At 37.8% G+C, this 57,671-nt stretch carries 59 protein-coding genes and 2 pseudogenes (2 of these 61 cut by a window edge); 56 read left to right on the plus strand and 5 right to left on the minus strand.

Annotated elements, in window-relative coordinates; all coding sequences use genetic code 11:
• From PZE06_RS05875 to PZE06_RS06030, 32 genes and pseudogenes are all read left to right on the plus strand, one after another.
• Positions 1-501, plus strand: the 3' portion of a protein-coding gene (locus PZE06_RS05875) for a YphA family membrane protein (protein ID WP_150914772.1). The gene continues 105 nt to the left of window position 1, outside the view; the window shows 501 of its 606 coding nt (coding positions 106-606); its start codon lies off the left edge, out of view; its stop codon occupies positions 499-501.
• Positions 498-1,385, plus strand: a complete 888-nt coding sequence (locus PZE06_RS05880) for a YIEGIA family protein (RefSeq protein ID WP_150914771.1) — start codon at positions 498-500, stop codon at positions 1,383-1,385. Before PZE06_RS05875 ends, PZE06_RS05880 begins: the two co-directional genes overlap by 4 nt.
• A gap of 3 nt (positions 1,386-1,388) precedes the next feature.
• Positions 1,389-1,574, plus strand: coding sequence for a capping complex subunit for YIEGIA (locus PZE06_RS05885; protein ID WP_150914770.1), 186 nt, complete (start codon positions 1,389-1,391; stop codon positions 1,572-1,574).
• A 237-nt stretch (positions 1,575-1,811) separates the two neighbouring features.
• Positions 1,812-3,122, plus strand: a complete 1,311-nt coding sequence (der, locus tag PZE06_RS05890; protein ID WP_095306597.1) for a ribosome biogenesis GTPase Der — start codon at positions 1,812-1,814, stop codon at positions 3,120-3,122.
• A gap of 155 nt (positions 3,123-3,277) precedes the next feature.
• Positions 3,278-4,327 (plus strand): NAD(P)H-dependent glycerol-3-phosphate dehydrogenase, encoded by a 1,050-nt coding sequence (locus tag PZE06_RS05895; protein WP_150914769.1) that lies wholly within the window; start codon positions 3,278-3,280, stop codon positions 4,325-4,327.
• Positions 4,328-4,725: 398 nt separating this feature from the next.
• On the plus strand, positions 4,726-4,926 hold the full coding sequence (locus PZE06_RS05900) for a DUF2768 domain-containing protein (protein ID WP_150914768.1): 201 nt from the start codon (positions 4,726-4,728) through the stop codon (positions 4,924-4,926).
• 38 nt (positions 4,927-4,964) lie between these two features.
• Entirely contained in the window at positions 4,965-5,678 is a 714-nt protein-coding gene (locus PZE06_RS05905; RefSeq protein ID WP_150914767.1) for a hypothetical protein, read from the plus strand.
• A 322-nt stretch (positions 5,679-6,000) separates the two neighbouring features.
• Positions 6,001-7,479 carry a stage IV sporulation protein A gene (gene spoIVA / locus PZE06_RS05910; RefSeq protein WP_150914766.1) on the plus strand — a complete coding sequence of 493 codons (1,479 nt, stop codon included), beginning with the start codon at positions 6,001-6,003 and terminating at the stop codon, positions 7,477-7,479.
• Between the two features lie 811 nt (positions 7,480-8,290).
• A complete protein-coding gene (locus PZE06_RS05915; protein WP_126409103.1) occupies positions 8,291-8,563 on the plus strand; it encodes an HU family DNA-binding protein in 273 nt (90 codons plus the stop codon).
• Positions 8,564-8,924: 361 nt separating this feature from the next.
• A complete protein-coding gene (folE, locus tag PZE06_RS05920; RefSeq protein WP_095306549.1) occupies positions 8,925-9,491 on the plus strand; it encodes a GTP cyclohydrolase I FolE in 567 nt (188 codons plus the stop codon).
• A gap of 161 nt (positions 9,492-9,652) precedes the next feature.
• Positions 9,653-9,886, plus strand: a complete 234-nt coding sequence (gene mtrB, locus PZE06_RS05925; RefSeq protein ID WP_150914765.1) for a trp RNA-binding attenuation protein MtrB — start codon at positions 9,653-9,655, stop codon at positions 9,884-9,886.
• A gap of 176 nt (positions 9,887-10,062) precedes the next feature.
• A complete protein-coding gene (locus PZE06_RS05930) occupies positions 10,063-10,884 on the plus strand; it encodes a heptaprenyl diphosphate synthase component 1 (protein WP_150914764.1) in 822 nt (273 codons plus the stop codon).
• Between the two features lie 4 nt (positions 10,885-10,888).
• Entirely contained in the window at positions 10,889-11,593 is a 705-nt protein-coding gene (locus PZE06_RS05935; protein ID WP_150914763.1) for a demethylmenaquinone methyltransferase, read from the plus strand.
• Positions 11,594-11,646: 53 nt separating this feature from the next.
• Positions 11,647-12,609 (plus strand): heptaprenyl diphosphate synthase component II, encoded by a 963-nt coding sequence (gene hepT / locus PZE06_RS05940; RefSeq protein ID WP_150914762.1) that lies wholly within the window; start codon positions 11,647-11,649, stop codon positions 12,607-12,609.
• A 155-nt stretch (positions 12,610-12,764) separates the two neighbouring features.
• The gene (gene ndk / locus PZE06_RS05945) at positions 12,765-13,211 is read left to right on the plus strand and encodes a nucleoside-diphosphate kinase (RefSeq protein ID WP_150914761.1); all 447 of its coding nucleotides are present in this window, start codon (positions 12,765-12,767) and stop codon (positions 13,209-13,211) included.
• 154 nt (positions 13,212-13,365) lie between these two features.
• Positions 13,366-14,138 (plus strand): annotated as a pseudogene (locus tag PZE06_RS05950) (CheR family methyltransferase).
• 336 nt (positions 14,139-14,474) lie between these two features.
• Positions 14,475-15,647: a chorismate synthase gene (gene aroC / locus PZE06_RS05955; RefSeq protein ID WP_150914760.1), complete on the plus strand. Its 1,173-nt coding sequence runs from the start codon at positions 14,475-14,477 to the stop codon at positions 15,645-15,647.
• On the plus strand, positions 15,647-16,726 hold the full coding sequence (gene aroB, locus PZE06_RS05960) for a 3-dehydroquinate synthase (RefSeq protein ID WP_150914759.1): 1,080 nt from the start codon (positions 15,647-15,649) through the stop codon (positions 16,724-16,726). The genes aroC and aroB overlap by 1 nt, the downstream gene beginning before the upstream one ends.
• 20 nt (positions 16,727-16,746) lie before the next feature.
• Positions 16,747-17,112 (plus strand): chorismate mutase, encoded by a 366-nt coding sequence (gene aroH, locus PZE06_RS05965; RefSeq protein ID WP_150914758.1) that lies wholly within the window; start codon positions 16,747-16,749, stop codon positions 17,110-17,112.
• Positions 17,113-17,138: 26 nt separating this feature from the next.
• Complete coding sequence (gene hisC, locus PZE06_RS05970) at positions 17,139-18,245, plus strand: histidinol-phosphate transaminase (RefSeq protein WP_150914757.1); 1,107 nt, start codon at positions 17,139-17,141, stop codon at positions 18,243-18,245.
• Positions 18,246-18,351: 106 nt separating this feature from the next.
• A complete protein-coding gene (locus PZE06_RS05975; protein WP_150914756.1) occupies positions 18,352-19,458 on the plus strand; it encodes a prephenate dehydrogenase in 1,107 nt (368 codons plus the stop codon).
• Positions 19,459-19,471: 13 nt separating this feature from the next.
• The gene (aroA, locus tag PZE06_RS05980; RefSeq protein ID WP_150914755.1) at positions 19,472-20,758 is read left to right on the plus strand and encodes a 3-phosphoshikimate 1-carboxyvinyltransferase; all 1,287 of its coding nucleotides are present in this window, start codon (positions 19,472-19,474) and stop codon (positions 20,756-20,758) included.
• Positions 20,759-21,125: 367 nt separating this feature from the next.
• The gene (locus tag PZE06_RS05985) at positions 21,126-22,028 is read left to right on the plus strand and encodes a hypothetical protein (protein ID WP_150914754.1); all 903 of its coding nucleotides are present in this window, start codon (positions 21,126-21,128) and stop codon (positions 22,026-22,028) included.
• Between the two features lie 193 nt (positions 22,029-22,221).
• Complete coding sequence (locus PZE06_RS05990; protein ID WP_150914753.1) at positions 22,222-23,484, plus strand: tetratricopeptide repeat protein; 1,263 nt, start codon at positions 22,222-22,224, stop codon at positions 23,482-23,484.
• A gap of 91 nt (positions 23,485-23,575) precedes the next feature.
• Positions 23,576-24,115, plus strand: a complete 540-nt coding sequence (locus tag PZE06_RS05995; protein WP_150914835.1) for a ReoY family proteolytic degradation factor — start codon at positions 23,576-23,578, stop codon at positions 24,113-24,115.
• Positions 24,116-24,530: 415 nt separating this feature from the next.
• On the plus strand, positions 24,531-24,995 hold the full coding sequence (locus PZE06_RS06000; protein ID WP_150914752.1) for a YpiF family protein: 465 nt from the start codon (positions 24,531-24,533) through the stop codon (positions 24,993-24,995).
• Between the two features lie 150 nt (positions 24,996-25,145).
• The gene (locus tag PZE06_RS06005) at positions 25,146-25,652 is read left to right on the plus strand and encodes a Rieske (2Fe-2S) protein (protein ID WP_150914751.1); all 507 of its coding nucleotides are present in this window, start codon (positions 25,146-25,148) and stop codon (positions 25,650-25,652) included.
• Between the two features lie 3 nt (positions 25,653-25,655).
• On the plus strand, positions 25,656-26,330 hold the full coding sequence (qcrB, locus tag PZE06_RS06010) for a menaquinol-cytochrome c reductase cytochrome b subunit (RefSeq protein WP_019154288.1): 675 nt from the start codon (positions 25,656-25,658) through the stop codon (positions 26,328-26,330).
• A gap of 50 nt (positions 26,331-26,380) precedes the next feature.
• On the plus strand, positions 26,381-27,151 hold the full coding sequence (locus tag PZE06_RS06015) for a menaquinol-cytochrome c reductase cytochrome b/c subunit (protein WP_150914750.1): 771 nt from the start codon (positions 26,381-26,383) through the stop codon (positions 27,149-27,151).
• A 357-nt stretch (positions 27,152-27,508) separates the two neighbouring features.
• Positions 27,509-28,102 (plus strand): lipoprotein heptaprenylglyceryl N-acetyltransferase LhaT, encoded by a 594-nt coding sequence (gene lhaT / locus PZE06_RS06020; protein ID WP_150914749.1) that lies wholly within the window; start codon positions 27,509-27,511, stop codon positions 28,100-28,102.
• Positions 28,103-28,187: 85 nt separating this feature from the next.
• The gene (gene ypjB, locus PZE06_RS06025; RefSeq protein WP_150914748.1) at positions 28,188-28,976 is read left to right on the plus strand and encodes a sporulation protein YpjB; all 789 of its coding nucleotides are present in this window, start codon (positions 28,188-28,190) and stop codon (positions 28,974-28,976) included.
• A 197-nt stretch (positions 28,977-29,173) separates the two neighbouring features.
• On the plus strand, positions 29,174-29,857 hold the full coding sequence (locus tag PZE06_RS06030) for a zinc metallopeptidase (RefSeq protein ID WP_150914747.1): 684 nt from the start codon (positions 29,174-29,176) through the stop codon (positions 29,855-29,857).
• Between the two features lie 172 nt (positions 29,858-30,029).
• On the opposite strand, the gene PZE06_RS06035 is transcribed toward PZE06_RS06030, so the two are convergent.
• A complete protein-coding gene (locus PZE06_RS06035) occupies positions 30,030-30,905 on the minus strand; it encodes a YitT family protein (protein WP_150914746.1) in 876 nt (291 codons plus the stop codon).
• Between the two features lie 177 nt (positions 30,906-31,082).
• Here PZE06_RS06035 and PZE06_RS06040 point away from each other — a divergent pair, with 177 nt between their 5' ends.
• The 18 genes from PZE06_RS06040 (at position 31,083) to PZE06_RS06125 (ending at position 48,475) form a co-directional block, all read left to right on the plus strand.
• Positions 31,083-31,424 (plus strand): nucleotide pyrophosphohydrolase, encoded by a 342-nt coding sequence (locus tag PZE06_RS06040; protein ID WP_150914745.1) that lies wholly within the window; start codon positions 31,083-31,085, stop codon positions 31,422-31,424.
• 6 nt (positions 31,425-31,430) lie between these two features.
• Positions 31,431-32,231 carry a 4-hydroxy-tetrahydrodipicolinate reductase gene (gene dapB, locus PZE06_RS06045; protein WP_150914744.1) on the plus strand — a complete coding sequence of 267 codons (801 nt, stop codon included), beginning with the start codon at positions 31,431-31,433 and terminating at the stop codon, positions 32,229-32,231.
• 118 nt (positions 32,232-32,349) lie between these two features.
• A complete protein-coding gene (gene mgsA / locus PZE06_RS06050) occupies positions 32,350-32,769 on the plus strand; it encodes a methylglyoxal synthase (protein WP_150914743.1) in 420 nt (139 codons plus the stop codon).
• Positions 32,762-33,475, plus strand: a complete 714-nt coding sequence (gene bshB1 / locus PZE06_RS06055; RefSeq protein WP_150914742.1) for a bacillithiol biosynthesis deacetylase BshB1 — start codon at positions 32,762-32,764, stop codon at positions 33,473-33,475. Before mgsA ends, bshB1 begins: the two co-directional genes overlap by 8 nt.
• Positions 33,472-34,614: an N-acetyl-alpha-D-glucosaminyl L-malate synthase BshA gene (gene bshA, locus PZE06_RS06060; protein WP_150914741.1), complete on the plus strand. Its 1,143-nt coding sequence runs from the start codon at positions 33,472-33,474 to the stop codon at positions 34,612-34,614. The genes bshB1 and bshA overlap by 4 nt, the downstream gene beginning before the upstream one ends.
• A complete protein-coding gene (locus tag PZE06_RS06065) occupies positions 34,614-35,816 on the plus strand; it encodes a CCA tRNA nucleotidyltransferase (protein WP_150914740.1) in 1,203 nt (400 codons plus the stop codon). The genes bshA and PZE06_RS06065 overlap by 1 nt, the downstream gene beginning before the upstream one ends.
• Positions 35,801-36,781 carry a biotin--[acetyl-CoA-carboxylase] ligase gene (locus tag PZE06_RS06070; RefSeq protein ID WP_150914739.1) on the plus strand — a complete coding sequence of 327 codons (981 nt, stop codon included), beginning with the start codon at positions 35,801-35,803 and terminating at the stop codon, positions 36,779-36,781. Before PZE06_RS06065 ends, PZE06_RS06070 begins: the two co-directional genes overlap by 16 nt.
• A gap of 406 nt (positions 36,782-37,187) precedes the next feature.
• On the plus strand, positions 37,188-38,024 hold the full coding sequence (panB, locus tag PZE06_RS06075) for a 3-methyl-2-oxobutanoate hydroxymethyltransferase (protein ID WP_150914738.1): 837 nt from the start codon (positions 37,188-37,190) through the stop codon (positions 38,022-38,024).
• Positions 38,021-38,866: a pantoate--beta-alanine ligase gene (panC, locus tag PZE06_RS06080; protein ID WP_150914737.1), complete on the plus strand. Its 846-nt coding sequence runs from the start codon at positions 38,021-38,023 to the stop codon at positions 38,864-38,866. Before panB ends, panC begins: the two co-directional genes overlap by 4 nt.
• 39 nt (positions 38,867-38,905) lie before the next feature.
• On the plus strand, positions 38,906-39,289 hold the full coding sequence (panD, locus tag PZE06_RS06085) for an aspartate 1-decarboxylase (protein WP_095306520.1): 384 nt from the start codon (positions 38,906-38,908) through the stop codon (positions 39,287-39,289).
• Between the two features lie 540 nt (positions 39,290-39,829).
• Positions 39,830-42,634 (plus strand): ATP-dependent DNA helicase DinG, encoded by a 2,805-nt coding sequence (dinG, locus tag PZE06_RS06090; protein ID WP_150914736.1) that lies wholly within the window; start codon positions 39,830-39,832, stop codon positions 42,632-42,634.
• A 259-nt stretch (positions 42,635-42,893) separates the two neighbouring features.
• Positions 42,894-43,064 carry a YpmA family protein gene (locus tag PZE06_RS06095; protein WP_095306518.1) on the plus strand — a complete coding sequence of 57 codons (171 nt, stop codon included), beginning with the start codon at positions 42,894-42,896 and terminating at the stop codon, positions 43,062-43,064.
• 14 nt (positions 43,065-43,078) lie between these two features.
• Positions 43,079-43,558 (plus strand): cell wall elongation regulator TseB-like domain-containing protein, encoded by a 480-nt coding sequence (locus tag PZE06_RS06100; RefSeq protein WP_150914735.1) that lies wholly within the window; start codon positions 43,079-43,081, stop codon positions 43,556-43,558.
• Positions 43,559-43,581: 23 nt separating this feature from the next.
• Positions 43,582-44,769: a pyridoxal phosphate-dependent aminotransferase gene (locus tag PZE06_RS06105; RefSeq protein WP_150914734.1), complete on the plus strand. Its 1,188-nt coding sequence runs from the start codon at positions 43,582-43,584 to the stop codon at positions 44,767-44,769.
• A gap of 250 nt (positions 44,770-45,019) precedes the next feature.
• Positions 45,020-46,312 (plus strand): asparagine--tRNA ligase, encoded by a 1,293-nt coding sequence (gene asnS / locus PZE06_RS06110; protein WP_150914834.1) that lies wholly within the window; start codon positions 45,020-45,022, stop codon positions 46,310-46,312.
• Between the two features lie 265 nt (positions 46,313-46,577).
• Positions 46,578-47,285, plus strand: coding sequence for a DnaD domain-containing protein (locus PZE06_RS06115; RefSeq protein ID WP_150914733.1), 708 nt, complete (start codon positions 46,578-46,580; stop codon positions 47,283-47,285).
• Between the two features lie 30 nt (positions 47,286-47,315).
• Complete coding sequence (nth, locus tag PZE06_RS06120; RefSeq protein WP_150914732.1) at positions 47,316-47,963, plus strand: endonuclease III; 648 nt, start codon at positions 47,316-47,318, stop codon at positions 47,961-47,963.
• Positions 47,963-48,475, plus strand: a complete 513-nt coding sequence (locus tag PZE06_RS06125) for a YpoC family protein (protein ID WP_150914731.1) — start codon at positions 47,963-47,965, stop codon at positions 48,473-48,475. The genes nth and PZE06_RS06125 overlap by 1 nt, the downstream gene beginning before the upstream one ends.
• A 37-nt stretch (positions 48,476-48,512) precedes the next feature.
• Here PZE06_RS06125 and PZE06_RS06130 read toward each other — a convergent pair whose 3' ends face one another.
• Both PZE06_RS06130 and recU read right to left on the minus strand, forming a co-directional pair.
• Positions 48,513-51,101, minus strand: a complete 2,589-nt coding sequence (locus PZE06_RS06130) for a penicillin-binding protein 1A (protein WP_150914730.1) — start codon at positions 51,099-51,101, stop codon at positions 48,513-48,515.
• Positions 51,102-51,137: 36 nt separating this feature from the next.
• Entirely contained in the window at positions 51,138-51,752 is a 615-nt protein-coding gene (gene recU / locus PZE06_RS06135) for a Holliday junction resolvase RecU (protein WP_150914729.1), read from the minus strand.
• Between the two features lie 121 nt (positions 51,753-51,873).
• Here recU and PZE06_RS06140 point away from each other — a divergent pair, with 121 nt between their 5' ends.
• The 3 genes from PZE06_RS06140 to PZE06_RS06150 all read left to right on the plus strand — a co-directional run bounded on the left by PZE06_RS06140 (position 51,874) and on the right by PZE06_RS06150 (position 54,159).
• Positions 51,874-52,887: a DUF2515 family protein gene (locus PZE06_RS06140; RefSeq protein ID WP_150914833.1), complete on the plus strand. Its 1,014-nt coding sequence runs from the start codon at positions 51,874-51,876 to the stop codon at positions 52,885-52,887.
• A gap of 574 nt (positions 52,888-53,461) precedes the next feature.
• Positions 53,462-53,734: a hypothetical protein gene (locus tag PZE06_RS06145; protein WP_150914728.1), complete on the plus strand. Its 273-nt coding sequence runs from the start codon at positions 53,462-53,464 to the stop codon at positions 53,732-53,734.
• A 65-nt stretch (positions 53,735-53,799) separates the two neighbouring features.
• The gene (locus PZE06_RS06150; RefSeq protein WP_150914727.1) at positions 53,800-54,159 is read left to right on the plus strand and encodes a YppE family protein; all 360 of its coding nucleotides are present in this window, start codon (positions 53,800-53,802) and stop codon (positions 54,157-54,159) included.
• Between the two features lie 40 nt (positions 54,160-54,199).
• Here PZE06_RS06150 and yppF read toward each other — a convergent pair whose 3' ends face one another.
• On the minus strand, positions 54,200-54,403 hold the full coding sequence (gene yppF / locus PZE06_RS06155; RefSeq protein ID WP_150914726.1) for a YppF family protein: 204 nt from the start codon (positions 54,401-54,403) through the stop codon (positions 54,200-54,202).
• A gap of 432 nt (positions 54,404-54,835) precedes the next feature.
• Here yppF and PZE06_RS06160 point away from each other — a divergent pair, with 432 nt between their 5' ends.
• Both PZE06_RS06160 and PZE06_RS06165 read left to right on the plus strand, forming a co-directional pair.
• Entirely contained in the window at positions 54,836-55,378 is a 543-nt protein-coding gene (locus PZE06_RS06160; protein WP_150914725.1) for a YppG family protein, read from the plus strand.
• A gap of 90 nt (positions 55,379-55,468) precedes the next feature.
• Positions 55,469-55,734, plus strand: a pseudogene (locus PZE06_RS06165) (transposase); the annotation flags it as partial.
• A gap of 473 nt (positions 55,735-56,207) precedes the next feature.
• Here PZE06_RS06165 and PZE06_RS06170 read toward each other — a convergent pair.
• The gene (locus PZE06_RS06170; protein WP_150914724.1) at positions 56,208-56,678 is read right to left on the minus strand and encodes an Hsp20/alpha crystallin family protein; all 471 of its coding nucleotides are present in this window, start codon (positions 56,676-56,678) and stop codon (positions 56,208-56,210) included.
• A 207-nt stretch (positions 56,679-56,885) separates the two neighbouring features.
• Here PZE06_RS06170 and hcp point away from each other — a divergent pair, with 207 nt between their 5' ends.
• Positions 56,886-57,671 carry the 5' portion of a hydroxylamine reductase gene (hcp, locus tag PZE06_RS06175; protein WP_150914723.1) on the plus strand. Its footprint extends 504 nt past the window's final position, so 786 of the gene's 1,290 nt are visible here — the first part of the coding sequence; the start codon lies at positions 56,886-56,888; the stop codon falls past the right edge of the window.

A 57,671-nucleotide genomic window follows, 5' to 3' on the forward strand; every position in this document is an offset into this window, starting at 1 on the left:
AGTGTCATTATTTTGTCTACTTATACAATGAAATGGTTCACTCTTAATATTTCCGCTTCAAGCTTGTTTCTGCTTTTAGCTACGTATGTAATAATGGCCAAGCAAAAGGGAAGGAAAGGTTTATATCTCTTTATAACCTCCTTTATTATCATGCTGGCGTTTACAACCTTTCATCTATATGAACTATATGATCCAGTATGGCTTATCTTTGATCGAAATATGATGTTATCTTTTCTGTTAACTTACATTACCTTACTTTTGCACCATGATGTGAAGTTTCGCATCATCACCCTTATTTGTGGTTCCATACATGGAGAGATTCTTTACGCAGCGATCTTAAAACATATTACTCCCTCCTATTTAATTGGCTCATTCGCCTATTTAGATGTCATCTCAATCTCGCTCGGTCTTTTGCTCATTATAAATGGCTTTAAAAAGGTATCATCCTATTTTGAATATCAAATTAAACATCTTGAAAGGGGAAAGCAAAAACCATCATGAGTGAATATACATACCCCATACTACTTGGGATTATTATTGGAACTTTAACAAGAGTTTATATGCTGAGAACAGATTATCGCCAGTATCCAACGTATTTGCATGGGAAGATTATTCATATTGCTTTAGGTTTTATTGCTGCTGGTTTAGGGGCGCTTGCAGTCCCATCTATTTTGGAGGAAGATTTCACGGCAGTTACCTTTTTAACGATTGCCGCGTCTCAATTTAGAGAGGTGCGTAATATGGAACGGAATACATTAACGGAAATGGATAGCTATGAACTTGTTCCGAGGGGAAAAACATATATTGAAGGAATAGCTATCGCGTTTGAGAGCCGTAATTATTTAGTGATTTTTACTTCCCTTTTGACAACACTTGGGTATATTTTGACGAATTTATGGGGCGGTTTACTTGTAGGAGTAATTGCTTTTTTTCTTTCGAAGATTTTAATGGCTGGTGGAAAACTTGAAGATATTGTGGAAATTGAGTATGTGGAGCCGAGATTTGATAGCTCAGGATTATATGTTGAAAATATTTATATTATGAATATTGGATTGCCCGAAAGAAGAAAAGAGGTTTTGCGCTATGGAATGGGCTTTATATTGAAACCTAAAAATTTCGATTCGCGCTCAACAATAGCGAATTTGGGGCAACGACAAGCAATTTTACATGATGTTTCTACCGCGCTAGGTGTTTATCGAGACTCAGGAACCCCCGCGCTAGTTCCTTTGGCGAAAAGAGATTTAGATGATGGCAGAATTGGTATTTTTGTTTTGCCTCAAGAAAGGGATATTGAAAGGGCAATTGAAATCATCGGCAAAGTACCGACATTAGAAAATGCGATCCGGATGCCGACAGAAAGAAAGAAAAAGGAAGAGGGGATGTAGCAGATGGATTTTGAAAAATTTATTCTTGCAGTCATCACAACGAATCCAAAGAAGGCCCCGTCAGGAGTTGCTGTATTTCATTGTGACAATAAGGAAGAGATGGATGAAATTACTGCTAATCTTGAGGCGATCTTGGACGGAATTGCCCATTCGTTAACAGAGGATTTATATATTATTGTGAAGCATTAATATGTCAGAGCACTTTTTTCATGCTATTCTTTATGACTTTTATCCATACAAAGTTGTATTACTTCAATCTTTTCATTGCGAGGGTGTATTCACTTTGTTAATATAATTAGGTTAGACCCTTCTCATATGGAAGGGTTTCTTTACTAAGGAAATGCTGCTTTAAAAGAAAATTTATCAAGATGTAAACACTTTAGAAAAATTGCAAGTGTAGTCTATAAGAAGGAAAGGGTGATGTTCATGGTGAAACCAGTAGTAGCCATAGTTGGACGTCCAAATGTAGGTAAATCAACGATTTTTAACCGAATCGTAGGAGATCGGGTTTCGATTGTCGAAGATATTCCAGGGGTAACGAGGGATCGGATATATAGTGCTGCAGAGTGGTTAACTCATGATTTTAATATTATTGATACAGGTGGAATTGACATTGGGGATGAACCGTTTTTAGATCAGATTCGTCAACAAGCTGAAATTGCAATTGACGAAGCAGATGTGATTATTTTTCTCACCAATGGCCGAGAAGGAGTGACTGCTGCTGATGAAGAAGTCGCGAAAATTTTGTATAAGGCAAAAAAACCAGTTGTTTTAGCTGTTAACAAAATTGATAACCCAGAGATGAGGGAGCAAATTTATGATTTTTACTCCTTAGGATTTGGGGAACCATTCCCGATTTCGGGTGCTCATGGCTTAGGATTAGGGGATTTATTGGATGAGGCAGCGAAGCATTTTCCGAAGGACGAGGGAGATCATTATGATCCAGACACTATTAAATTCTCGTTAATAGGTCGCCCAAATGTAGGAAAATCTTCCCTTGTTAATGCCATTCTTGGAGAAGAACGAGTAATTGTTAGCAATATTGCTGGCACAACCCGTGATGCGATCGACTCAATGGTGACAGTGAATGGGCAAAAGTATGTCATTATTGATACAGCTGGTATGCGCAAAAAAGGTAAGGTCTATGAAAGTACAGAAAAATATAGTGTTTTGCGTGCTTTAAGGGCAATTGAAAGATCAGACGTTGTTCTAGTTGTTCTAGATGGAGAAGAAGGAATTATTGAACAGGATAAAAAAATAGCTGGTTATGCCCATGAGGCTGGAAGAGCAGTGGTCATCGTAGTTAACAAGTGGGATGCTGTTGAAAAAGATGAGAAAACAATGAAAGACTTTGAACAGAAAATTAGAGATCATTTTCTATTTTTGGATTACGCTCCGATCGTGTTTTTATCAGCTTTAACAAAAAAACGCATACATACTTTAGTTCCGATGATCGATATGGCAAGTGAAAACCATATGAGAAGAGTGGAAACAAGCGTTTTAAATGATGTTATAATGGATGCTGTAGCTATGAATCCAACACCAACAGATAAGGGGAAAAGGTTGAAGATTTACTATGCAACACAAGTTGCTGTCGGTCCTCCAACATTTGTTGTTTTTGTCAATGATCCAGAATTAATGCATTTTTCTTACCAACGCTTTTTAGAAAATCGCATCCGTGATGCGTTTGGATTTGAAGGTACCCCGATAAAAATCTTTGCTCGTGAACGTAAATAAAAAGTTTGCAAAAAAAGATAGGCCATTTTTTCTAATGCTTAAAGTAGCATTAAACTTTTTCAATATCGCTTTTTCCCATAATTTTAGGAGCCTTCACTTTGTCTAAAGTAATGTGTGAAAACAGCGTTCACTAATTAAGTTAAGGACGTGATAATGTGGAAAGGAAAAGAGAAAAAATCTCCGTCATCGGTGCTGGGAGCTGGGGAACGGCATTAGCAATGGTCCTTGCAGATAATGGGCATGAGGTTAGACTTTGGGGACATAATCCTCAGCAAATCGAGGAAATTAATAATAATCATAGCAATGAAAAATATTTACCAGGAGTTACGCTTCCGCAAGAAGTTGTGGGCTATTCGTCGCTGCAAACAGCATTAGAAAATATTGACCTCATTCTTTTAGCTGTTCCGACTAAAGCGATTCGAGAAGTGCTTAAGCAGATTCAAGAAGTTCAGGAACGTCCGTTAACAATCGTCCATGTAAGCAAAGGGATTGAGCCAGATACATTGATGACAATCTCTGAAATGATAGAGGATGAAATGAAGGCGGAGCTTCTGAAAGATGTTGTTGTACTTTCGGGACCGAGTCATGCTGAAGAGGTTAGTCGCAGGTTTATTACAACGGTAACGGTTTCCTCGAAAAATATGGGGGCAGCCGAAAGAATCCAAGACTTATTTATTAATTCTTATTTTCGAGTGTATACGAATCCGGATATTGTTGGTGTCGAAATCGGAGGCGCCTTAAAGAATATCATTGCTCTCGCTGCTGGGATTACTGATGGGCTTGGTTATGGTGATAATGCCAAAGCAGCATTGATCACAAGAGGGCTTGCTGAGATTGCCCGATTAGGTACGAAAATGGGCGCAAGTCCGTTAACCTTTTCAGGTTTAACGGGTATTGGTGATTTAATTGTTACATGTACAAGCGTGCATTCAAGAAACTGGAGAGCTGGAAATTTATTAGGGAAAGGTCAAAAATTACAAGAGGTTTTGGACAATATGGGAATGGTTGTTGAAGGGGTAAGAACAACAAAAGCTGCCTATCAATTGGCAGCAAAATTTGAAGTGAAAATGCCGATTACGACAGCACTTCATAATGTCCTATTTAAAGACGCTAGTCCGAAAGGTGAAGTGGATTCCTTAATGTCACGCGTTAAAACCCATGAAATGGAGGATTTGGCAAACGTTCTCTCGAGTGACCAGATCTAAGTCGTAACCAGTTAATGGAAACGTGGTGTATGTCTATAATATTTTCAAAATATAGGCTTTCGAGGATGCGATTTATCTTGGCGATGCATACAATGGGAGCGAAGCAAACTGGTGAAATGAACAGGGTGTATGGTGTATTTAGTCATTTTAGGCTAAAGTAAAGAGCAGCCCCCTACTTTACTTTAGTCTTTTTTTGTATTTTTTATTTGTAGGGAATCTTTGGTAAGTAAAGATATAATGCTATATCATTCATAGGACAAATGATTTACTTAACTGTTATGGCTTATGTTATAATAATTCGGAAAATGACAGTGGAATCCTTATCTTTGCTTCCTTCCATGTCCTTATTAGAACGATATTTTAGTTGAATCTCTAAGTCTCTCGAAGGAGTTGATGATATGTCACCAGCAATGTTAAAAATGTGGATCTCGATCTCTGCAATGGGATTCATGTTTATTTCGATCATTATGATTTATTTTAGCCGTTATAAATTAAAAAATAGTGTTATAAAGTTTATTACTGCTCTCATTGCGTACGTTTTAATGATCTTTAGCGGGATTATTATTTTTTTCGTAGTTTTAAGTGGCCCGACGACATAAACTATTTATCAATACATAGAATAGAAGGATTGATACTTATGAATAAAGGAATACTTTTTTTGTCCATTTGCCTGATCACATCCGCTATTTTAACGGGCTGTGCTTACCCACAGGACAAGTTAGCTCAAAATCAGACTCCATATCAAGATCAAGTTACAGCTGTTCAATCCGCAGTTGAAAAATTTCAAGAGGACAAGGGTGGAATTCTCCCAATCAAAACGAAAGAAAACGATACCCCAATTTATCAAAAATATTTGCTAGATTTTAAACAGCTTGTGCCTCAATATATGGCGGAGCCACCAGGAAATGCGTTTGAATCTGGCGGGGTTTTTCAATATGTTTTAATTGATGTGGAAACAAACCCAACTGTGAAAATATTCGATTTGCGGGTTGCAGAAACCATTAGAGATATAAATTTAAGAATTTCAATGCAAGATTATCCACCTTACAAAGAGAGGATCGCTGATGGCGTCTTCTCATTGGACTATGAACAACTTGGTTTCAAGGAAGAACCAGTCGTGATTAGCCCATATACTAGTCAAGAACTTCCATTAGTGATAAATGGAAATGCGGAAGTATTTGTAGATTATCGCAAAGATTTATATCAAATTTTGCAAGATGGTTCAAAACCTTTGCAACCAGGTGTGGATATTAGAACTGTACTCCATGAGGATTCATTATTTGTTCCTGCTTACTCATTGCCGTATACAATTGATGCAGAAACAAATGAAATCATTTTTATGCCTTCTTAATCATGTTTTCTATTCTAAATTTGCAGTCATAACCCTTTTCTTACGGAATATATTGTAGGAGAAGGGTTTTTATTATACTTAATTAATCCATTTTAAGTAAAAATGAGAAATTAAAAAAAGGATTTTCTCATAGCTCCTTTTAATTTGAAATGAAATTGATAAATAAGGAGGTATTTTTAAAGAAAATTGTCATAACTGAGTAGGACAACATCATACACATATATTGTCTAAGTATCGTAATGAACTCGATATGAAAGTTCTAAATGGCAATAAATTAGGATAACTATTATCCCACTAACTCACGATTTCAGGAGGGGATCACTTGGAAAAGGTAGATATTTTTAAGGATATCGCTGAAAGAACGGGCGGCGATATTTATTTAGGAGTTGTTGGAGCAGTACGAACAGGTAAGTCAACTTTTATCAAGAAATTCATGGAGCTCGTTGTTTTACCGAATATGGATAACGAGGCAGATCGTGCTCGTACCCAAGATGAATTGCCTCAAAGTGCAGCTGGTAGAACGATCATGACGACAGAACCAAAGTTTGTTCCTAATCAAGCGGCTACAGTTCATGTCAGCGAAGGATTAGATGTCAATATTCGTTTAGTAGATTGTGTTGGGTATACTGTACCAGGAGCGAAAGGATACGAAGATGAAAATGGCCCTCGAATGATCAATACTCCATGGTACGAAGAGCCGATACCTTTCCACGAAGCAGCTGAAATTGGCACAAGAAAAGTAATTCAAGAGCATTCAACCATCGGTGTTGTCGTGACAACTGATGGAACAATTGGAGAAATTCCAAGAGTGGACTACATTGAAGCTGAAGAAAGAGTTATTGAAGAGTTAAAGGAAGTTGGGAAACCATTTATTATGGTGATTAATAGTGTTCAGCCGCATCACCCGAATACAGAGGCTCTTCGTCATGAACTAGCTGAAAAATATGATATTCCAGTGCTTGCTATGAGTATAGAAGGAATGCGTGAGGCTGATGTTCTAAATGTTATGCGCGAAGCTCTTTATGAATTTCCTGTCCTGGAGGTCAATGTTAACCTTCCAAGCTGGGTGATGGTATTGAAAGAAGATCATTGGCTCAGAGAAAGCTATCAGGAAGCTGTAAAGGATACAGTTAAAGATATTAAAAGGCTGCGGGATGTCGACCGAGTTGTACATCTCTTTGGCGATTATGAATTTATTGATAGAGCAGGATTAGCTGGTATTGAAATGGGTCAAGGGGTTGCGGAAATTGACCTTTTTGCTCCAGATGAGCTGTATGATGATATTTTAAAAGAAATTGTCGGTGTGGAAATAAGGGGAAGAGATCATCTATTAGAATTGATGCAAGATTTTGCTCATGCAAAGCAAGAGTATGACCAGATTTCAGATGCGTTAAAAATGGTAAAACAAACTGGATATGGAATTGCTGCACCAACACTTGCTGACATGAGTTTAGACGAGCCGGAAATCATTCGCCAAGGTGCTCGTTTTGGTGTCAGATTAAAAGCTGTCGCACCGTCGATCCATATGATAAAAGTGGATGTGGAATCGGAATTCGCGCCGATTATCGGGACAGAGAAACAAAGTGAGGAACTGGTTCGATACTTAATGCAAGATTTTGAGGATGACCCATTATCAATTTGGAATTCTGATATTTTTGGCAGAAGCCTGAGCTCAATCGTAAGAGAAGGTATTCAAGCTAAGCTTTCATTAATGCCAGAAAATGCGAGATATAAATTAAAAGAAACACTTGAGAGAATTATTAATGAAGGCTCAGGTGGATTAATTGCGATTATTTTGTAACTGTTCAAGACTCCAGAATGGGGTCTTTTTTGTTGTTTTTTTCATAAATAGTCATTGACTCTTTGCGATCAATTATGAATAGATGTCGTTTGGCACGCTAACTTTTAGAGGTACGACAATGCCTCTCTTTTACCTACTCAAGTATGTTAGCTGTTAGTATACTTGTTAAAATAGAAGACGAGACGACTAGTTCAAAAAGAATTTCAAAGCAAGAATCCGTAGCTCCATCGGCATGTTCACAAATTTTAAATTTTTGTACCAGATAACGCTAATTTTACGCTTACTTACAAAATAGAGCATAGCAGTAAACAATAAGAATATTTACGACCCCATCTATTTAGTTGCAAACAATATATCGCCTTATATTTGAATATTGAAAAAGATTGTGCTGATCTCGACAAAATCCTGCAAAAACAGTTCAAAAAAGAAAAGATTACCATTAATTCGCTAAATTTTCTTGATAACCTTAAATGATTGTGATAATCTTTTAACAGAATTACTGTTGAAAGCGACATGAAGCCTTATAAATTAAGGTTTTTTAAGAGAAAAGCGTTGAAATCTTGATTTTTATCATTTAATATATGAAAAGAGGTTCATTCAATTGAAACGTTGATGTTATCACATTTATAAAGTGATAGACCTTTTTTTGTACGAAATTCTAATGTTTTAACCTATTAACCATGAAAAATGGCTAAAAATAGGGACAAATATGAGTCGCTACGTATAGAAATCAGTAATTTTGTTTAAAAATGATGATAAGAATGCAATTTTCAACTGAATGAGTCGAATTCTTTGGGAGGAGGTGAAAGGCATGAACAAGACAGAACTAGTTAATGCGGTTGCTGAAGCTAGCGAACTTTCTAAAAAGGACGCAACTAAAGCAGTAGACGCAGTATTTGATTCAATCTTAAATGCTTTAAAAGATGGTGATAAAGTACAATTAATCGGTTTCGGAAACTTTGAGGTACGTGAGCGCGCAGCTCGTAAAGGACGTAACCCTCAAACTGGTGAAGAAATTGAAATTTCTGCAAGCAAAGTACCTGCTTTCAAACCAGGTAAAGCGCTTAAAGATGCAGTAAAGTAATTACATAGTACTTTATACTTCTGATAATATATCTTGCTCGTTTACGAGTGGATATTCTTATCTTCTTGAAAAAGGCTCACGTTTATACGTGGGCTTTTTATTTTTTTGTTTCTTAAAGTAAATGGTTGACTACTCATTTCATGAGTAACCTTTTTCATGTCTTTGAGCTTCTGGCTGAAAGGTAGTCTTGAAATGATGAAAACAGGGAGAAAAGTTAAGTTTCTCCTGTTTTTAGTCAAAAGCGCCGTTATATTTCAAAGCTGAATTCCTTCTTTTTGCCTGTCTTTCGTAAGATGTGCTAAGATGTTAGTGTTATATTTAGGTTAGTTGATGAAGGATTAGGCTGAGGAGGATATGAATCATGTCAAAGGTCAATCGTGCCCAAATTGAAGAGGCGGTACGTTTAATATTAGAAGCGGTGGGGGATGACCCTAATCGAGAAGGGGTACTGGATACTCCGAAACGGGTAGCAAAAATGTATGAGGAAGTTTTCCAAGGAATTCATCAAGATCCACGTGAGTATTTTGAAACGATATTTAGTGAAGATCACGAAGAGTTGGTATTGGTTAAAGATATTCCGTTTTATTCTATGTGTGAACACCATCTTGTTCCTTTCTATGGAAAGGCTCATGTTGCTTATATCCCTAGGAATGGCCGAGTTACTGGTCTGAGCAAACTGGCAAGAGCAGTCGAAGCGGTAGCGAAAAGACCGCAGCTTCAAGAAAGGATCACGTCAACCGTTGCTGATGCAATGATGGAAAAGCTTGAACCACACGGTGTCATGATTGTCGTTGAAGCAGAACATATGTGTATGACTATGCGAGGGGTCAAAAAACCTGGTGCTAAAACCGTAACCACAGCTGTTAGGGGTACATTAGCTGAGGATAGTCAAGCTAGAGCTGAAATTTTATCGTTAATTAAACAGTAGTACGAAAAAGTATCGACTAAAATGTGAAATTTAGTCGATACTTTTTAAAATAGGTTCAGTAGTTTTCGCAAAACCTATAGGAAAGTCACTGTAATAATTGGTATGATGAGGGTACGACAAGTATTGAATGATAATCATTATGAATGGGGATGTGGAAGCGGATGGAAAACAAACCAAGTGGTGAATATTTAGTGATTAAAGCAATTGATGATGGAGTAAATGTAATTGGATTAACACGCGGCACAGATACGCGCTTTCATCACTCTGAGAAGCTAGATAGAGGAGAAGTTATGATTGCACAATTTACGGAACATACTTCAGCAATTAAAATAAGAGGAAATGCTAAAATATTGACCTCATACGGGGAAATAAGCAGCGGCGGAAACGAAGATTAAACTTCTTTTTTAAATTTGGTAATATTGTTAGTATATAACAATATACAGAATTATCTATATTTTTTCTTAAGAGGACCATAGTAGGACCTTTTATGATATAATTGTCCATGCGTTTATTTTTCAAAAGGTCGGGACAAAAAGTAAAAGTAGAATCTAGGGGATACAAGGGTGATTTCATGCTAAACCTTCAACAAAAACTAGAATACGTTCGGGAAAAAATAGAAGGAAAGATCCATCATCCCTTCTTAACACAAAATATCGAAGCGCCAATTATTGATGAAGATAAACTTTTCTTTCTTGTCTCTTTTCTTGATGATCTGAATGTTTCCATTGAAGATATGGAGAACTATGTAGTGCCCACAATGCTATTGCAAATTGCTCTTGATACCCATGATAAGGTTACGAACGATCTTTCAGGAGATTCCAATTTAAAACATAGGCAGTTAACGGTACTTGCCGGGGTCTATTATAGTGGTCTTTATTATAAAATTCTGGCCGATCAAGATAATATTGAAGTAATCAGATTGCTTGCTGAAGGAATTGAAACCATCAATGATCAAAAAATTATTGTTTATCAGCAAGAGCTAGATGGAATTGAAAAACTTATTGAATGTCTTAAAAATATCGAAGCATCTTTACATAAAAAACTGGTAAAACATTTACATGCAAAGGGTTGGGATGACGTCATCACCAATTTCTTATTAATTAAGCGCTTAAATAAAGAAAGGGAGCAGTTTGTTAAGTCCCATACGTCTGTTGTTTTTGAGGGATTAAAGAAATTGGTCTTCCCAAAGCATGAACATACTTTGAAAGAATTATCACATGAACAAAGGAATCATTTAGTATTTATTTGCGATAAATATATAAGCTTTTCAAAAGAGCTGTTAGTAAAAGCAAAAAATAAGCTGCCACTTTTAAATGAAGCGGTTGAAAGCAAAATTGAAGTGGTTTTAAACCAGCATCAAATAGGTGTGAATTCGCTTGTGGAAGAAGGGTAAGAAAATGGACCAGTCAAAAGAACAACGTGTACATGGTGTTTTTGAAAAAATCTCTGACAACTATGACAAGATGAATTCAGTGATCAGTTTTCAGATGCATAAAAAATGGCGTGAAGACACGATGAAGAGAATGAATGTCAAGGCCGGTTCTAAAGCGTTAGATGTATGCTGCGGTACAGCAGACTGGACAATTGCCTTAGCAGGAGAAGTAGGTTCGAACGGAGAAGTTATTGGGCTTGACTTTAGTAAAAACATGCTAAAAGTTGGTGAAGAAAAGGTTAACGATTTGCATTTGCGTAACGTTCAATTAGTTCATGGAAATGCGATGGAGTTGCCGTTTCCTGATCAGACCTTTGATTATGTCACGATCGGTTTTGGTCTTCGGAATGTGCCGGATTACTTGCAAGTGCTAAAGGAAATGAATCGTGTTCTCAAGCCTGGAGGAATCGGAGTCTGTCTAGAAACATCTCAGCCGACTATGTTTGGGTATCGACAGTTGTTCTATTTTTACTTCCGGTTTATTATGCCGTTTTTTGGAAAGCTTTTTGCGAAGAGCTATAATGAATATGCTTGGCTTCATGAGTCAGCAAAGGATTTCCCTGGAATGAAAGAACTTGCAAAAATGTTTGAGCAGGCAGGATTCAAGAAGGTAAGCTACAAGCCTTACAGTGGCGGTGCGGCTGCTGTACATATTGGCCACAAAGAATAAGGGTAGGTTGACTCTTATTACGTGTTAAAGTTTTTAGGATTGGTGACGTCGTAATGAAACTAAAGATGGTGTATTCATTTTTAAGCTCTGATATAAATATTATAGAAAATTCATTAGAAGAAACGGTGAAGGGAGAATCTCCACTTTTGCAGGAAGCATCCTTGCATCTACTGCAGGCAGGAGGCAAAAGGATTCGCCCTGTTTTTGTATTATTGGCAGCAAAGTTTGGAAGCTACGATATCCAAGTGGTTAAAGATGTTGCCGTTGCTTTGGAACTTATCCATATGGCCTCTTTAGTTCACGATGATGTTATTGATGATGCTGATCTGCGTCGTGGAAGACCGACGATCAAAAGTAAATGGGATAATCGTTTTGCTATGTATTCTGGAGATTATATCTTTGCAAAATCATTAGAATTAATGACAAATGTAGAAAATCCGGTTGCACATCAAATTTTATCTAATACGATTGTAGAACTTACGATCGGTGAAATTGAACAAATTAAGGATAAGTATCGTTTCGAACAAAATTTGCGTGATTATTTGTTAAGAATCAAAAGAAAGACTGCTCTACTAATTGCAGCGAGCTGTCAGTTGGGAGCGATTGCTGCCGGAGTTGAGGAGGAAGTCCACCGCAAGCTAGCACGTTTCGGTTATTTTGTAGGAATGAGTTTTCAAATTACCGACGATGTTCTCGATTTTACAGGCACTGAAAAAGAGCTTGGAAAGCCTGCTGGAGGAGATTTACTTCAAGGCAACATTACTCTTCCTGTGCTATTTGCAATGAAGGATGAGAAGCTGCGCAGTGAAATTATTAAGGTGCATGAAAACATTGACTCAGATGAAATGACTCGCATTATTGAGCTTATAAAGAATTCAAATGCAATTGAAAAATCTCTTGAGTTTAGCGATCGATACTTAGATAAGGCGCTTGAGGTGCTTGATGAGCTCCCAAATAATAAGGCGAAAAAGACGCTAAGAGAAATTGCTCTTTATATTGGCAAAAGAAAATCATAAAAAAGGTTAGCGACAAGTAGTTCGCTCTTTATGATCACTAATTAAAAACAGATTGAATCCTCTGTTGCCATTATGTGAGATTAATGGTAATATTTTTCGTGGGCTGTCATAATATTTAAGTCCATACATATAGACAAACAGTAGGAGTGGAGCATATGGAAAAGACTTTTTTAATGGTTAAACCTGATGGTGTGCAACGCAGTCTAATTGGTGACATCGTTTCTCGTTTTGAAAAAAAAGGCTTTCAACTAGTTGGTGCGAAGTTAATGAGTATACCTCAAGAATTAGCTGAGCAACATTATGGCGAGCATAAGGAGCGTCCTTTCTTTGGTGAGTTAGTTGATTTCATTACTTCTGGACCTGTATTTGCAATGGTATGGGAAGGCGAAAATGTTATTGCAACTGCACGTAGTATGATGGGGGCGACCAATCCTAAGGACGCAGCACCTGGAACAGTACGTGGAGATTATGCAGCTACAGTTGGGAAGAATATTATTCATGGTTCAGACTCTCCTGCAAGCGCTGAAAGAGAAATTTCTTTATTTTTCAAGGAAGAAGAGCTTGTTTCTTACTCAAAACAAATTAGTGAATGGATTTATTAATTAAAATTTAATGATGATTCTGAAAAAAGTAAGCGCTTGTATAATTTGCAAGTGCTTTTTTAATATTTTTTGAAATGATTGATTTTAGAATTGTATTTTTTTATTCGCTTTTAAGCTATACTTAAAAAAAGTTGATAATTATAGGGAGAAAGAAATGACAAAGGATTACGAACAATTTGTTGAAAACATTAAGAGGATAACGGGAATTGACCTTTCATTATATAAAGAAGCGCAAATGAAAAGAAGACTCACATCCCTCTATGAAAAAAAGGCTTTCGCTCTTTTAATGAGTATTTTATGGCTCTTAAAGAGAATAAAACGCATTTGGATGAATTTTTGGATCGCATGACGATCAATGTTTCAGAATTTTATCGAAATGGAAAACGGTGGGAAGTGCTAGAGAAAAAAATCTTGCCGAAGCTGTTGGCAAAAAACAGTCGCTTAAAAATTTGGAGTGCTGCCTGTTCTACAGGAGAAGAGCCATATACGATTGCCATGATTATGTCGAAATTACAGCCGCTTTCTCAAGTTCAGATTCTGGCAACTGATATAGATGAAAATGTTATTTCCAGAGCAAAAATAGGTGCCTATCCTGAAAGAGCTTTAAATGAAGTTCCGGATGATATAAGACGCAAATATTTTAAACAGGATGGCAGCTTATTTTATATATCAGATGAAATCAAGAAAACTGTAACATTTAAAAAACAAAATTTGTTGGCAGATCCATTTGCTGGACCATATGATCTCATTGTCTGTAGAAATGTTCTCATTTATTTTACGGAAGAAGCGAAAGATATACTGTATAAGAAGTTTAGCAGTGCCCTTAAAGAAGACGGTATTTTCTTTGTTGGCAGTACGGAGCAGATTTTTAACCCAAGCTTGTATGATTTTGAAACAGAAGATACTTTTTTTTATCGAAAAAAATAAGAGCGGAAATGCTCTTTTTTTTGACTATTTCATAGGAAACGTTAGTTTTTATCTTTTTAAAGTAGTACTAAAAAGATCGCTCCTAAGTCGATGAAGCGCTAGAAGGAATCTTTTTTCTCTCTCGTTTTATCGAGACAGGCTAAACAGCTTTTATAATAAAGTTTAATGATTAATCGTAGAAAGGATTATGAATGATGCCAGAACAGTGTGAAAGTGCTAACTAGCGTATATTAAGGACAAAATATAGGCAATATTTTAAATTTTTTACTATTCTTCTTTACGTACGTATGTTATATTGGTACATAATCCTTTAATGAGTTGAAGGAGGAAAGAGTTATGAGATACATAACAGCGGGAGAGTCACATGGCCCCCAATTGACAACAATTATCGAAGGACTGCCGGCAGGAATGCCTTTAGTGGCTGAAGAAATTAATGAGCAATTAGCACGTCGCCAAAAAGGTTATGGCCGAGGTCGCAGAATGCAAATTGAAAAAGATACTGTTCAAATAACAAGCGGAGTGCGACACGGTTTAACCCTCGGTTCTCCAGTAGCATTGGTGGTTGCGAACGATGACTGGAAGCATTGGACAAAAATAATGGGACAAGAGCCACCTGATCTTGAAGATGGTGCAGAGGTAAAACGAAAAATTACGCGCCCACGACCAGGGCATGCTGACTTGAATGGTGGTCTCAAGTATGGACATCGCGATTTACGCAATGTTTTGGAGCGATCATCAGCACGTGAAACAACCGTAAGAGTAGCTGCTGGAGCAGTTGCGAAGAAGCTGTTATCTTTGCTTGGTATTGAAGTAGCATCTCACGTGATTGAAATTGGTGGAATTAAAAGTGAAGTTAGAAATTACGAATCAATGAACTCATTAAAGGAAATTGCTGAAAATTCCCCTGTTCGCTGTTTAGATCCAAAGGCTGAGACAGCGATGATGAAGGCGATTGACGAAGCAAAGGAAAATGGAGATTCAATCGGTGGCATTGTAGAGGTTATTGTGGAAGGGGTACCTGCAGGAGTAGGTAGTTATGTTCATTTTGATCGCAAGCTCGATGCTAAGCTTGCTGCAGCTATTGTTAGTATTAACGCCTTTAAAGGTGTAGAATTCGGCATTGGCTTCGAAGCTGCAAGAAAACCCGGGAGCGCAGTACATGATGAAATTGTATGGCATGAGAAGGAAGGCTATTCTCGAAAAACAAATCGATTAGGTGGATTCGAAGGCGGGATGACAACCGGGATGCCGATAGTGGTTCGAGGTGTGATGAAGCCAATACCAACTTTATACAAACCGCTTCAAAGTGTGGATATCGATTCAAAGGAGCCTTTTTCAGCAAGTATTGAACGTTCAGATAGCTGTGCGGTTCCGGCAGCTGCTGTTGTCGCCGAGCACGTTGTTGCATGGGAAATAGCGACAGCGATTGTGGAGCAATTTTACGCCGATAGACTAGACACATTGATAAGCACGATTGAACAGCAGCGTAAGTTTGCGAGGGAATTCTAATGGAATCACTGCAGATTCATACCGATTCTAAAAGTTATCCGGTATTTTTGGGTGGAGGGGTCATATCTGTCCTTCCCAACTTTTTAAAAACCCACTTTCCTTTATTAACGAAAGTAGTTATTTTTACAGATAGCAATGTTGGAGAAAGATATTTACCGACTTTGGAAAGTGTACTTTCTGAGTTTCACCTTTATACCTATATCATTCCTAATGGTGAATATGCAAAAACTTTTGATGTTTATCAAAGCTGTTTAACTTATTGTTTAGAAAAAAAGCTGGATCGTAAATCACTAGTCATAGCATTTGGTGGAGGCGCTGTTGGTGATCTCAGTGGTTTTGTTGCTGCAACTTTTATGAGAGGAATTCCTTTTATTCAAATGCCGACTACGATTCTTGCCCATGACAGTGCGGTTGGTGGAAAGGTTGCGATTAATCACCCTTTAGGGAAGAATATGATAGGCGCTTTTTATCAACCAGAAGCTGTCTTTTATGATTTAAACTTTCTTAGCAGCCTTTCCCTTATGGAAAGAAGATCAGGATTCGCTGAGGTAATAAAGCATAGTTTGATCCAAGATGAGGCTTTTTACCAGTGGTTACTTGCGAATATTTCTGATTTAACTGCTCTTACTTCTGAACAACTAGAATATATGCTTAAAAAAGGAATTCAGATAAAGAATGTGATTGTTTCTCAGGATGAAAAGGAAAAAGGGATACGAGCTTTTTTGAACTTTGGCCATACCTTAGGGCATGCGATTGAAGCGGAAGCGGGCTATGGAAAAGTGACACATGGTGAGGCTGTTTTAATCGGAATGTTATTTGCGTTGAAGTTAAGCAAAAATTTGTTTAACGTTTCGTTTCATTACGAAAAGTTTAAAGATTGGGTGGAGAAGCTCGGTTATAAGACCTCGATTCCAGAAGGGTTAAATTCTCAATCTTTGCTTGAACGTATGAAGCAAGATAAAAAATCGGTTGATGGTCATATTCAATTTGTGCTTCTTAAAAGAATTGCAAAGCCTGTTGCGGTTCCGTTAGAGGATCAGTTTCTGCTAACTGAGTTAAAGCAGTTTCAACAAGATTGATGTTAAAGAGGTGAAAGCTATTGATTAGAGGGGTTAGGGGTGCTACCACCATTGAGGACAATGTCGAGCAGGAGATTGTCTCAGCAACAGAAAAGCTGATTCGAGAAATGATCGTACAAAATGAGATTGTCGCTGAAGCTGTTGCATCTGTGTTTATTTCCGTGACGGAAGAAATAAATGGAGCGTTTCCCGCCAAAGCCTTAAGAAGAATCACGGGCTGGACTTATGTCCCAGTAATGTGCATGAGGGAGATTCCAGTTGAAAATTCATTAAAAAACTGCATTCGAATTATGATACATATTAATACTGAAAAGAGCCAAAGAGAAATACACCATGTTTATTTAGAAAAAGCAATTAGTTTAAGACCAGATTTAAAGGATGAATAAAACGATCGCAGAGAGTGGTGAAATCAATGAGATGGAAGGAAGAGCTTCTGCAATTGACTCCTTATCAGCCGGGAAAATCAATTGCAGAAGTGAAGAGACAATATGGACTTGAAAAAATAGTAAAGCTTGCTTCAAATGAAAACCCATTTGGATGTTCGCAACAAGTATTGGATAAAATTCGCCAATTTGCTGGCTCTCTTGCTCTTTATCCTGATGGGTATGCGACAGATTTACGGGGGGCGTTAGCAAGTAAATTAGGTGTGTTAGAAACGCAATTCATATTTGGAAATGGTTCTGACGAAAATATTCAAATCATTTCAAGAGCTTTGCTAAGACCTGGATTTAATACGGTTATGGCAACTCCGACTTTTCCTCAATATAAGCATAATGCCTTGATTGAAGGGGCGGAAGTACGGGAAGTCCCTCTAATTAACGGTGAACATGATCTCGAAGGCATGTTAAAACAAATGGATGAGAGGACAAATGTCGTGTGGCTTTGTAGTCCGAACAATCCTACCGGTACTTATATTAATGAAAAGAAATTATTATCCTTTTTAAAGAGGGTTCCACAAGAGACACTAGTCGTTTTAGATGAAGCTTACTATGAATATGTTGTGGCGGAAGACTATTACCATTCTATCGAACTGATAAAACAATTTGAAAATTTACTGGTGTTAAGGACATTTTCGAAAATTTACGGATTGGCTAGCCTTCGCGTTGGATATGGGATTGGTAGCGAAAAGGTGATTCGTGCTCTTGAACCGGCAAGGGAACCATTTAATACAAATACATTTGCGCAAATCGCTGCTAGAGCTGCTCTCGAAGATCAAGCCTATGTAGAAATGTGCAGACAAAGAAATCGCGAGGGTTTAGAACAATACTATCAATTTTGCGAGCAAGAGCAATTGTCTTACAACGAGTCACAGGGAAATTTTATTTTGATTGACTTCAAGATGGATGGAAATGAAGTGTTCCAGTACTGTTTAGAAAGAGGATATATTGTTCGTTCAGGTGCAGCTCTTGGTTTTCCAACATCTGTCAGAGTGACGGTTGGTTCAAAGGAAGAGAACGATGAAATGATTGCAGTTATGAAAGCCTTTATTTCTGAAAAATCCCCGCTTGATAAGCAGTAATCCTACATTTTTTTCAAAATCGACTAGATAAGCTCCTGCTCTATTAGGATCCATTTATGGTTCCTCTGAACAGGAGCTCTTAGCAATCATGAAAGCAGGTGTTCCCTTGAAAGGTCGTGTATTTATTATTGGGCTGGGACTCATCGGGGGTTCATTGGCTCTTTGTATTAAAGCTGAACATCCGAAAGCAAGGATTATTGGCTATGATGTTAATAAGAAACAATCTAGATTGGCGGCAATGCTAGGTGTTGTTGATGAAATTACAGAGGAAATAGAAACAGGTGCAACTGAGGCAGACCTCATCTTAATTGCCACACCAGTTAAGAAGATTGAAACGATGATCGAACAACTCTGTCATTTATCATTAAAGCAAGGTGTCATTATTTCAGATGCAGGCAGTACAAAAGTGGAAATTGTCAAAAAAGCGGCTTGCTTAAGGGACAAAGGCTATACTTTTATCGGCGGTCACCCGATGGCTGGCTCACATAAAAGCGGAGTTCAGGCAGCTAAATCCATCCTTTTTGAAAATGCTTTTTATTTATTGACACCTGAGGTTGACACGGATCACGAGGCTATAGAAACGTTGAAAATGTGGCTTAAAGGAACAAAAGCACGATTTTTACAAGTGCATCCTGCTGAGCATGATTATTTGACAGGGGTGATTAGCCATTTCCCTCATGTTATTGCGGCTTCTCTCGTTCATCAGGCAGAAAGAACTAGCAAGACGCAAAGCTTAGTCACAAGATTAGCAGCTGGGGGATTTCGTGATATTACAAGAATAGCTTCCAGTAGTCCACATATGTGGAAGGATATCTCTCTTCATAATAAAGATGTTCTTTTACAATTATTTACGGATTGGCAGGAAGAAATGGTAAGGGTTGCGAACATGTTAAGGGATGAAAATGAGGAAGAGCTCCTTCAGTATTTTTCTCGGGCAAAGCAGTTTCGCGATGAGATGCCTGTAAAAGAAAAAGGTGCGATTCCAGCATTCTACGATTTATTTGTCGATGTTCCCGATTACCCTGGGGTCATTTCTGAAATCACTGGCTATTTAGCAAAGGAAAAAATTAACTTGACGAATATCCGGATTCGTGAAACGAGAGAAGAAGTATACGGAATCCTTGTCATAAGCTTTCAAACAGAAGAGGATAGAGAAAGAGCAGAGCACTGTATTCGTCATTATACCAATTACGAAACATCCACTGGGATATGAGAGGGGGATAAAATTGAAAACAATACCATTAGCGATAAATGCAGCAAGGCTTCAAGGCCAATTGCAAATACCAGGTGATAAATCTATTTCCCATCGTTCCATTATGTTTGGAGCTATTGCCAATGGAACGACATCAATAACGAATTTTCTAACTGGAGATGATTGTTTAAGTACGATTGCTTGTTTTCGAAAGCTTGGCGTTGAAATCGAGCAGGAGGGAAATCGGGCAGTTGTCCTTGGCAAGGGCTTTACTGGATTAAAAGAACCAAGAGAAGTGCTTGATGTTGGAAATTCTGGAACGACGATTAGGCTTATGCTTGGAATTTTAGCTGGACGTCCGTTTTTTTCCACGCTTATTGGTGACGAATCTATAGGGAAAAGGCCGATGACAAGAGTCACTAAACCATTACTAACTCTAGGTGCTAATATTGATGGGAGAAGTGGTGGGGAGTATACTCCAATCGCGGTGAGAGGAGGAAATCTCACAGGGATCGAGTATCGCTTACCGGTAGCAAGTGCTCAGGTAAAGTCTGCAATTCTTTTGGCAGGTTTACAAGCAGAGGGTGAGACAACTGTTATTGAAACCTCGAAAACCCGAGACCATACAGAAAGAATGATTCAGCATTTTGGCGGAAAACTCGAAGTGGATGGTCTCACTGTTAAACTGCAAGGTGGGCAGTCTCTTCAGGGAACGAATGTGGAGGTTCCAGGAGATATTTCTTCAGCTGCTTTCTTTCTAGTAGCGGGAGCGATTGTTCCGAATAGTGAAATCAGGCTGAAAAATGTAGGTCTTAATCCAACAAGAACAGGTATCATAGATGTGATGAGAGAAATGGGAGCTGACTTGCAAGTAGAGAACGAACGAGAACAATTTGAGCCGGTTGGTGATTTAATCATAAAAACTTCGACCCTTAAAGGAACAACGATTGAAGGAGATATGATCCCGCGCCTAATTGATGAAATTCCAATCATTGCTTTATTGGCCACGCAAGCAGAGGGAATCACAATTATTAAAGATGCTGAAGAATTAAAAGTGAAAGAGACGAATCGAATCGATACAGTAGTTCACGAATTACGAAAACTAGGTGCGAAAATAGAATCAACAAATGATGGCATGATTATCTATGGAAAGCAGCAACTGTTAGGTGGCACTGTAAGTAGTCATGGTGATCATCGAATTGGGATGATGCTCGCTATTGCCTCACTTATTTGCAAGGAGCAAACGAACTTAGACAATATCGAAGCGATATCTGTTTCTTATCCTAATTTCTTCAACCATTTAGAAAGTCTGTTAAAGTAACAAAGGATCTTGCTAGGTAGGAATGTTGTGGCGACTCCTATAGAAAGTGCTCGATGCCATGGACATGGACTGAGCGGCTCGGATTCGCCATTGAAAAGGCACTATTTGTAGTGGAAATCAACAAGGTAAAAAACAAAAAAAGAAGAGCCAAAGCTAAGCTTGTGGGACAACTTCTTCTTTTTTTGTTTATATGTAGGTGGTCACTTTTGCCTTCCTTTCTGCGCTTATCCTAAAAAGCGTGTGAAACCATGGTTTCACCAGAAATAAGCTAAAAATCACTTGCAAAGATTTACCTGAAAAATAATCATGGAATAAATGATTTTGTACAAGCATAGTTTGTCATAAGACTGATTAAAAGGGTGGTTTTATGACATATATTATCGAAAATGCCAATTTGCTAAAGAACGACAGGCTTGAGCAAAACTCCTTGCTGATTAAAGAGGATCGCATCGATTCGATTAGACCCTCCTTCGAAAGGTTCTCCTATATGAGAGTGAACGCAAGCTCTTTTGTAATGACGCCGCCCCATGTTCTCTTTTGCCCTCAATTTCCATCGAGACAGTCATTTCAAGTTATGAAAAAATTTTATATTGATGAACTTATTACAAAAGGAAGTACAATGTTTTTAACTTATGTGGAAATAGATAAGGAATATTTATTACAACCTGCTTTTGACAATATGAAGACAGTTCTTTTAAATAGTCCTATTGATTATACGATAGGGGTGAAAATTCCACTCCGTCTTCTAACGACGAGCTTTTTAATAAAATGCAAGCGGGCTAAAATTCCAGCGATATTCGTTGAAGTAGAAGATGAGCAGGAGCTTAAGGAAATTCCATGGGGATGGCTGAGGGAGGCAATGTTTCCTTATAATAGTCCACTAATTCCTATATTTGTAGCGGAAACCGAAAAGCAAAGAGAGCAGGTAGGAGTGTATTGGCAAGAGCTATTACATATGGAGAAGATCCCCTTTATCGGACACGAGTTAAAAGAGAATGTCCCGATTTCTCGAGAGGATTTATGCAAACTGGGTATTTATCCTGTAAAATCAGGTTTACATCATGGTGGGGAAGTTAGCTATAATCTATATTTAAAAGATGATTTGGATCATGGAACTTGTGAAAAAGAGCTGTTTTTGCAACTAAAGGAGCGTTTGCTTGTAACCGTCCATAAAGGAACAGTTATACGTGCAGGCAAAGATGTCCAATTTAGACCGGGGTTTGGTGAGCATGTTGTGATCAAGATTCCAGCTTTTTTTAAAGTTAATTAATAAGCCTTATTGTGAGTAGAATTTTGTAAATTCCACTATAATGAAGATAAGTGGTTAAATTATAAAACATCTCATTTGACTTTTATAGAAATAAGCAGTTTAAATAAGTAATATTCTTGCCTTTTTATTTTGTCGTTGTTGATTATAAAATGGTCGTATGTAATTTAAAATAGGATTGTGAAAGGGTTGCTAAATGGAAAAAATCAGTAAGATCATTACATTATTGGAAAACGGTCAGCATGAAGAAGCCTTACAAAAATATGAAGCAATACTAAAAGGCGGAACAAATGATGAAAGGCTCCTTCTAGGAGAAGAATTATTTCAGTATGGATTTTTAGATGAAGCAAAGTCATTATTTGAAAGGCTTCATAAAGCATATCCTGAAGAGGGAGAAATTCTTGTAACGATGGCTGAGATTTGCCTTGAACAAGGGAAAGAGGATGAAGCCATTCAAACTTTAGATAAAATAAAAGAAACTGATCCGAGTTATCCGGAAAGCTTGCTATTACAGGCGGATTTATACCAAATGGAAGGACTGTATGAAGTTAGTGAACAGAAGCTACTAAAGGCAAAATCCGTACTACCGGATGAAGTGATTATTGATTTTGCATTAGGAGAGCTCTATTTAGAGCAGGGAAGATTCATCGAAGCCATCAAATCATATGAAAGAGTTGTACCAGTTGAACAAGAAATAGCAGGAGTCAATATTAATCAAAGGCTTGGTGATGCTTATAGTGCAGGCGGTGCTTTTGAAGAAGCCCTTCCTCATTATGAAAAAGCCTTGGAAGCTAGTTTAGAAATTAATACCCTTTTTCATTATGCCTTCACAGCTCTTCAGGCGGGTATGAGTAAAACTGCTATTGAGAAATTTTCTGAACTGAAAGAACTTGATCACGAGTATCATTCTCTCTATCTTTATTTAGCAAAAGCGTATGAGAGAGAAGAGGAACTTGAATTAGCATTTGAGACGGTTCAAGAAGGACTACGTTATGATGAATATAACAAGGATTTGTACTTCATTGGTGGAAAGCTAGCACTTAAACTTAACAAAGAAGAAAGAGCAGAAGAACTCTTGAGGCAAGCTTTAGTTCTCGATCCGGAATTTATTGAGGCTGGCATAACGATTAATAAATTATTTCTCCATCAAGAGAGATATGAAGATGTGCTAGAGATCGTGGCTATTTTTGAATCAAGTGGAATCGAAGAGCCGCATCTAATTTGGGATGAGGCAATTTCATTACAAAACTTAGAAAAATATTCACAGGCATTAAACAAATACCAACTTGCATATAATTTTTTAAAGAACGATCAAGAGTTTCTCGCGGATTATGGATACTTTCTAATTGAAGAAGGAAAACGAGAAGAGGCTGCCGAAATATTTAATGTATTACTAACAAATGATCCATCAAACGAAGATTTCGCAGAAGTAGTACAAAGGCTGTCTGATGAAAGTTGAGCCGTCTAAGAAGGATACAGATCCGTTTGCAGCCAACGTAACGATCATTCAAAATTAATAAAAAATAGTTGTACGCAGAGGAGGGAAAATGATGAAGACCCCTGTATCTGTCAACGAGAAAAAAGATTTTATTCGCTGGTTCCTTAATCATTATCAACTGAAGAGACGTGAATGTGTGTGGATTTTAAATTATTTAATGAGTCATGATGGACTTATGGAAAAAGTGCATTTTGTTGAGCAGGCTCAATACTGTCCACGCGGTTTAGTAATGTCGACGCACTGTGTTGATGAGGTACCGTTCCGTTTTTACAAAGAGAATGTCATGACAACAGATGCAGAGAAATCTTTTCACGATATTCGCCTGAATAGGGACGAGGAAATATTTATTCAGCTTAATTTTCATGCATCTAATAAAGCGCATCAATACGCTGCTGTTTTGGAAGAGAATCCTTTCATGCCCAAAAGTCTGCAAATCAGTGAAAAGGATCGTCTTATCGCAGAAAAATTTCTGTCATCTACACTGAAAAATTTTCAACGAGAAAAATTGCTTCATTTAATTGATGAGGCTTTAGACAATCAGGATAAAGCTGCCTTTGAAGAGTTAACAAAAAAACTTAACCGACTAAGGTAGACCTAAATGTTCTGAAAAGAATATCAATGTGGAAGCTGTGTCAAAAGGTTGTTAAAATGACCTTTTTGATATCAGCTTTTTCTTTTTAATTTTTAAATAGCAAACCTTTAGCTTCTTAACGATTCTCGAAATGGAGCTCGATGATTTCAAAAAAGTTGCTAGATGATTATCATATTTTAAGTTTGTTTTCTTGATTGCAGTAAAACGCGACGACTTCTATGGGAAGCGGCTTGGCAAGGTTCACGAAGAAGATTGACCTGAAGGAAAATCGTCAAGACGAACAAACCGGACAAACCGGACAAACAAGAGATGTCCAAAAAAAGCAATACGTTTGAGAATCGTAAAGAATCACCTTTGTCCAGCCACCGTTGAAATGGTATGATAAGAAAGAATTAATGAACTTGGAGTGATGGGAATGAAATGGGTTTCTAAAGATATGGATATGTATTTGGGGGCGAAGGAATACGTTGATACGGTTGTTCTACCGCTACTGCCGATCTCGTTTGGCGAGGATTTAAAACAAACTGCCTCGATGACAGAGTTTATTTCACTTTTAACGATTCCGCTTGAGCGCCAATTTAAAGGAAGACTCATGATGCTTCCGGGCTATACATATTTAAAAAGTGACTCTGATAACAGCCGTCTTCAGGTAATAAAGCACTGGGAGTCAGAGTTCATAAAAAGTGGGTTTAAACATATTATTTATATAACATCCGACAGCGGGTGGAGAACAATAGAAGATAAATGTGAGGGCACGGTGATTTGGCTACCGTCTCTTCCATTGGAGAATATGGATGAAAAGTATCGAAATTCCATCCTAGAGGATCAAATTGGCCAATTGATTCATTTATTTGTGAAAAAGTGGCAAAATAATGACTAATAGAGATTTTAATCACTGAGTTCCAATCCTTTAGCGATTTATTATATTGACCTAAAGTATAGATTGATATATCATTGTTATGTCCTAGTTTTATATTGTGCCTAAATTATGTCCGTTGGACTACCATTTCATGATAGAGGGGGGAAAGGTATGAGCAAACAACGCGTAACAAGACGTCAATTCCTAAACTATACACTTACCGGTGTAGGTGGATTTATGGCTGCAGGAATGTTAATGCCAATGGTCCGATTTGCAGTTGACCCTGTTTTGAAACACAATGCAGCTGGTGATTATGTTGTCACGAAACAAAAGATTGATGAAATAACGAATGAGCCAGTTCGCGTGGATTTCTCATTTGAACAAAAAGATGCTTGGTACACTTCAGAAGTAACAAATACTGCATGGGTATACAAGGATGAGAATGGTGAAATTGTCGCACTATCTCCAGTTTGTAAGCACTTAGGTTGTACAGTAGACTGGAATACGGATGCAACACACCCTGAACATTTCTTCTGTCCATGTCACAATGGACTTTATACAAAAGATGGTGTAAACGTGCCTGGTACACCACCGGCAGCGCCATTGGATGTATATCCATATAAAGAAGTTGACGGTTATTTAGCTTTAGGTAAAGCAGAACCGCGAAAGGGGGCGTAATGATTGTTAAATAAGATTTATGATTGGGTAGATGAACGTTTAGATATTACGCCTTTGTGGCGGGATATTGCAGACCATGAAGTGCCTGAACATGTAAACCCTGCACATCATTTTTCAGCATTTGTTTACTGTTTCGGTGGGTTAACGTTCTTTGTTACTGTTATACAAATTTTATCTGGTATGTTTTTAACGATGTACTATGTTCCAGATATAAAAAATGCTTGGGAATCAATTTATTATCTGCAAAACGAAGTGGCTTTTGGACAAATTGTCCGTGGAATGCATCACTGGGGTGCTAGTTTAGTTATCGTCATGATGTTTTTACATACGTTGCGTGTTTTCTTCCAAGGAGCTTATAAGAAACCACGTGAGCTTAACTGGATTGTTGGAGTACTTATCTTCTTCGTCATGCTTGCCCTAGGTTTAACGGGCTATTTATTACCATGGGATATGAAAGCGTTATTTGCAACAAAGGTTACGATTACGATTATCGAATCAGTACCATTTATAGGTGAGTACTTGAAGATCCTGATTGCAGGACATTCGGATATTATTGGTGCACAGACCATTACCCGATTCTTTGCAATCCATGTATTCTTCTTACCTGCTGCATTGTTTGCATTGATGGCTGCCCATTTCATGATGATTCGTAAACAAGGTATTTCAGGTCCGTTGTAAAATCATAAATGCGCATGATTTCTGAATGACTTAAAGGAGGGGATTGTTCAATGCATCGTGGAAAAGGTATGAAGTTTGTGGGAGATTCACGTGTCCCAGCTTCAGGTCGAAAACCGAATATTCCAAAGGATTACTCGGAATATCCTGGTAAAACAGAGGCGTTTTGGCCAAACTTTCTTTTAAAAGAATGGCTAATCGGTGCTGTTTTTCTCGTTGGATTCTTATGTTTAACTGCGGCGCATCAGCCACCGCTTGAAAAAATAGCAGATCCAAGTGATACAGCATATATTCCATTACCTGACTGGTACTTCTTATTCTTATATCAACTATTGAAATATTCATTTGCATCAGGTCCGTACAATATTATTGGTGTACTTGTTATTCCAGGGCTTGCATTTGGTGCGTTATTATTGGCGCCATTCCTTGATCGAGGACCGGAGCGACGCCCATCTAAACGTCCATTAGCAACTGGTTTCATGCTTCTTGCTGTTGCTGGTATTACCTATTTAACTTGGGAATCAGTAGCACATCATGATTGGGAAGCTGCGAAAATCCAAGGTCAAATTGTTGCGGAAGCAGAAATTGATACTGAATCAGACGGTTATAAAATCTTTGAAGCAAATGGCTGTGTTACTTGTCACGGAGGAGACCTCCAAGGTGGAGCAGGTTCACCGCCACTAATTGATACAGGATTAACGCCAGAAGAAGTAGCTGATATTGCTAAAAATGGCCAAGGAGCTATGCCAGCTGGGTTATTCCAAGGTACTGATGAAGAGCTACAAATACTAGCTGAGTTCATCTCTACTCTTGAAAGTGAATAATGTTGATGTTAAAAAAGCTGACGATTTGTTCGTCAGCTTTTTTGACGAGGTTTTAGAAGTTTTCGTAGTTTAGAGCAAAAGCCTAATAAACATCAAGTACCAATAAGTTTTTCACAAGCTGTGTTAAGTTAATTGGGGGCCTGCACTGTCATTCCTTGTCTGAAAAATACCCTTTATCATTTGTACGGTGATGAGCACGGGGGAAAGTTTTGATTAATGCCAACAGGGACACAATTCGAGCTTTCATTCACGTGCTTTGATTCCTGTTTAAGTGCTTTTTTAGAGCATTGATCAGTTTGTTTTTGGAGGAAATATGGTACTATAAGAAAGATGTGGAAATAAATGAGGTGAATATACTTGAAGTTAATCTACTCCATTTTAGCAAATCGCTCCATTTTATCATTACTTCTGATTATTAATTTCATCGGAACAGTTTACGGCTACTATTGGTATAAAAACCAGTTGGCAGATACTCCGCCGATTTTTCTACCATTCGTACCTGATAGTCCTACAGCGAGTCTTTTTTTCTTATTTGTGCTACTTGCTTTTTTATTGGGGAAAAATTGGCCGTTATTCGAGACATTAGCATTGGTCACGCTCTTTAAGTATGGCGTTTGGGCTGTCGTTATGAATGTAATCGTTTTTATCGTGGCAGGAGAGATTGACGAAGTGGGAATGATGCTCGTTCTTTCGCATGGAGCGATGGCCATTCAAGGGCTACTATATGCTCCATTTTACCGTTTTAAATTATGGCATCTTATTGTCGCTGCAATTTGGACATTACATAATGATGTGATTGATTATGTGTTTTTTATGATGCCTAGATATCATATGCTTAATGATTATATTCCACAAATCGGTTATTTTACTTTTTGGTTAAGTATTGTTTCAATTGCAATTGCCTATTATTTCGGATTACGAAAAGACCGTTTTACACTCCAAATTAAGTGAAATGGCAGCTACATCTACTAATATTTTTGGTCTAACCTTGTCCAACTTCACATACCATTTAATAGTAATGTGAGGAGGGACAGGTATGAAGCTGAAAGCTGCTATATTTTTTATTGTAATTCTTATAGTTGCACCAGTAACGATACAAGCAAACCATCATATTTCCTCTATTGAAAAGCTTGATCAAATTTCTGATGAAGCTCTACAATTGGTGAAGTCTTCAAGATATGACGATGCAAAAAAACTTCTTGAGTATTTTTCTAATGAGTTTCTTGCCTATACAATGGAAAATCATGGTTTCTCAATAGATGAACTACGGATTGTAACCCTTGCCCAAAATGAAGCAATTGAAGCAATGGGGAACGGCAGTATGGATCATGATGAGCGCATCAATCGAGTAACGAAATTTCGTCTTGCAATAGATGCGATTACATCAACGAATCAACCTTTATGGACGGAAATGGAAAGGCCGATGATGGCAGTGTTTGGAGGAATGAAGGATGCTGCGTTGCAAGGGGATGCGGCAAATTTTCATTCACATCTAAATTCGTTTCTATCTTTATATGAAGTCATTTATCCAAGTATGAAGCTTGATGTACCTGTGCAAAGAGTTCAACAAATTGATGCAAGAATTCATTTTATTGATGAGTATCGACCGCAAGTATTAGCGGAAGAAACAGGGTTGCAGGAATTAGTCGCATTGGAAACAGATTTAAGAGATTTGTTTAATCAGATGTCTGAGGATGAAGCAGATCCATCTCTTTGGTGGGTGATCATAACAACTGGCAGTATTATTATTGTTACATTATCCTATGTCGGCTGGAGAAAATACAGAGGAGATAAGGAACGGGAAAGAGCAAAGAAGCGGATGTAACGGGTAGAAACATGGGGCTAAATCATTGACTCCCAATGAAATCCTCTTTACAATATAATTAAGCATATTATCCTTATGTTTTTACTGGTAATGGAAAATATGACTAGTTGTAAAAAAGCCAATGTGAAACAACTCATTGTCCGTATTTGAGTAAAAAAAAAATCTAACAACAAAGGTAATGGAGGAATAAAATTAATATGGGATTTAGCTTTTTAATTTATTTTGCCCTGATCATTTTAATCCCGATTTGGGCCCAGTTGAAAGTCAAAGGCGCTTACAAGAAGTATTCACAGGTTCCCTCTTCATCGCATATGCGTGGGGCTGAAGTTGCAAGAAGAATTCTCGATACGAATGGTCTTTACGATGTAACGGTTGAAGAAACAAGAGGACAATTAACAGATCATTACGATCCCCGTTCAAAAACTGTTCGTCTCTCTTCAGAAAATTATCATGGGCATTCTGTTGCAGCTGCAGCAATTGCAGCCCATGAGGTAGGACACGCGATTCAAGATCAAGTCGACTATGCACCACTGCGTATTCGCCATTCTTTAGTTCCAGTAGCAAATATAGGCTCCAATTTTTCTTGGATTCTCATCATCATCGGAATGCTAGCAAGCTTGTCTAATCTAGTGTTGCTTGGTATCATTTTTATGGCAGCAGCAGTCGTGTTTCAACTAGTTACATTACCAGTGGAGTTTAACGCTTCAAATCGGGCTATGGATCAAGTTGTTTCACTAGGGATCATTCGAAATGATGAAGAAAAAGAAATCCGTAAGGTTTTGGATGCCGCTGCTTTAACATATGTTGCCGCAGCAGCAGTCGCTGTATTAGAACTATTACGACTTATTTTAATCTATACAGGAATGCAAAGAAGCGAATAGATACGAAAAAGACAGCCTTTGGCTGTTTCGGAGTGTAGACAAACTCGAAAATCATCGAGTTTGTCTACACTCTTTTTTAATATAAAAATAGTTTAAGTTGATTGGACTGGAAAATGACATCTTCGCAGACGGATCCATGCTCCGAATGCGTCAGTTTCTGTCCTGGTTTAGATTATCTTTCAATCGGTTTTTTATTTTCATCAAGGGTGAAGCCTTCGCCAAGTACATCATGAACGATACTGACAGAAACAAAAGCATGGGGATCGACAGATGTAATTAAATTTTTTAATCGGACTATTTCATTCCGTCCGACCACACAGTATAATACTTCGCGCTCCTGTTTGGTGAATGAGCCGTGCCCCTTGAGGACGGTAACCCCCCGATCCATTTCTTTCATAATTTTCGCCGAGATATCTTCATTTTTATCTGATATGATCATCGCACCTCTTGCAGAATAAGCTCCTTCCTGCATAAAGTCGATCACTTTGGCTCCAACAAAGACAGCTACTAACGTATACATCGCTTCTCGGTGCGATAAATAAAAAATAAGAGATAAGATAATAACGACAGCATCAAACATAAACATCGTTTTGCCCATGCTCCAACCGATGTATTTTTGAGCAAGTCTTGCGATAATATCGACACCGCCAGTAGTTCCGCCATAGCGGAATATGATTCCTAATCCAATGCCGATAAAAACGCCGGCAAACAGAGCAGCAAGCGCTAAATCATCGTTTAACGGAATCGTAATAAATGGATAGCGTTGGAATAACCAGAGGAAGATCGATACACTTATCGTACCAATGATTGTATAAATAAATACTTTTCGACCTAGTAGTTTCCAACCTATAAAAAATACAGGGATATTTAAAATTAAATTTGTGTAGGATGGGTCAAATTTATAGAGAAAATATAGCAATAGGGTAATTCCGGTGAAGCCTCCCTCTGCTAAATTGTTTTCCATATTAAAGTGGACGATGCCAAATGAAAAAATGGCAGAGCCAATTAATATAAAGAAGATATTTTTCAGTTTAAGTCCAAAGGGCATTTCAACATTCCTCTCTTTCGCATACTACTCCTTCAAAACGCTTTAATTATAAGGGAAGCCATTAAGAATGGCAACAACTGGGGAAATAAAAAATATTTGTAAAAGCCATTGTTATTATTTAATATTAACTTTAATGATGAATGTTTAATGACTGACATATTTAGGAGTGGTAGTAATATGAGCCGAAATAAATCCATTAAGGAGATGCAAGCGGAAGTTGATACATACATTGCTCAATTTAAGGAAGGTTATTTCAGCCCTCTAGCGATGCTGGCAAGGATGACGGAAGAACTAGGGGAGCTAGCTCGTGAAGTTAATCATTATTATGGTGAAAAACCAAAAAAATCATCTGAGGACGAAAAAACGATTGAGGAAGAATTAGGTGATTTACTCTTTGTGATCACTTGTTTTGCTAATTCTCTTAATATTGATTTAGAAGAAGCACATGATCGAGTAATGCACAAATTTAATACGAGAGATAAAGATCGTTGGACAAGGATAGAACAAACAGAGGAGTGACGCGAAATGAAGAAAATAAAAGTAATAATAGCTGGTCCAAGAGGTAGAATGGGGAGAGAAGCAGTAAAATTAGTTGAAACAACCGAAAATTATCAACTCGTTGCTGCGATAGACTATAAATATGATGGTAAGCTGCTACAAGAAATAGAAGGTTTTCATGCTTTAGAAGTACCTGTATTTGGGGATATAGAAAAATGTTTTTCTGAAATTGAAGCAGATGTGTTGATCGATTTAACGACACCAGAGATTGGGATGCACCATACAAAAACAGCGTTATTGCACGGTGTTAGACCGGTGGTGGGAACAACAGGGTTTTCAAAAGAAGATTTAGCCGAGCTCCAAGCCACTTGTGAAGAGAAAGAGCTAGGCTGTATTATTGCCCCTAATTTTGCCATTGGAGCAGTTCTAATGATGAAGTTTTCTCAAATGGCGGGGAAGTACTTTGAAGATGTTGAAATTATCGAGTTGCATCATGATCAAAAACTTGATGCTCCTTCAGGGACAGCAGTGAAAACTGCCGAAATGATTTCCGCAGTCAGAGAACAAAAATCTCAAGGGCACCCTAATGAAAAAGAAACGATGCAAGGTGCTAGAGGGGCTAATTTTGAAGGGATGCATATTCATTCCGTGCGCTTACCTGGTTTAATAGCGCATCAGCAGGTGATGTTTGGTTCTGATGGACAAACACTCTCGATTCGCCACGATTCCTATAATCGTGCTTCCTTTATGTCGGGAGTCAAACTTGCGGTTGATACAGTCATGAAAATAGATACATTTGTTTATGGCCTTGAAAATATCATCGAATAAGTAGACAGTTTAATGAAATTAAAGCAAAGCTTATACTTAAATAAAGTCGCGTGAAGTAAAAAAAATGGGGGATTTCACAAAAATTGTGAAAAGAGTGAATAGGAAAGAGGAGATAGCGATGAATATTGCATTAATTGCCCATGATAAGAAAAAAGACGATATGGTGCGCTTTGTCATGGCGTATGAAGAGATTTTAAAAGATCATACGCTATTTGGAACAGGAACGACAGGTTTGAAAATTATGGAATCAACGAATTTAAAGGTTCATCGATTTCAGTCAGGTCCACTTGGGGGAGATCAAGAAATTGGTGCCATGATAGCGAATAATCAAATGGATGTCGTCTTATTTTTTCGAGATCCACTAACAGCTCAGCCACATGAACCAGATGTTTCTGCTTTAATTCGATTATGTGATGTCTATTTAGTTCCACTTGCAACTAATATGGGAACTGCGGAAGTGATTATTAAAGGTTTAGAGCGCGGTGATCTTTCTTGGCGTCAGATCATTGCAAAACGAAATGGTGAAGTGAATGAATGAACAATTGGATATTTTAGCTTTTGGAGCCCATGCGGATGATGTTGAAATCGGCATGGGTGGAACAATTGCAAAATATACATCATGCGGTAAAAAGGTCGGTATTTGTGATTTAACACGAGCTGAATTATCTTCCAATGGTACGGTAGAAGGAAGGCTTGAAGAAGCTAAGAGAGCAGCGGATCGATTGGGAGTAAAAGTTCGAGAAAATCTCAATTTACCCGACCGGGGATTGTTCATGTCTGAGCAGTTAATCCAAGAGGTGGTTACGCTCATTAGAAAGTACCGACCTAAGGTGGTGTGTACTCCGTATCATCTTGATCGTCATCCCGATCACGGGAACTGTACAAAGATTGTAGAAGAAGCCTTTTTCTCCGCGGGAATTCGAAAATTGAAAACAGCTCAACAATACGCTCCTTACCGTCCAAATAAGCTTTTTTATTATATGATTAACGGGTTTCATAAGCCTGATTTCGTCATAGATATATCGGATTTCATGGAACGAAAATTAGCGAGTTTAACTGCTTATGAAAGTCAATTTCAAAGAGGTGCTGAAACAGTGGAGACTCCTTTAGTCAATGGTTATCTTGAATCGATCGAGGCGAGAGAAAGGTTGTTCGGGAAAGAAGTTGGAGTCAAATATGCTGAAGGGTTTATCACTAAAACCCCCATCTTGCTAAACAGGGATTTATTAGGAGAGCACGAATGACAAAAAAATTAAAGATAGGAATTACTTGTTATCCAACGGTTGGTGGATCAGGAGTGATTGCGACTGAACTTGGAAAGATGCTTGCTGAAAAGGGACATGAAATTCATTTCATTTCCTCAAGTCTTCCATTTCGGTTAAAAAAAATGTATCATAATATTTTTTATCATCAAGTTGAGGTAAATCAATATTCAGTTTTTCAATATCCACCATATGACATTGCTCTAGCAAGTAAAATGGCTGAGGTCATTAAACGAGAAAATTTAGACATCCTTCACGTTCATTATGCGATTCCACATGCGGTTTGTGCGATTTTAGCAAAGCAAATGAGCGGAAAGGATATTAAAATTGTCACAACACTTCATGGGACTGATATAACGATTCTTGGCTATGATATGACCCTGACCGATGCGATTCGATTTGGGATCGAAAAATCAGATGCAGTTACAGCCGTTTCGAATTCTTTAATAAAACAAACATATGACCTTATAAACCCAGATAAACCAATTGTTCCAGTTTATAATTTTATTGATGAACGAGTGTATAGACGAACAGATGCTGATTATTTAAAAGAAGAATTTGGGATTGCAGAGGATGAAAAGGTCATGATCCATGTTAGTAATTTTCGTCCCGTAAAAAGGGTACCCGACGTTGTGAAGTCTTTTGCAAAAATAGTGGAGCAGATGAAAGCGAAGTTGTTACTCATTGGTGATGGACCTGAAATGTCCGTTGTCTCAAGATTGGTAGATCAATTAAAAATAAAAGACAAGGTTCTTTTCTTAGGAAAGCAAGATAATTTAGAAGAGCTTTATTCAATTAGTGATCTGATGCTTCTACTCTCGGAGAAAGAAAGCTTTGGCCTTGTCGCATTGGAAGCAATGGCTTGTGGTGTCCCATGTATTGGTACAAACATCGGCGGTTTGCCAGAAGTAATAATAGATGGTGAAACAGGTTATATCTGTGAATTAGGAAATATAGAAGAAATTGCACAAAAATCTTTGCATATATTAGCTGATTCAACGGTACATAGACGTTTTTCGCAATCATCGATCGCTGCGGTTTGTGAGCGATTTAAAGCGAATTTAATTGTAAAGCAATACGAAGATCTTTATTACGAAACTATTCAAAAAGGTGAAAAGTAATGAAACCACCCTTTCTAAAAGCCCTACCGATTTTAAACAAATTAGAAGCTGCCGGATACGAAGCCTATTTTGTCGGAGGGGCAGTCCGTGATTTTTTGCTGGCCAGACCAGTCGATGATGTTGATATTGCAACTTCGGCGACTCCTGAGGAAGTGAAGGAAGTATTTCCGAAGACGGTCGATGTAGGAATTGCACATGGTACTGTTGTAGTTCTATATCAAGGAGAGTCTTATGAAGTCACAACTTTTCGCAGTGAATCGGAGTATGCCGATTTTAGAAGGCCAAATGAAGTCACGTTTATCCGTTCTTTAACAGAGGACTTGCGGCGACGGGACTTTACAATGAATGCGATTGCTATGAATAAGAATGGGGAGCTGATTGACCCATTTGCTGGGCAGGCAGCAATTAAGGCAAAGATGATAAAGACGGTAGGTAATGCTGGTGAGCGATTTCACGAAGATGCTCTTAGAATGATGCGAGCGATTCGTTTTGTCAGTCAACTTTCATTTTCTCTTGAAAAGGAAACGTATAATGCTTTAAAGGAACATAGTAAGTGGTTAGGAATGATTGCAGTTGAACGAAAGACGGTTGAATTTGAAAAGCTGTTAAATGGGGAAAATTATCAACACGCAATAAAGCTCCTTATAGATACGGGACTTTATCGACTTTTACCAGGGTTTGAAGATAAACAAGAAGAATTGGCAGCATTTTCACAGTTTGATTTATCAGGACATTTTGCGATTAGCGAGTATTGGGTTTTACTTCTTTATCATTTTCATTTACCGAGAAATAACGTCGAGGCTTTTTTAAGAGCTTGGAAGCTTCCAGTTAAGCAAATAAGAAGAGTGAAGCTTGGATTAAGTTTGCTTATTCAACGCCTTGATCATGAATGGAAATTAGAGGAGCTCTACCACGCTGGCAAAGAATCTGTAATTCGGACAGAAAAGCTTTTAAATATTTTACAAGGTCGGAATATTGATACCAATATTGATGAGCTAGAAGAAGTATGGCAACGGTTGCCGCTCAAAGAGAGAAAAGAGTTGGTCATAACTGGACAACATTTATTGGAATGGTATCAATTACAAGGCGGACCGTGGATTGAAGAAAAGCTGCTGGCAATAGAAAAAGCAATCATTAACGGAGAACTTGAAAATGAACAGGTATCCATAAAGGAGTGGCTATTTGCATGCAGTCAACCTTAAGGAAAAAACTGCTTGACGCATTTACTGAGCATGAAGGCGAATTTCTATCAGGGCAATATTTAGCTGATTTGATGGGCTGTTCGAGAACTGCTGTATGGAAACATATTGAAGACCTTCGCAATGAAGGCTTTGAGCTTGAGGCAGTAAGAAGAAAAGGTTATCGCATTATCCAAAAGCCTGAGCATGTGAGCGCAAATGAGATTCGATTAGGGCTAAAAACCATGCTCATCGGTCAACAAATTCACTACAAAGAATCGGTGGATTCAACACAAAAAGTCGCTCATCGACTTGGCTTGGAAAACGCTCTTGAGGGAACGGTTGTTATCGCTGATGAACAAATAGGTGGAAAAGGGAGAATGGACAGAAGATGGCATTCACCTAAGCATACAGGCATTTGGATGAGTGTCATCTTAAAGCCACAGATTCCACTTCCGATGGCACCGCAACTGACGCTCTTAACCGCAGTTGCGGTCGCTCAAGCAATTGTTGAAAATACAGGGCTTGAGCCGCATATAAAATGGCCCAATGACCTTTTAGTTCATGGCAAGAAAGTGACAGGTATTTTAACAGAATTACAGGCTGAAGCAGATAGAATCCACTCAGTCATTATTGGAATCGGAATAAATGTTAATCAAGCGGTAACAGATTTCCCAGAAGATTTAAGGTCAGTTGCAACCTCCCTTTCAATAGAAAAAGGGGAGCATATTAATCGTGCTAGTTTAATTCAAACGATATTTTTAAAGCTTGAAAAGCTTTATCTACTTTATTTGGAAAAAGGATTTCATCCTATTAAACTTCTTTGGGAAAGTTACGCAATTAGTATTGGCAAAACAATAACCGCACGCACGTTAACTGGAAATATAACGGGAAAGGCTCTTGGAATCAACGAGGACGGTGTATTGAAAATCGAAGATGAAAATGGTGTGATTCATAGTATCTACTCTGCTGATATTGAGCTAGGATAAAGAAATTTCCTAGCTTTTTTATGATCGAGTGTATACGAACATAATGATTCTGCTTTTATCTGTTTTTAACCTAAACCTAAGCAATCCAGTTAGTAGAATAAGGAAATTGTAACCTTCAACGTTGTATTTCTATATGATTCACATCAATGAATCATGATCGTGAATAGGTGAGTTCTTTTATGCTAGGTAATTGTGCTGAAATTTGCTATAATTTTTTATGTGGGCAGTATCATTTTTGAACTGCACCTTGTTTAAGACGTTGTTTAAATGAATAATTATCTGCCTAGATCCAAACGGACAGGGACAGAGGGATGAAACAAGAATATGTTACAAAGGGATCCTTCTGTGTTTTTTTAGGATTCCTTTTTTGTTTATCTCCTCTTCCGACTCAAAAAGGAGGAAAATGATGAGAAGTACAACTGATTTTCAAAAAATGAAGCAAGAGCATGATAAAATTGTTATGCTGACGGCTTACGACTTTCCATCAGCAAAGTTGGCGGAACAAGCTGGTGTTGATGTCATCCTTGTTGGTGATTCCCTTGGAATGGTCGTTTTAGGCTATGATTCAACTGTTTCTGTGACAATGGAGGATATGCTCCATCATGGAAAAGCAGTAAAAAGGGGTGCGAAAGATACTCATATTATTGTTGATATGCCCTTTATGAGCTATCATTTATCAATTAAAGATACGCTTTTAAATGGAACAAGGCTTATTCAAGAAACAGGTGCTAATGCAGTTAAGGTCGAAGGCGCTGATGAAGTGGTAGACCATATAAAAGCATTAACAAGAGCAGGAATTCCTGTCTGTGCTCACCTAGGCTTAACCCCGCAGTCCGTTGGAGTGCTTGGAGGCTATAAGGTGCAAGGGAAAAGTGCTGCAGCAGCAAAAAAGTTAATTGAGGATGCAAAAAAGTGTGAAGAAGCAGGTGCATTTATGCTTGTTCTTGAATGTGTACCAAAACAATTAGCAAAAGAAATCTCGCAAAGTTTGTCGATCCCAACAATCGGTATTGGAGCTGGATCTGAGACTGACGGTCAAGTGCTCGTGTATCATGATATTTTAATGTATGGTGTCGAAAAATTACCTAAATTTGTAAAGAAATATACAAATTTGAATGAGGAGATTCAAAACGGGATAGAACACTATATTTCAGAGGTAAAACAGAAAAGCTTTCCCTCTGATCCTTATAGCTTCATGATGAAGGAAGAAGAAATGCTGGCGCTTTATGGAGGTAAAGAATGAAGATTATTACGAATGTTACCGAAATGCAAGCACTGGCGAAAGAGTTAAAAAAAACAAATTCAATTGGCTTTGTTCCTACAATGGGTTACCTACATGAAGGACATTTGCAGCTTATTAGAAAAGCACGTGAAGAAAATGATATTACCATTGTCAGTATTTTTGTCAATCCGCTTCAATTTGGTCCAAATGAAGATTTTGCTACGTATCCGCGTGATTTTGAACGGGACGTCAGCGTTTGCCTTGAAGAGGGGGTTGACATTATTTTTAACCCTTCCGTTGCGGAGATGTATCCTAAGCCCTTGTCTGTAAAGGTGTTAGCTCAAGCGAGAACGGATGTGTTATGCGGTAATTCAAGACCGGGCCACTTTGATGGGGTAGCAACGGTGTTGACAAAGCTATTCCATTTAATTTTACCTGATCGAGTTTACTTAGGGATGAAAGATGCCCAGCAAGTTGCCGTCGTCGAAGGGCTGATTGCAGACTTCAACTTTCCAATTGAGCTGATACCAGTTCCAACTGTCCGTGAAGAGGACGGATTAGCAAAAAGTTCTCGAAATGTAAATTTAATGCCTGAGGAAAGAGAACAAGCTCCTGAAATATATCGAGCGTTGCTAGCGGCAAAAAATAAGATCGAAGCAGGTGAAAGAAGTATTGAATCACTAGTGACAATGATAAGAAACGATATTACCCAAAAAACGAGTGGAACGATTGATTACGTTGAAATTTATTCTTTTCCGGATCTCCAAACGATTGAAAAGGTGAAAGGAAAAATCATTATTGCGATTGCTGTTCAATTTACTAAAGTTCGTTTAATCGACAATATGGTCTTATCTATTGAGTAGGAAATTGTTTAGTCCAATGTAAGGAATGGGGGAAGCATCGTGTTTCGAACGATGATGAATGGAAAAATTCACCGTGCCCGTGTGACAGAGGCGAATTTAAATTATGTGGGCAGTATTACAATTGATGAAGAAATTTTAGAAGCAGTTGGTATGGTAGCAAATGAAAAGGTGCAAATCGTTAATAACCATAATGGAGCAAGGTTTGAAACCTATATTATTCCTGGTAAAAGAGGAAGCAGGGTAATATGCATCAATGGCGCTGCTGCTAGACTTGTACAAGAAGGAGACGTCGTCATCATTATCTCCTATGCATTAGTGGCAGAAGAAAATATTCATGCACATCAACCAAAGGTTGCGATTATGAACGAGAAGAATGAGATCGTTGAAATGCTTCATGCAGAGCCAGAAAAGACGATAATCTAACAAGTAAAAGCCTTAAGCAACTATACTTTTTTACCGTATAGTCTCGTTTAAGGTTTTTTCTTTTTTAGCAAACTAACTTTAACGGTCACTGTGGCTCGAAAAAACTTAATAAACAGTTGTCTCTTACGTTTAATCGAATTTTACCTTAATCCTATTCTTGAAAAAGCTCTGTTAAACAATCAACAACAGAGTCTTGAAAAAAATTTAACCTGTTTGGCGATGGTGGCATTTACTTTTCAATCGCTTTTCTGTTTGCTACTGTTTATGATAAAGTGAAAGCAGCGTTGCATAACGGTATTTATAACTATAGTATAAAGCTATGCTGAATTATATGGTTAATCATGTATTTTCGGTTCATTTTAGCTCTGACTCAATGAAATGAAGGAGAAAATAAGCTTTTTCCGAGCGTTTCTTCAAGTCAGCGCCATCTTTTAGCTATGCTGAAAGTCATAAGAAAGCAAAATTTCTCACGAAATCAACTTTGGCAAATATAAAAAAGTACTCCTTCAAGTTTAGTTTGAAGGTTAGAGGTGTATAGAATTGAGTAACAAATTTGTGGTAGTAGATTTAGAAACAACGGGAAATGCTCCAAAGAAAGGTGATAAAATTATCCAATTTGCAGCCGTTGTTGTTGAAAATGGAAAAATTACAGAGCAATTCTCTTCTTTTGTTAATCCAGGAAGAGAGATACCGCTTTTTATAGAAGAATTAACAGGACTTAATGACGAGATGGTTCAAGATGCACCAGATTTTTCTGAAATTGCTCCGAAAGTCTTAATGCTCCTTGAGGATGCATACTTTGTCGCCCATAATGTCTTATTTGATTTATCATTTCTTCAAGAAGAGTTAATCGAGGCAGGATACGAAGGTTTTTTAGGTCCGGTTTTGGATACAGTGGAAATGGCTAGATTTTTGTTCCCGACATCTGATAGCTACAAGTTAAACGAACTTGCTATTCAAGAGGGATTGAATCACGAACGACCCCATCAAGCAGATAGTGATGCATATGTTACAGCGGAATTGTTATTGATCCTATTGAAGCGACTTTGGCAGCTTCCGAACTTAACCCTTCATCAACTACTAAAGCTTTCTGGTGGGTTGAAAAGTGATGTGGCATTATTATTAGATGATCTCATTATCGAAAAAGAACGCAGTTTAGAAGAATTACCTTTTTCATTAGAACGACATCGTGGAATCATGCTAAGGAAATTAGAAGAACGTGAAGAGTTCAATTATGATCCATCAGTTCCATATCCTGAAAGCGATGAGGAAAAAGAGAGTTTATTTCAGGGAGCGTTTCAAGGGTATGAAAAACGAATTGGGCAATTTCAAATGATGGACACTGTTTTTAAGGCTTTTACAAATGAAAAACATGCTCTAATTGAAGCTGGGACAGGCGTGGGAAAGTCGATGGCTTATTTATTACCAGCGGCAATCTTTGCTAGTGAACGTCGTGAAACGATTGTCATTAGTACGCATACAACCCAGCTGCAGGAGCAACTGTTGAATAATGATATTCCATTATTGCAAAAAATCCTTCCGAACAAACTTAAAGCAGTGATGTTAAAAGGAAGAAGTCATTATTTGTGCTTGGCAAAATTCGAACAATCGCTTCAAGAAGACGATGATAATTATGATATTAGTTTGACGAAGATGCAAATTCTTGTCTGGCTTTTACAAACTGAAACAGGCGATCGGGATGAGTTGAACTTATCGAGCGGAGGAATGCTTTTTTGGGGTAAAATAAAAAATGATGACAGTACTTATTTTCAGCAGAGGTCATGGATAAAATACGATTACTATTTAAGAGCGCGTAAAGCATCGCAGACGGCTAATTTCATCATTACAAACCATTCCTTTTTATTGACTGATCTTGTTGCTGATACAGCGATCCTCCCCTGTTATGATTACTGTATTTTAGATGAAGGACATCATTTTGAGAAAGTTTGTGGGAAATACTTTGGCCTATCCCTTGATTATTTACATATACGACTTTTACTCAGTCAATTTGGGCAATACGAACAAAAGCAATTTCATTATGAGCTGGAGCAGATTTTGAAAGAAAAAGGCACTGAATTAACAGCAGAAACAATTCATGCTTTTGAAGTAAGCCAACTTTATAATGAATTAATGGATGAAATGGATCAGTTTTTTAGAACTGTAGCTCATGTAGCAAAAAAACGAGTAAAGAGCAGTGCGCTGACAAATAAAGTAACGTATCGCTTAATAACGGATGGGGTTAATCAAGATTGGGCGCCGATCCATTCGACTGGGGAAAGATTTTACTTTTGCTTAAAAGACTTTGCTGCGGCCATTAAGCAATACGTGGAGGCTTTTACGAAAAAAGAACTGCAGCTTTCAAATCCGCAAAAATTGCTGATTCAGGAGGTTGCCACATTACAAAAAGAATTAGAGACCGTATGCGAAACGATTAAACAACTGATTTTATTTCCCATGGACGAGTTCGTTACTTGGGTTGAAGTGGATGTCAGATCTGCTCAAAATTCAACAACCATTTTGGGGCAACCCATTACAATCGCTTCCCAGCTTAGAGAAGAATTTTTTCTGCGTAAAAAAAGTGCAGTAATCACTTCAGCGACATTATCGGTAAAGGGCTCTTTTCAATATATGCTAAACGAACTGGGACTAGACAAGTTTGACTGTTATATACAACAAATTGAATCCCCATTTCCTTATGACAAGCAGGTTCAATTGGTTATTCCAAATGACTTACCGGAAATTAATACGGTATCAATTGATGAATATGTTGCAGCCATTACGGAACACATTATATCCATTGCTGAAGCAACAAAAGGAAGAATGCTTATTCTCTTCACTTCCTATGAAATGTTAAGAAAAACGTATAATCTGATGAAGGAGAGCGGGTTGCTGGAAGACTATATTATAATGGGGCAAGGAATCACGGCAGGAAGTAGAACGAAGCTGACAAGGAATTTTCAACGCTTTGACAAAGCGATTCTTCTCGGTACTAGCAGCTTTTGGGAAGGGATTGATATTCCTGGTGAAGATTTATCTTGTCTTATTATGGTACGATTGCCATTTTCTCCGCCAAATGAACCGCTTACAGAAGCGAAATGTAATCAAATTAAAGAAAATGGTGGAAATCCCTTTTCAGAGCATTCATTGCCAGAAGCGATTATTCGTTTCAAACAAGGGTTTGGCCGATTAATTCGCACAAATCAGGATCGCGGTTTTGTTGTCATTTTTGATAAACGGATCTATACAACGTCTTACGGAAAAGCGTTTCTGCAATCTATTCCAACAGTGCCTGTGAAAAAATTAAATATTAACGAAACCCTTGATTTAATTGAAAATTTCCTTTAATTTTTGAACACGTGACGATAACATTCAAGAAAATACCGCGCTGCATAAGCGCGGTAGAAGTGTGTGTGGACTAAAAGTTATTTTAATTTTGTGAAAGGGGTAATTCTTTTTTATTTAACCTGTTATAATATTGCTAATGAAACGTGCTGAGAATGGGCTAAATTTCTGTCAAAAAGCTGACGTTTTCTTAAGATTATTGTTACCTAAAAGCCTTGCAACTATGATTAACAAAATATGTGTTTAGTGAGGAGAGTTTGTGATGGAAAGTAAAATTGAAGTTTTGTCGACGATAAAAATCCAAAATAGTCCGGATTTATACAAAATTGTCGATTCACTTAACCGAACGTTAAAAGATCAGGATTTAATGTTTGGATTAGCTCTTGATCAAAACGATCAAAATAAAGCTGTATTTACTATTTATCGTACATAAAGAGGGATTTGTATATGAAGAAATGGATTTGGTTAGCAAGTATTGGTTTAATTGTGCTGCTCGGTTTAACGATAAATATACTTTTAAATTCTCTGAAACCTTTGCACAACGCTGAAGCTAAAGCAGAGGAAATTGCTTTAGCAGAAACAAATATCGTACACGTGACTGATTTTACCTTATATAACGGTACGAATAGTTATTATATTGTAAAAGGAATGGATCAATCGGGGGAAAAACTCATTGCATGGATTCCAGAAGAAGAAAAAAATCGTAAAATAATTGTTAGGAATGAAGAAGATGGACTAAGTAAAGAAGCTGCGATCGACAAGCTTTATCAAAGTAAGGAGCCTGATGAAGTTGTGTCAGTTAAACTCGGAATGGAGAATCAAATTCCGCTTTGGGAAATTTATTACCGTTCAAATGATGAATTGATCAATTATTATTATATTGATTTTAAAACAGGCGAATGGTTAAAAGATATACAAAACTTATGATGGTTATTGGGAGGAATTAGGAAATGGAAATTCAACTGGCTCAAAGAGTAAAAGCATTAACCCCCTCTGCAACTCTTGCGATTACAGCAAAAGCAAAGCAGTTAAAAGCTGAAGGCCATGATATTATTGGTCTCGGGGCGGGAGAACCTGATTTTAACACACCGAGGAACATTATTGAGGCAGCTTCTGTTTCCATGAATGAAGGACATACGAAATATACTCCTTCAGCAGGGCTTGCTAAATTAATTGAAGAAATCGTGAAAAAATTCAAAGCTGATCAAGGAATTGAGTATAAGCCAAATGAAATCATTGTGACTAGTGGCGCAAAACACGGATTATATACTCTTTTTCAAGTTCTTCTCAACAAAGGGGACGAAGTGATTATTCCTGTCCCATACTGGGTTAGTTACCCAGAGCAGGTAAAGCTGGCAGATGGTATTCCAGTATTTGTCGAAGGACTTGAAGCAAATGATTTCAAGATTACCCCTGAGCAACTTTCAGCAGTCATTACAGAGAAGACAAAAGCAGTTATTATAAATTCACCTAGTAACCCAACAGGGATGGTTTATACTCGTGATGAGCTATTAGCTCTAGGTGAAATTTGCTTACAAAAAAATGTTCTTATTATTTCCGATGAGATATATGAAAAGCTTATTTATGGGGAAAATCAGCATATATCCATTGCCCAATTATCACCACAATTAAAAGAGCAAACGATTATCATCAATGGGGTTTCGAAATCCCATTCGATGACAGGATGGAGAATCGGCTATGCAGCAGGTAATTCCACTATCATTAAAGCAATGTCAAATCTTGCAAGTCACAGTACCTCTAATCCAACTACTACTGCTCAATACGGGGCGATTGAGGCTTATGCAGGACCACAAGCACCTGTTGCAGAAATGAAAGAAGCATTCGAGCATAGGCTCAATGTCATTTATGATCAGCTTGTTGCTATCCCTGGGATTTCATGTATTAAACCGCAAGGAGCATTTTACCTTTATCCAAATGTTAAAGAAGCAGCGAAACTAACAGGGTATGAGAACGTTGATGACTTTGTAGAAGGACTTTTAGAAGAGGCAAAAGTCGCTGTTGTTCCAGGTTCTGGTTTTGGAACACCAGATAATATTCGTCTCTCCTATGCAACATCTTTAGAATTATTAGAAGAGGCAGTGGCAAGGATCCACCAATTTGTTAAAAGCAAAATATAAATTGGTTCAGAGCGGGCAGGCTAAATACGTCTGTCTGCTTTTTTCTGAAGTCTACTAAAGAATAATTGAGCGATAATGGTCAGCATAGGAATTGTACCGGTAAGCGCAATCCTACACTTTCTTTATTGATTGTCCAATTTTGTAACGGTATAATAAGATGAAGTGCATTTTAATTGATTATTTATTGAAAATGAAGCTTTTAAGTACATATAAAAGCAAGTGGGTAAGTTTTGGAGGGAAATGACAAGTGATGAAAACAACGATTTCAGAAGTACACAAATATGTAGAACAGGAAGTCAAAATTGGAGCATGGATTGCGAACAAGCGTTCCAGCGGAAAGATTGCCTTTTTGCAGTTAAGAGATGGAACTGGCTTCATACAAGGAGTTGTTGTCAAGGCAGAAGTATCTGAGGAGTTGTTTCAAGCTGCGAAATCTGTGACACAAGAATCATCTGTGTATGTGACAGGGGTAGTTCAAAAAGATGAACGTTCTCCGCTAGGGTATGAACTTCTTGTAAAAGGGCTTGAAATCTTACATCAGGCCGTTGATTATCCGATCACCCCAAAGGAACATGGGACAGAATTTTTAATGGATCATCGCCATTTATGGCTACGTTCACGTCGTCAACATGCAGTAATGAAAATTCGCAATGAAATTATTCGTGCGACATATGAATTTTTTAATGATAAAGGATTTTCAAAGGTGGATCCACCCATTTTAACAGGTAGCGCTCCTGAAGGAACGACGGAGCTTTTCGCAACAAAATATTTTGATGAGGATGCATACTTATCTCAAAGCGGCCAGTTATACATGGAAGCGGCGGCAATGGCTCTTGGAAAAGTATTTTCATTTGGACCGACTTTTAGAGCTGAGAAATCAAAAACTCGTCGTCATTTAATTGAGTTCTGGATGATTGAGCCTGAAATGGCCTTTGTTGAATTTGAGGAAAATTTAGAAGTACAAGAACAATATGTTTCTCACATCGTTCAATCAGTGCTCAAAAATTGTCAGATTGAGTTAAAAACATTAGGTAGAGATACAACCAAGCTTGAAAATATAAAAGCACCATTCCCGCGCATTAGCTATGATGATGCAATTGCATTCTTAAATAAAAAAGGTTTCGACGATATTAAATGGGGGGATGATTTCGGTGCTCCTCATGAAACAGCGATAGCGGAACATTATGATAAACCTGTATTTATTACAAAATATCCAACAAGTCTCAAACCCTTTTATATGCAACCAGATCACGAAAGAGAAGATGTTGTATTATGTGCGGACTTGATTGCCCCAGAAGGCTATGGTGAAATTATTGGGGGTTCTGAACGCATCCATGATTTCGATTTGCTGAAGACAAGAATTGAGGAGCATAATTTGCCACTGGATGCTTATCAATGGTATTTAGATTTAAGAAAGTACGGATCAGTTCCACATTCCGGCTTTGGCCTTGGACTTGAGCGAACTGTTGCATGGATTAGCGGGGTAGAGCATGTTCGTGAAACGATTCCATTCCCACGTTTGTTAAATCGTTTATATCCTTAATTTGATGTAAAGCTCGCTACTGAAGGCGAGCTTTGCTTTTTCAGACAGTTAAGGAAATGTGCGATTTGATCCTTCTTTTAAGGAGTGTACTTAGCTTTTGCAAACAGCTTAAGCTATCATCAAATGTTCATTTTCGTGATGACCCTATTCGGTATGCTTTCCTAGAAGAAAATGAAAATGGCTCCCCTTTTTATACTAGCTTGACTAATTTCTCCATACCTTGTTAACTGGACTTCGTGATATACTTAGAGGGAGGTGTCTCTATATGAACGAGAATATGGTGAAATGGGTTCAGGAAGGGAATATTTCAATTCCAAGAGCTTTATTGCTTTATTATAAAGATATGAATATTAATGAAAATGAATTAGTATTGTTGCTGCATGTCATTTCGTTCCTAGAAAAAGGTAATGATTTTCCAACTCCTACGGAAATCTCTTCAAGAATGACGATCTCAACAAGCCAATGTACCGAATTGCTTCGCAAATTAATACAAAAGGGCTTTATTAAAATTGATGACGGCTATTCAAACGAAGGGATTCGTTTTGAAAAATATACGATTGAACCGCTTTGGCAGAAGCTTGTGAATGAATTTTTACTCAATCAAAATGCTCAGCAGAAAGAGCAAAATGAAAAAAATGAAATAGATTTATACACAGTCTTCGAGCAGGAATTTGGCAGGCCATTATCACCATTTGAATGTGAAACATTGGCGTTATGGCTGGATGATGATCGTCATGAACCAATCATTATTAAGGCTGCATTAAGAGAAGCTGTTATTTCAGGAAAGTTGAACTTTCGTTATATTGATCGCATTCTTTTTGAATGGAAGAAGAATGGCATCAAGACGATTGAGCAAGCAAAAAGCTATGGAAATAAATTCAGACAGAATTCAAGACATTCGATTCGTACAAACAGTGAAGAGGAAACGAGTCGCCCTGAAGCTGTTCCCTTTTATAACTGGTTGGAACAATAAAAATGGAAACTTTTTAAGTGAGTGAGGCAAATGTTAAATAAAACACAAATTCGATTTTGTTTAGATAAAATAGGGGAAATGTACCCTGATGCTCATTGTGAGCTCGTACATTCTAACCCATTTGAACTGGTTATTGCGGTCGCTTTATCGGCACAATGTACTGATGTACTAGTCAATAAAGTAACGAAAGAACTCTTTCAGAAATATAAAACGCCTGAGGACTATCTCAATGTATCTTTGGAAGAACTGCAAGAGGATATTCGTTCCATTGGTCTCTATCGTAATAAGGCTAAAAATATCCAAAAGCTTTGTAGATTACTGCTAGAGGAGTACAATGGGGAAGTTCCGAAAGACCGGGATGAATTAACGAAGCTACCAGGTGTTGGACGCAAAACAGCAAATGTTGTAGTATCTGTCGCTTTTGGCGTCCCGGCAATTGCCGTTGACACTCATGTTGAGCGCGTGAGCAAGCGGTTGGCTATTTGCAGGTGGAAAGACAGTGTATTAGAGGTTGAAAAGACACTGATGAGAAAAATTCCTGAGGACGAATGGTCAGTTACCCACCATCGGTTAATCTTTTTTGGGCGCTACCATTGCAAGGCGCAAAATCCTCAGTGTGACATTTGTCCTTTGCTTGATCTTTGCCGTGAAGGGAAGAAAAGGATGGCGAAGAAATAATGAATGAGTTCGTACGAACGGTGCCTGAGGAATTAAAGCATTCTTTCTTTTTTCCAGAGGATAAAATTACGATAATCTCCCCAATGCAGGGGAGTGATTTTCACATTGCCTTTATGTACGAAGCAGCTCATTTTTTAGGTGAAGAAGGTTTGAGGCCATGGGATGATCCTCAACATAGCATTGCCTCGTTATTACAGGAATGGCTTAATGTAAAAGCGGAGCTTCAAGCTGATTTTGCAATGAGAAATACGAAAGCAGCCTTAAATTCTATGAGAAAAGGGAGCGGTTTGTTTGTTGAATTTCTGCATTGGACAAACAATAAACCGTCCATTTTAAATACAGAAATTGCCTATAATGATTTGCACATTAAGCCTGTCAATATTGAAGAGCGTTTACAGTTTATCATTGAAAGACCTAATTTATTTCATTCTTATATGCAATTATGTGAGCTATTTGTTGAACAGGAGAAAGGCTATAAAAAGATGATGGCCATGAAAAATATGAAAAAATAAGGAAAGGCGTCTAAGCATAAGCTTGGACGCCTTTCTCTTATGGTTGATTACCTTGGTTCCCGCCATTTTGATTTCCTTGACCTTGGCCCTGACCTTGACCTTGACCTGGGTTATTTCCTTGCTGTGGCTGGCCATTATTGTTATCATTTTGCTCGTCGTTTCCAGGATTTTCGTTATCTGGCTCGTCTGTTTCTTCATCTTCCTCGTTTCGACCCCATGGTGGACCACCATTGTCATCATTCTCATCATCCCCATCAAAAATGAGTGGATCAGGAATTTGAATGGCTGCCGTTGCGGGGTCACTCTTTTGTTGATCACGAACAGCGATAACCTTGAAGGTGTAATATCCACCATAATCGGCTTTCATTCGCAGAGTTTTTTCAGATTGTGCCGTTAACAGTTCTTCTGCACCATCATCTTTCTTCACATAAATTTCAAATTGGACGCCATTTTCGTTTTCAGCAACATAATTCCAGTTTAATACAATCTCATTACTATCTGTATCATAATCTGCTGTTAAATTAACAGGTGCTTCAAGTCTATCATATTTATCAGATACTTCCTTTGGAGCGTGGCCCTTTACAGCATATTCTGTAATGATCATGTTTTTAGGAGTGTACTTACTTGCTTTTTTAGCTGGAATTGTTCCCTTTTCAATCTCAACTACTTCAACAGTATTCGGAACTTTAAAATCCGCTGTTTCTTTCCCGTTATGGACATGTTCCATAATATTTTTAAATAATCTTTGGCCAATTTTTTGGTCATCACCAACTAAATAATTTTCGTTTTTATTATCATATCCTGTCCAGACAGCAGCAGTATAGTTGGTTGTATAACCAACAAACCATGCATCTGGTACAGCGCCATTTGGAATATTGTAAGCCTTTTTATCTGCATCAGGATAATTGGTCGTTCCGGTTTTTCCGGCAAGTGGCAGGCCTGATATATTAGCTCTTGTACCGGTTCCTGATTGAACGACATCCTTCAGCATATCAGTGATCATAAACGCAGTATAGTCCTGCATCACAACTTTGGAATCGGGCTTCATCTTCAATTTCGTGCCGTCTCGAAGCTCAATCTCAACGACAGAGTAGGGTTCTGTATAAAATCCATTGTTCCCGAATGCGCTGTAGGCTCCAGCCATTTCCAGTGATGAAACGCCCTTATCCTCGCCACCAAAACCACCGATGGAGTAAGATTCATGAATTTCTTTAAGCGGAATCCCTAAATCGATCGCGAATTGCTTCGCTTTTTCTGCTCCGACTGCTTGGAAGGCTTGTAGCGCAGGGATATTTCGCGATAAAGCCAGTGCGGTACGCATTGACATGACACCCATATGCTTATTATCCCAGTTGCTGATTTTATCTCCAGTTGAATATGTGTACGGTTTATCATCTAAAGCATAATAAGTACCCCATTTTAAAAACTCAATAGCAGGACCGTAGTCAAGAATTGGTTTTATTGTTGAGCCTGGTTGTCTTTTTGCATCTGTCGCATAATTAAAGCCAAAGTCAACCGTTTGATTACGCCCACCTCCAAGTGCGCGGATCTGGCCAGTAGCAGTATCTAAGAGAGTTATGCCTGCCTGGAATTTTTCATCAGGATAATCAATTTCATCACCATCTAGAATATCCTCAACATATTTTTGGGCATCCGGCTCAAGAGTTGTATATATTTTCAAACCATCTGAAAATGGATCAATATCTGGATACTTTGCCTTGATTTCTTTTACGACATGGCCAACAAAGGCGTCATACGGAATATCTCCAGTAGATCTTTTATCCTCTGGGACCAATGTTGAAGTAACATCAACGCTTTTAGCTTCTTCCATTTCCTCCTGAGTGATAAAGCCATGCTTATGCATAAGAGTAAGGACGATGTTACGGCGTTTTTCCGCTCTTTCTGGATGTTTAAATGGATTATAATTAGCTGGACTTTGTGGCATGCCAGCGAGCAATGCTGTTTCTGCTAACGTTAGTTCATCTAATTCTTTCCCGAAGTATACTTTTGCTGCTGTAGCAATTCCGTGTCCTCCAGAATCCATCCAAATTTTATTGACATACATTTCAAAAATTTGCTGTTTTGTATACTTTCTTTCTAACTGAAAGGATAACCATGCTTCTTGTGCTTTACGGGATAATGTTTTTTCAGGTGTTAAAAATGAGTTTTTAACGACCTGCTGGGTAATGGTACTAGCACCTTCAGCACCAAAACCGTCGGTTAGATTAGCCACGACAGCTCCACCTAAGCGAATAATATCAACCCCGTTATGCTTATAAAAACGGGTGTCTTCAGTGGCTAATATCGCTTCCTCGACCTGTTTTGGGATATCTTCATAGTCCACGTAGTCCCGTTTTTCTGAACCAATTTCTGCAAACAGGCTTCCGTTAATATCATAAAGCTCGGATGAGATTGGATCTTTTAACAATTTTTCATCAAGCTCTGGAGTATCTTTAACCATATAAGCAAAAGTTCCAGCGCCAATAAGCAATCCTACAATTCCTAAGGCAACAAGAAAGAGAAAAATACGTTTAACCGATATTTTGGATTTTTTTCGGCCTTTTCCTTTTTGTTTACTATTAAGCTGCTTACGGCGCTCCTCTCTTGATTGGTATTTTTCTGCCATATATGTTCATCCTTCCTTTTACTACTCACGTTTCCATTAATTAAGATGGTAGAGCTGATCTATAATCTTAATATAGTCAATTCGTGGTTGAAATCCAAGTGATATTTTATGTCCATATTGAGCTACTTCAGTGAAAGTAATCGACTTTCTCCCTCCGTTTTCCATCCTTTCCCAAAAAAACAGTAATGTTTTTCCTTCGAGCAAGTATACTTCTTCGATTTTGGAAAAGCGGAGAATAACGAAAGCAATACCAGACTGATTTAGTACTTGTCTAATATGCTCAATTTGGTGTTGATGAAAATTTTGCAAAGGAAAAGAGGTTTTAAAGCGAGTTTCCTTTGCTTCAAAGTCAATATATCTTCCCTTATAAACCCCGTTATAGTCTGTTGTTGACGCTTGTTTAAAATAAGCTTCTTTAATCACAGCAGCACTTCTTTTTGGATAATCCACTTGCACAATTTGCACAGGAGTGGGTTTTTTATGAATGACAGCTTTTCCGCTCGCCAAATAATATTTATTCGTCTCGTTTAAATCTTCTTCTAAAGTCATTCCCCTATTACTGTAGGTGAAATCCTTTTCCTTTGTCTTTTTCGTTATTTTCTTTTCACTTGGCTGAATGAATTTCTTTCCGTTTGGATAATGGAATTCCAATGATAAACACCTCACAAACTCTTTTTTATCATATCAGAAGTCCACGATCTTTGGTTGAATAAAAAGCACTAATTAACGAATTCTAAAGATAGCCGCTATAAAAGAAGGTGTTCTTTTGATTATGGAATACGCTGATTTATCAGGCACTGAAAGAAAGATAATACACTCAATCAAGGGCCTTGTAAAGCAAAATAATACGGATAACCTCTCAAGAACTGAAGCATATCTTCGTTATTATCAAGAAAATAAGACGATAAAATGGTCCTTTTTAGCTCACATGGTATCCCGTAACGCAGGCTGGAATATGTGTGATTTAAAAGGGAAGTGGTTTTCAAAAATTATTGGAAAACAAAAAAGAGATTTTTTATTTCAAACATATGAAAAAGCAAATTGGCTTATTTTTCAGGATGCTTATCCTCAACTCCTTCTCTATCAATATTCGACGAAAAAAGGGAAGCCAATGTTTCACCTGCTGAAGTTTTTCCAGGTTTCCCAGCTCATGGAACAAGAATGGAGGCATTATTGGTATTCACAAGACCATGTCAGAATATTATTAGCATTAATCATCAATGAACAAAATATTATTCAAAAACCAGTCATAGAGAATTCTTTTTATAAAAAACATGTCTTTCGAACTTTTTTATTTTCCTTTCAAGATTGGTTTCATTACAGCTGCGTATTATTGCCTACAGTACATGGTGAATTATTTGGCGCAAGTGTCAACGGTTTTCGTTCTGTTGATAAACGAATTGACTTAGGCAAACGGCTTGTTTCGATTTTATTTCATGAGAGCTTATACTCATATTTCTATGAATTCGCTATAAACACGAACCATACAGGTTCCCGTGATGACTATGAGCAGTACTTACAAAAAAAAGCTAGCAGCTTTACACCGCAGCTTAGGCTTGCCTTTCCGATTGTTCATCATCGAATGGAGCCCTTGAAGGACTGGTCAAAACAGAAAAAGCTCAAACTGAAGTGGTTCAAAACAACCATTCATCATCGTCACCCTGTTGTCCTAACAAGTTGGTATAAAAGAAAGCAAAAAAAACTTCATCGGACGATATTATTTAAGGAAAAATGTGTGAGGATATTTTCCATGTATAAAAAGAAAGAAGAGATTATGGACGATTAGTTTCATCTCCATAATTCTCTTCAATGGATCGCTATACGTTTATGTTGAAGGCCTGTCTGCACCTTCTAATTTCTTATCACCAAAGCCAGTCTTTCTTTCTTCTAGTTTTTTTGGCTGGGCGTTTGTTTGTTTCTTCTTCTTTTTCATCATCAGCACCTCCTTTTTTAGTTTGTTCAGGAGCTGCATGTTTCATTCTTGTCGAATTAACGCAATCGCGGTGAAAAATAGTTCTATCTTTGCCGAATCACAACTAGTTTTGTCAACGATGAAGGAGGTCTTTAATGTAGGGAGAATATAGTGCATATACATAAAAGATTGAGAACTATATCATCTGCGCGAAAATACAGTCTCCTATGAAAAGCCCCTTTTTTATTAACAGTTTAAGCTTTGATAAGCAGTATGGTTGAACAAATGATTTTTGGCCTATTTCTTGTGAAACTAAGGTATCATACGCCTTTCAGTTATGCTGAAAGGTTCAGAGAAGTTCAGAGAAAATGAGGAAAAATCAAGTCCGATATTTAACAAAGCCACAATTAACAAAGCACAGTGGTTAAAAATTGAGGAGGTAGTTGAATTGGAAAAGGAGAGTATTCAAAAAGAAGAATTACTTGAAAAATTAACCGAAATTTATGATCAGTTGGAGGAACTTGAAAAAACACTTGATACAAATTTAGCGGAAAACCGAAAAAAAGCGATAAATGATCAGTTTACAAGATTAATGAGTCTTGAGAGCCGTATTACAAGACTTGAAAATGCATGTAACAGTGGGCCTTTAAAATTTATTGAAAAGAAACGGAAGGGAGAAGCGGTTCAAGGACAGAACATGAAACTTGAACTTGGCTACTAATCAAAATACAATAACAATAAAGTAGCGCTGTGCTGCTTTATTTTTTTTAGAGGAGAGAAAAGATATTGAGTACTAGCTTATTAGCTTTAACTAATAAATTATTGGGATTTACTGAACAAATTCTTGAAAAATTTGAAGAGGTTAAGGAAACGAAGGAAAAAGGCGACTTTTATAAAGAGGTAAAACCTTTTGCAGATCAGGTAAGGGAAGTAAAAGATGAGTGGGAAATACTAGCAAAAGAATGGATTGAGGCGGAAAATCCTAAATATTTACATGTAAAACAAATTGAATCAGCCTCTGAACAGATGGAACTGCTCTCGGTTCAAGCGTTTTTTCCTGAAACAAGCAGAACTCGATTTATAAACTATTGGCAATCTGTTCGCTTTGTTTTGACGTCATTAAAGGATTTATTAGAAAAAGAATAACCGGGAGAAGCCTAGATCCTGGAATCTCCCGTTAGGCAATTTAAGATTGGGGTTGAGTCTCTGTCTTATGATGAGGCAGTTTAGCTCCTTGAGATTCAAGCTCACGAACTAGTTTTTTATACTCACTCGATGTGATTTCATTAGATACATAAGCCTTTTTGGCGAAATCTAACAATTCATTTACATCTTCAGCTTGATACTGTTTGTGGATTGAAAACTTTTCCTTTAGCTCGTGAACGAACATCCATATTCCTCCCCTTTTTTATCTTATGCTTATCCTATTTCTACACTTTATCGTAACATAAAATTAAATGGTCTTTTAATTTTTCGAAAATTTAGACTTCAGACATTAACCTGCATATTTAGACATTAATGAGACTTTGTTAAAGAGCTCTAACTTAACACCGGCATATAAGTTTAAGGAAAAGGCTGGAATTGTCACAACATAGGCAGATCAATCATAAATTATCATGATGAGTCATTCTTTTTTTGTTAAGGGAAGATATATTAATTTACACGAGTTTATTTTCAATCGGGGAAACGCGAGAAGTGGGGACACAGCAATCTTTCAAGTAGTTAAGAAGGGGATTCGCCCCAGTTAACGAAAAAACATTTCATGCGAAATCTTGTTTTCGCATGGTTTTTAGTAGTATGAAGGTAAGGAGGGGAGATATAAATGTTTGGTCAAACAAATACAAATCAAGCTTATTATCAAGCTCCGCCTCATCGTTTTCCATCTTCATGGCCAATCCAGCAAGGGCAAGGGTGGCAAAATACTGTCCGCAATCAAAACTATTATTACTCGCTATATGGAAATCAAGGATGGCAAGCTTATGGTCAAATGAATCAAAGCCAACAGTATCCGTATGGACACATGAACGCCGGCCAATATCCTCCAACCCAAGGAGAAGTACCATTTGCACAGGAACAACCTTATCCTGTTGAATCTATTTTGCAAAATCCACTTCAACCTAAGAAAAATCAAGGAGGGACGAATCCCTATATGGGATATATGAATCCATATATGCATCCATATCCTAAGCCGGGGATCGGTGGAAATAGACCACCTTCTGGCATTAGTTCTTTTATGAATTCTTTTAAGCAGCAAGATGGCTCATTAGATTTTAATAAAATGATTGATACAGCTGGACAAATGATGAATGCAGTAAATCAAGTTTCAGGATTGGTAAAAGGCTTGGGAGGAATCTTTAAAGTCTAGCATTTTAAAGGGGTAAAAAAGCGACCTAAGATCGTTTTTTTCGACTGTAGGTAAACTCTTGATGAAATCAAGTTTGCCTACAGTCTTTATAGTAAAAACCATCAGAAGCTGATAGAGCGGTACAACTGGGGAGATTATGTAGAAGAAGCTGAATACCTTTGTCACACAAATGAAGAAAGACATGTACGCACGTCGTAAAAAGTCGATTGAACAAGTCTTTGCTGATGCAAAAAAAGGATGGTATACGATGGACAACTCACAAAGGAGGATTAAAAAACAAGTCCGTGCAGGCGATGCTTACTTTTAATGCCATGAACTTAAAGAAATTGGCTAATTGGACTTTTCAACTTGTTTGAGTAGGACTTAAACGAGTTGATTGAAGTGAAAGGTGTTTGATTCTATACGGACAGGAGGGGAAAGCGTGAAGGACTCCAGTGCGAATAAGCTTCTAATTTAACTGACTGGAACAGATGTGGTCTGCAAGAGTTCAATCCGATTAATAGCGATAAGACCAGCTGCTGGAACCAACGTCATTTGCTTTCGATCAGACAGAGCCTGAGGTTAGCAGCTCTAGAAATTCTGTAAAAAAGACTGCTGAAAACTTTTTCAGTGGTTTTATTTGCGGAAACAGGTGAGCCCTCACAGGGAAGTGACAGCACCTAGAGGCTCACCGCCCGCCTCCCGGAAAGCAAGCGTCTGGAGCGGAAATCAACGGATGTTAACGGCAATTCCATCCCAAAATACCAATAGACAAAGAGAGGCGTGACTCTCGATGCTTTTGTCGATAATCTGATACGACCTTCTTTAGGTCGCTTTTTTATGTTTATATCTATTGTTCTCCGTCACTAATAAAAATTTGCTTCCCTTTTGGCTTCGGAACTCGAATTTTTAACAGTCCATCTTGATAACTCGCTTTTACACTGGCTTCGTCGATTATGTGTCCAAGATATATGTTGCGGCTAAGTTGTTGTGTAGATTGACTTTTTTTGAAATAATTCTTTTTCTCATCTTCTTCGATGACCATTTCCACGTTTTTTACTGAAATGGTAATCGAACGCTCAAGAACATCAATATTAATTTGTTCCTTTTTTACCCCTGGAAGCTCCGCTGTAATGATAATTTTTTCATCTAGTTCTTTTACCTGGACAGGAAAACTGCTGAAGGGCATTTGAAAAAATTCATCCATACTTTGAAGAAAGCCTTTTACAGGTCTTTTGTGAAAAAAATCATTCATGAGATTTCGAAAATCACCGAAAGGATCCTGATAATGATCCGGCTCTTTTGGAAGCTTTGAAGACATCGTGCACAACTCCTCTCAAAAAATGGTCAGTATAGTATATTCAGTTATGACAGAGCTGTTAAAAAATTTATTGCTGAATACGTGACAAACAAGTAGGAAGGGAACAAATTCTGAACAATCTATGAAATGTGATTTGGCTCACTTAATTATATGTAGAGGAAAGGTTATGCTGATACCGTATTATTTAAGAGAGAGGGGAATTAAATAATGTTTTGTTATCAATGTGAACAAACACCTACAGGTGGATGTAAGGTTGTAGGTGTTTGTGGGAAAGATGAAACGATCGCTAGTTTGCAAGATACGATCGTATTTGGATTAAAAGGAATTGCTGCTTACCGTACTCATGCCAATCAATTAGGGGCTACTGATTCATTTGTCGATACGACAACACATGAAGCCCTCTATATGACCTTAACGAACTCGAACTTTAATGTTCAAGAGCATATTGAAATGGCGATGAAAGTTGGTCAAGCTGCTGTCAGGATCATGGAGGTTTTGGATGAAGCGCATACGAAAAGATTAGGAATTCCAAATCCCATCAGAGTGTCCCAAAATAAGGTGGAAGGAAAAGCGATTCTTGTAACGGGACATAATCTCTTTGCACTGGAAGAGTTGCTGAAGCAAACTGAAGGTAAGGGAATCAATATTTATACGCACTCTGAAATGCTCCCTGCACACGGTTACCCTGCATTGAAAAAATATTCCCATTTAAAAGGTAATTTAGGTAAGGCATGGTATGATCAAAGAAGATTATTTGAAAAATTCAATGGAGCGATTCTTGCGACGACAAATTGTGTCATGCCGATAAAAGGAAGCTATGCAGATAGAATGTTTTCATATGAAGTTGCCGGACTTGAAAATGTTCAAAAAATTGTCAATGATGATTTTACACCATTGATCGAGAGAGCATTGGAGCTTCCGGAGGCTTATATTGACTCAGAGGAAACTTTATTAACGGGTTTTCATCATGAAACAGTGTTAGGACTTGCCCCT

This window comes from Robertmurraya sp. DFI.2.37 (assembly GCF_029211245.1).
Taxonomy (GTDB): Bacteria; Bacillota; Bacilli; order Bacillales; family Cytobacillaceae; genus Robertmurraya; species Robertmurraya methanolica_A.

Excerpts from the sequence above, each read along its gene's own strand:
- PZE06_RS05900 (WP_150914768.1), top strand. The coding sequence starts at position 4,726 with ATGTCACCAGCAATGTTAAAAATGTGGATCTCGATCTCTGCAATGGGA.
- PZE06_RS06160 (WP_150914725.1), top strand. The coding sequence starts at position 54,836 with ATGTTTGGTCAAACAAATACAAATCAAGCTTATTATCAAGCTCCGCCT.
- PZE06_RS06100 (WP_150914735.1), top strand. The coding sequence starts at position 43,079 with ATGAAGAAATGGATTTGGTTAGCAAGTATTGGTTTAATTGTGCTGCTC.
- PZE06_RS05995 (WP_150914835.1), top strand. The coding sequence starts at position 23,576 with ATGAAGACCCCTGTATCTGTCAACGAGAAAAAAGATTTTATTCGCTGG.
- PZE06_RS05880 (WP_150914771.1), top strand. The coding sequence starts at position 498 with ATGAGTGAATATACATACCCCATACTACTTGGGATTATTATTGGAACT.
- bshB1 (WP_150914742.1), top strand. The coding sequence starts at position 32,762 with ATGAATGAACAATTGGATATTTTAGCTTTTGGAGCCCATGCGGATGAT.
- PZE06_RS06095 (WP_095306518.1), top strand. The coding sequence starts at position 42,894 with ATGGAAAGTAAAATTGAAGTTTTGTCGACGATAAAAATCCAAAATAGT.
- PZE06_RS05930 (WP_150914764.1), top strand. The coding sequence starts at position 10,063 with ATGCTAAACCTTCAACAAAAACTAGAATACGTTCGGGAAAAAATAGAA.
- PZE06_RS05935 (WP_150914763.1), top strand. The coding sequence starts at position 10,889 with ATGGACCAGTCAAAAGAACAACGTGTACATGGTGTTTTTGAAAAAATC.
- PZE06_RS06105 (WP_150914734.1), top strand. The coding sequence starts at position 43,582 with ATGGAAATTCAACTGGCTCAAAGAGTAAAAGCATTAACCCCCTCTGCA.
- panC (WP_150914737.1), top strand. The coding sequence starts at position 38,021 with ATGAAGATTATTACGAATGTTACCGAAATGCAAGCACTGGCGAAAGAG.
- ndk (WP_150914761.1), top strand. The coding sequence starts at position 12,765 with ATGGAAAAGACTTTTTTAATGGTTAAACCTGATGGTGTGCAACGCAGT.
- hisC (WP_150914757.1), top strand. The coding sequence starts at position 17,139 with ATGAGATGGAAGGAAGAGCTTCTGCAATTGACTCCTTATCAGCCGGGA.
- PZE06_RS06115 (WP_150914733.1), top strand. The coding sequence starts at position 46,578 with ATGAACGAGAATATGGTGAAATGGGTTCAGGAAGGGAATATTTCAATT.
- bshA (WP_150914741.1), top strand. The coding sequence starts at position 33,472 with ATGACAAAAAAATTAAAGATAGGAATTACTTGTTATCCAACGGTTGGT.
- PZE06_RS06070 (WP_150914739.1), top strand. The coding sequence starts at position 35,801 with ATGCAGTCAACCTTAAGGAAAAAACTGCTTGACGCATTTACTGAGCAT.
- yppF (WP_150914726.1), bottom strand. The coding sequence starts at position 54,403 with ATGTTCGTTCACGAGCTAAAGGAAAAGTTTTCAATCCACAAACAGTAT.
- PZE06_RS06065 (WP_150914740.1), top strand. The coding sequence starts at position 34,614 with ATGAAACCACCCTTTCTAAAAGCCCTACCGATTTTAAACAAATTAGAA.
- PZE06_RS06005 (WP_150914751.1), top strand. The coding sequence starts at position 25,146 with ATGAGCAAACAACGCGTAACAAGACGTCAATTCCTAAACTATACACTT.
- PZE06_RS05990 (WP_150914753.1), top strand. The coding sequence starts at position 22,222 with ATGGAAAAAATCAGTAAGATCATTACATTATTGGAAAACGGTCAGCAT.
- mgsA (WP_150914743.1), top strand. The coding sequence starts at position 32,350 with ATGAATATTGCATTAATTGCCCATGATAAGAAAAAAGACGATATGGTG.
- asnS (WP_150914834.1), top strand. The coding sequence starts at position 45,020 with ATGAAAACAACGATTTCAGAAGTACACAAATATGTAGAACAGGAAGTC.
- PZE06_RS06015 (WP_150914750.1), top strand. The coding sequence starts at position 26,381 with ATGCATCGTGGAAAAGGTATGAAGTTTGTGGGAGATTCACGTGTCCCA.
- PZE06_RS06035 (WP_150914746.1), bottom strand. The coding sequence starts at position 30,905 with ATGCCCTTTGGACTTAAACTGAAAAATATCTTCTTTATATTAATTGGC.
- panB (WP_150914738.1), top strand. The coding sequence starts at position 37,188 with ATGAGAAGTACAACTGATTTTCAAAAAATGAAGCAAGAGCATGATAAA.
- PZE06_RS06170 (WP_150914724.1), bottom strand. The coding sequence starts at position 56,678 with ATGTCTTCAAAGCTTCCAAAAGAGCCGGATCATTATCAGGATCCTTTC.
- PZE06_RS06000 (WP_150914752.1), top strand. The coding sequence starts at position 24,531 with ATGAAATGGGTTTCTAAAGATATGGATATGTATTTGGGGGCGAAGGAA.
- aroB (WP_150914759.1), top strand. The coding sequence starts at position 15,647 with ATGGAATCACTGCAGATTCATACCGATTCTAAAAGTTATCCGGTATTT.
- PZE06_RS06125 (WP_150914731.1), top strand. The coding sequence starts at position 47,963 with ATGAATGAGTTCGTACGAACGGTGCCTGAGGAATTAAAGCATTCTTTC.
- aroC (WP_150914760.1), top strand. The coding sequence starts at position 14,475 with ATGAGATACATAACAGCGGGAGAGTCACATGGCCCCCAATTGACAACA.
- PZE06_RS06040 (WP_150914745.1), top strand. The coding sequence starts at position 31,083 with ATGAGCCGAAATAAATCCATTAAGGAGATGCAAGCGGAAGTTGATACA.
- PZE06_RS06140 (WP_150914833.1), top strand. The coding sequence starts at position 51,874 with ATGGAATACGCTGATTTATCAGGCACTGAAAGAAAGATAATACACTCA.
- PZE06_RS05905 (WP_150914767.1), top strand. The coding sequence starts at position 4,965 with ATGAATAAAGGAATACTTTTTTTGTCCATTTGCCTGATCACATCCGCT.
- hepT (WP_150914762.1), top strand. The coding sequence starts at position 11,647 with ATGAAACTAAAGATGGTGTATTCATTTTTAAGCTCTGATATAAATATT.
- ypjB (WP_150914748.1), top strand. The coding sequence starts at position 28,188 with ATGAAGCTGAAAGCTGCTATATTTTTTATTGTAATTCTTATAGTTGCA.
- PZE06_RS05885 (WP_150914770.1), top strand. The coding sequence starts at position 1,389 with ATGGATTTTGAAAAATTTATTCTTGCAGTCATCACAACGAATCCAAAG.
- mtrB (WP_150914765.1), top strand. The coding sequence starts at position 9,653 with ATGGAAAACAAACCAAGTGGTGAATATTTAGTGATTAAAGCAATTGAT.
- nth (WP_150914732.1), top strand. The coding sequence starts at position 47,316 with ATGTTAAATAAAACACAAATTCGATTTTGTTTAGATAAAATAGGGGAA.
- PZE06_RS05985 (WP_150914754.1), top strand. The coding sequence starts at position 21,126 with ATGACATATATTATCGAAAATGCCAATTTGCTAAAGAACGACAGGCTT.
- PZE06_RS06030 (WP_150914747.1), top strand. The coding sequence starts at position 29,174 with ATGGGATTTAGCTTTTTAATTTATTTTGCCCTGATCATTTTAATCCCG.
- dapB (WP_150914744.1), top strand. The coding sequence starts at position 31,431 with ATGAAGAAAATAAAAGTAATAATAGCTGGTCCAAGAGGTAGAATGGGG.
- folE (WP_095306549.1), top strand. The coding sequence starts at position 8,925 with ATGTCAAAGGTCAATCGTGCCCAAATTGAAGAGGCGGTACGTTTAATA.
- PZE06_RS05915 (WP_126409103.1), top strand. The coding sequence starts at position 8,291 with ATGAACAAGACAGAACTAGTTAATGCGGTTGCTGAAGCTAGCGAACTT.
- PZE06_RS06130 (WP_150914730.1), bottom strand. The coding sequence starts at position 51,101 with ATGGCAGAAAAATACCAATCAAGAGAGGAGCGCCGTAAGCAGCTTAAT.
- der (WP_095306597.1), top strand. The coding sequence starts at position 1,812 with ATGGTGAAACCAGTAGTAGCCATAGTTGGACGTCCAAATGTAGGTAAA.